Origin of the sequence: Pannonibacter indicus, assembly GCF_001418225.1 — a bacterium.
Taxonomy (GTDB): domain Bacteria; phylum Pseudomonadota; class Alphaproteobacteria; order Rhizobiales; family Stappiaceae; genus Pannonibacter; species Pannonibacter indicus.
On the sequence record NZ_LIPT01000001.1, the window covers coordinates 286,332 to 342,380 of the forward strand.

51 protein-coding genes, 1 tRNA gene and 2 pseudogenes (1 of these 54 cut by a window edge) are annotated in these 56,049 nt (G+C 63.2%); 24 read left to right on the top strand and 30 right to left on the bottom strand.

The window, feature by feature from the left end; all coding sequences use genetic code 11:
• Positions 1–4: 4 nt before the first annotated feature.
• On the top strand, positions 5–2,254 hold the full coding sequence (locus tag ASC48_RS01245; protein WP_208975488.1) for a mechanosensitive ion channel family protein: 2,250 nt from the start codon (positions 5–7) through the stop codon (positions 2,252–2,254).
• 34 nt (positions 2,255–2,288) lie between these two features.
• Here the strand turns inward: ASC48_RS01245 and ASC48_RS20070 are convergent, their stop codons facing one another.
• From ASC48_RS20070 to ASC48_RS01255, 3 genes and pseudogenes are all read right to left on the bottom strand, one after another.
• Positions 2,289–2,417: a hypothetical protein gene (locus tag ASC48_RS20070; RefSeq protein WP_279626030.1), complete on the bottom strand. Its 129-nt coding sequence runs from the start codon at positions 2,415–2,417 to the stop codon at positions 2,289–2,291.
• Positions 2,395–3,068 (bottom strand): annotated as a pseudogene (locus ASC48_RS01250) (HipA domain-containing protein); the annotation flags it as partial. The pseudogene ASC48_RS01250 and the gene ASC48_RS20070, both read right to left, overlap by 23 nt.
• Positions 3,058–3,342 (bottom strand): helix-turn-helix transcriptional regulator, encoded by a 285-nt coding sequence (locus ASC48_RS01255; RefSeq protein WP_055454010.1) that lies wholly within the window; start codon positions 3,340–3,342, stop codon positions 3,058–3,060. The gene ASC48_RS01255 and the pseudogene ASC48_RS01250, both read right to left, overlap by 11 nt.
• 262 nt (positions 3,343–3,604) lie before the next feature.
• Here ASC48_RS01255 and tnpA point away from each other — a divergent pair, with 262 nt between their 5' ends.
• Genes tnpA through tnpC form a run of 3 tightly spaced genes read left to right on the top strand, consistent with a single transcriptional unit; the run spans position 3,605 to position 5,955 of the window.
• Complete coding sequence (tnpA, locus tag ASC48_RS01260) at positions 3,605–3,994, top strand: IS66-like element accessory protein TnpA (protein WP_055454011.1); 390 nt, start codon at positions 3,605–3,607, stop codon at positions 3,992–3,994.
• Complete coding sequence (tnpB, locus tag ASC48_RS01265) at positions 3,994–4,344, top strand: IS66 family insertion sequence element accessory protein TnpB (protein WP_244269973.1); 351 nt, start codon at positions 3,994–3,996, stop codon at positions 4,342–4,344. The genes tnpA and tnpB overlap by 1 nt, the downstream gene beginning before the upstream one ends.
• 54 nt (positions 4,345–4,398) lie before the next feature.
• The gene (gene tnpC, locus ASC48_RS01270; protein WP_055454013.1) at positions 4,399–5,955 is read left to right on the top strand and encodes an IS66 family transposase; all 1,557 of its coding nucleotides are present in this window, start codon (positions 4,399–4,401) and stop codon (positions 5,953–5,955) included.
• A gap of 145 nt (positions 5,956–6,100) precedes the next feature.
• Here the strand turns inward: tnpC and ettA are convergent, their stop codons facing one another.
• From ettA to ASC48_RS01285, 3 genes are all read right to left on the bottom strand, one after another.
• Positions 6,101–7,750, bottom strand: a complete 1,650-nt coding sequence (gene ettA, locus ASC48_RS01275; protein WP_055454014.1) for an energy-dependent translational throttle protein EttA — start codon at positions 7,748–7,750, stop codon at positions 6,101–6,103.
• Positions 7,751–7,891: 141 nt separating this feature from the next.
• Positions 7,892–9,223, bottom strand: coding sequence for an NAD(P)/FAD-dependent oxidoreductase (locus ASC48_RS01280; RefSeq protein WP_055454015.1), 1,332 nt, complete (start codon positions 9,221–9,223; stop codon positions 7,892–7,894).
• 3 nt (positions 9,224–9,226) lie between these two features.
• The gene (locus ASC48_RS01285) at positions 9,227–10,546 is read right to left on the bottom strand and encodes an NAD(P)/FAD-dependent oxidoreductase (RefSeq protein WP_055454016.1); all 1,320 of its coding nucleotides are present in this window, start codon (positions 10,544–10,546) and stop codon (positions 9,227–9,229) included.
• A 528-nt stretch (positions 10,547–11,074) separates the two neighbouring features.
• On the opposite strand from ASC48_RS01285, the gene ASC48_RS01290 reads away from it, so the two are divergent.
• Positions 11,075–12,748 (top strand): BCCT family transporter, encoded by a 1,674-nt coding sequence (locus ASC48_RS01290; RefSeq protein ID WP_055454017.1) that lies wholly within the window; start codon positions 11,075–11,077, stop codon positions 12,746–12,748.
• Between the two features lie 177 nt (positions 12,749–12,925).
• Here the strand turns inward: ASC48_RS01290 and ASC48_RS01295 are convergent.
• Positions 12,926–13,001, bottom strand: a tRNA-Ile gene (locus ASC48_RS01295).
• A gap of 537 nt (positions 13,002–13,538) precedes the next feature.
• On the opposite strand from ASC48_RS01295, the gene ASC48_RS01300 reads away from it, so the two are divergent.
• Complete coding sequence (locus tag ASC48_RS01300) at positions 13,539–14,330, top strand: SIMPL domain-containing protein (RefSeq protein ID WP_055454018.1); 792 nt, start codon at positions 13,539–13,541, stop codon at positions 14,328–14,330.
• A 204-nt stretch (positions 14,331–14,534) separates the two neighbouring features.
• Here ASC48_RS01300 and ASC48_RS01305 read toward each other — a convergent pair whose 3' ends face one another.
• The 5 genes and pseudogenes from ASC48_RS01305 to ASC48_RS01325 form a co-directional block, all read right to left on the bottom strand.
• The gene (locus ASC48_RS01305) at positions 14,535–15,122 is read right to left on the bottom strand and encodes a GNAT family N-acetyltransferase (RefSeq protein ID WP_055454019.1); all 588 of its coding nucleotides are present in this window, start codon (positions 15,120–15,122) and stop codon (positions 14,535–14,537) included.
• Positions 15,123–15,299: 177 nt separating this feature from the next.
• Positions 15,300–16,399, bottom strand: a pseudogene (locus tag ASC48_RS20230) (NAD(P)/FAD-dependent oxidoreductase).
• A gap of 63 nt (positions 16,400–16,462) precedes the next feature.
• Complete coding sequence (locus tag ASC48_RS01315) at positions 16,463–16,879, bottom strand: ketosteroid isomerase-related protein (protein WP_055454020.1); 417 nt, start codon at positions 16,877–16,879, stop codon at positions 16,463–16,465.
• Between the two features lie 132 nt (positions 16,880–17,011).
• Complete coding sequence (locus ASC48_RS01320) at positions 17,012–17,401, bottom strand: DoxX family protein (protein WP_055454021.1); 390 nt, start codon at positions 17,399–17,401, stop codon at positions 17,012–17,014.
• Between the two features lie 105 nt (positions 17,402–17,506).
• Positions 17,507–18,427: a LysR family transcriptional regulator ArgP gene (locus tag ASC48_RS01325; protein WP_055454022.1), complete on the bottom strand. Its 921-nt coding sequence runs from the start codon at positions 18,425–18,427 to the stop codon at positions 17,507–17,509.
• Positions 18,428–18,510: 83 nt separating this feature from the next.
• Here ASC48_RS01325 and ASC48_RS01330 point away from each other — a divergent pair, with 83 nt between their 5' ends.
• Positions 18,511–19,125, top strand: coding sequence for a LysE/ArgO family amino acid transporter (locus ASC48_RS01330; protein ID WP_409841961.1), 615 nt, complete (start codon positions 18,511–18,513; stop codon positions 19,123–19,125).
• Between the two features lie 28 nt (positions 19,126–19,153).
• Here ASC48_RS01330 and ASC48_RS01335 read toward each other — a convergent pair whose 3' ends face one another.
• Complete coding sequence (locus ASC48_RS01335) at positions 19,154–20,461, bottom strand: DUF930 domain-containing protein (RefSeq protein WP_055454024.1); 1,308 nt, start codon at positions 20,459–20,461, stop codon at positions 19,154–19,156.
• A 580-nt stretch (positions 20,462–21,041) separates the two neighbouring features.
• Here ASC48_RS01335 and ASC48_RS01340 point away from each other — a divergent pair.
• A complete protein-coding gene (locus tag ASC48_RS01340; protein WP_055454025.1) occupies positions 21,042–21,332 on the top strand; it encodes a DUF2798 domain-containing protein in 291 nt (96 codons plus the stop codon).
• A 62-nt stretch (positions 21,333–21,394) separates the two neighbouring features.
• Here ASC48_RS01340 and rpoD read toward each other — a convergent pair whose 3' ends face one another.
• From rpoD to ASC48_RS01355, 3 genes are all read right to left on the bottom strand, one after another.
• Positions 21,395–23,404: an RNA polymerase sigma factor RpoD gene (gene rpoD / locus ASC48_RS01345; protein ID WP_055454299.1), complete on the bottom strand. Its 2,010-nt coding sequence runs from the start codon at positions 23,402–23,404 to the stop codon at positions 21,395–21,397.
• 468 nt (positions 23,405–23,872) lie between these two features.
• Positions 23,873–25,912: a DNA primase gene (gene dnaG, locus ASC48_RS01350; protein ID WP_055454026.1), complete on the bottom strand. Its 2,040-nt coding sequence runs from the start codon at positions 25,910–25,912 to the stop codon at positions 23,873–23,875.
• Positions 25,913–26,109: 197 nt separating this feature from the next.
• Complete coding sequence (locus ASC48_RS01355; protein ID WP_055454027.1) at positions 26,110–26,577, bottom strand: GatB/YqeY domain-containing protein; 468 nt, start codon at positions 26,575–26,577, stop codon at positions 26,110–26,112.
• A gap of 254 nt (positions 26,578–26,831) precedes the next feature.
• Between ASC48_RS01355 and carA the strand changes: the two genes are divergently transcribed.
• Complete coding sequence (gene carA, locus ASC48_RS01360) at positions 26,832–28,025, top strand: glutamine-hydrolyzing carbamoyl-phosphate synthase small subunit (RefSeq protein WP_055454028.1); 1,194 nt, start codon at positions 26,832–26,834, stop codon at positions 28,023–28,025.
• 167 nt (positions 28,026–28,192) lie between these two features.
• On the opposite strand, the gene ASC48_RS01365 is transcribed toward carA, so the two are convergent.
• Entirely contained in the window at positions 28,193–28,636 is a 444-nt protein-coding gene (locus ASC48_RS01365; protein WP_055454029.1) for a MerR family transcriptional regulator, read from the bottom strand.
• Between the two features lie 826 nt (positions 28,637–29,462).
• Positions 29,463–30,509 (bottom strand): AraC family transcriptional regulator, encoded by a 1,047-nt coding sequence (locus ASC48_RS01370; protein ID WP_082439936.1) that lies wholly within the window; start codon positions 30,507–30,509, stop codon positions 29,463–29,465.
• A gap of 415 nt (positions 30,510–30,924) precedes the next feature.
• Between ASC48_RS01370 and ASC48_RS01375 the strand changes: the two genes are divergently transcribed.
• From ASC48_RS01375 to greA, 3 genes are all read left to right on the top strand, one after another.
• Positions 30,925–31,215, top strand: coding sequence for a helix-turn-helix domain-containing protein (locus tag ASC48_RS01375; protein ID WP_019964024.1), 291 nt, complete (start codon positions 30,925–30,927; stop codon positions 31,213–31,215).
• Between the two features lie 128 nt (positions 31,216–31,343).
• Positions 31,344–34,706 (top strand): carbamoyl-phosphate synthase large subunit, encoded by a 3,363-nt coding sequence (gene carB / locus ASC48_RS01380; RefSeq protein WP_055454031.1) that lies wholly within the window; start codon positions 31,344–31,346, stop codon positions 34,704–34,706.
• A gap of 222 nt (positions 34,707–34,928) precedes the next feature.
• On the top strand, positions 34,929–35,402 hold the full coding sequence (gene greA, locus ASC48_RS01385) for a transcription elongation factor GreA (protein WP_055454032.1): 474 nt from the start codon (positions 34,929–34,931) through the stop codon (positions 35,400–35,402).
• A gap of 217 nt (positions 35,403–35,619) precedes the next feature.
• Here the strand turns inward: greA and ASC48_RS01390 are convergent, their stop codons facing one another.
• A complete protein-coding gene (locus tag ASC48_RS01390; RefSeq protein ID WP_055454033.1) occupies positions 35,620–35,919 on the bottom strand; it encodes a type II toxin-antitoxin system RelE/ParE family toxin in 300 nt (99 codons plus the stop codon).
• Positions 35,909–36,169 carry a type II toxin-antitoxin system ParD family antitoxin gene (locus tag ASC48_RS01395; protein WP_055454034.1) on the bottom strand — a complete coding sequence of 87 codons (261 nt, stop codon included), beginning with the start codon at positions 36,167–36,169 and terminating at the stop codon, positions 35,909–35,911. The genes ASC48_RS01390 and ASC48_RS01395 overlap by 11 nt, the downstream gene beginning before the upstream one ends.
• 600 nt (positions 36,170–36,769) lie before the next feature.
• Between ASC48_RS01395 and ASC48_RS01400 the strand changes: the two genes are divergently transcribed.
• Positions 36,770–37,564, top strand: a complete 795-nt coding sequence (locus tag ASC48_RS01400; protein ID WP_055454035.1) for an SDR family oxidoreductase — start codon at positions 36,770–36,772, stop codon at positions 37,562–37,564.
• Between the two features lie 35 nt (positions 37,565–37,599).
• Here the strand turns inward: ASC48_RS01400 and ASC48_RS01405 are convergent, their stop codons facing one another.
• Positions 37,600–38,070, bottom strand: a complete 471-nt coding sequence (locus ASC48_RS01405) for an Lrp/AsnC family transcriptional regulator (RefSeq protein ID WP_055454036.1) — start codon at positions 38,068–38,070, stop codon at positions 37,600–37,602.
• A gap of 191 nt (positions 38,071–38,261) precedes the next feature.
• Here ASC48_RS01405 and ASC48_RS01410 point away from each other — a divergent pair, with 191 nt between their 5' ends.
• The 3 genes from ASC48_RS01410 to ASC48_RS01420 all read left to right on the top strand — a co-directional run bounded on the left by ASC48_RS01410 (position 38,262) and on the right by ASC48_RS01420 (position 41,193).
• Complete coding sequence (locus ASC48_RS01410; protein WP_055454037.1) at positions 38,262–39,254, top strand: mitochondrial fission ELM1 family protein; 993 nt, start codon at positions 38,262–38,264, stop codon at positions 39,252–39,254.
• Positions 39,255–39,271: 17 nt separating this feature from the next.
• Positions 39,272–40,234, top strand: coding sequence for a thioredoxin-disulfide reductase (gene trxB, locus ASC48_RS01415; RefSeq protein WP_055454038.1), 963 nt, complete (start codon positions 39,272–39,274; stop codon positions 40,232–40,234).
• Between the two features lie 62 nt (positions 40,235–40,296).
• A complete protein-coding gene (locus tag ASC48_RS01420; RefSeq protein WP_055454300.1) occupies positions 40,297–41,193 on the top strand; it encodes a LysR family transcriptional regulator in 897 nt (298 codons plus the stop codon).
• A 705-nt stretch (positions 41,194–41,898) separates the two neighbouring features.
• On the opposite strand, the gene msrP is transcribed toward ASC48_RS01420, so the two are convergent.
• Both msrP and ASC48_RS01435 read right to left on the bottom strand, forming a co-directional pair.
• On the bottom strand, positions 41,899–42,870 hold the full coding sequence (msrP, locus tag ASC48_RS01425) for a protein-methionine-sulfoxide reductase catalytic subunit MsrP (RefSeq protein WP_055454039.1): 972 nt from the start codon (positions 42,868–42,870) through the stop codon (positions 41,899–41,901).
• A gap of 261 nt (positions 42,871–43,131) precedes the next feature.
• A complete protein-coding gene (locus ASC48_RS01435) occupies positions 43,132–45,192 on the bottom strand; it encodes an elongation factor G (RefSeq protein WP_055454301.1) in 2,061 nt (686 codons plus the stop codon).
• A gap of 333 nt (positions 45,193–45,525) precedes the next feature.
• Between ASC48_RS01435 and ASC48_RS01440 the strand changes: the two genes are divergently transcribed.
• On the top strand, positions 45,526–45,867 hold the full coding sequence (locus ASC48_RS01440; RefSeq protein WP_055454041.1) for a hypothetical protein: 342 nt from the start codon (positions 45,526–45,528) through the stop codon (positions 45,865–45,867).
• Between the two features lie 176 nt (positions 45,868–46,043).
• On the opposite strand, the gene ASC48_RS01445 is transcribed toward ASC48_RS01440, so the two are convergent.
• Both ASC48_RS01445 and ASC48_RS01450 read right to left on the bottom strand, forming a co-directional pair.
• A complete protein-coding gene (locus tag ASC48_RS01445) occupies positions 46,044–47,243 on the bottom strand; it encodes a pyridoxal phosphate-dependent aminotransferase (RefSeq protein ID WP_055454042.1) in 1,200 nt (399 codons plus the stop codon).
• A 183-nt stretch (positions 47,244–47,426) separates the two neighbouring features.
• Positions 47,427–48,563 carry a PAS domain-containing protein gene (locus ASC48_RS01450; RefSeq protein WP_208975490.1) on the bottom strand — a complete coding sequence of 379 codons (1,137 nt, stop codon included), beginning with the start codon at positions 48,561–48,563 and terminating at the stop codon, positions 47,427–47,429.
• Positions 48,564–48,790: 227 nt separating this feature from the next.
• Here ASC48_RS01450 and ASC48_RS01455 point away from each other — a divergent pair, with 227 nt between their 5' ends.
• The 4 genes from ASC48_RS01455 (at position 48,791) to ASC48_RS01470 (ending at position 51,333) form a co-directional block, all read left to right on the top strand.
• A complete protein-coding gene (locus tag ASC48_RS01455) occupies positions 48,791–49,072 on the top strand; it encodes a hypothetical protein (RefSeq protein ID WP_055454043.1) in 282 nt (93 codons plus the stop codon).
• Complete coding sequence (locus ASC48_RS01460) at positions 49,059–49,382, top strand: hypothetical protein (protein ID WP_141658843.1); 324 nt, start codon at positions 49,059–49,061, stop codon at positions 49,380–49,382. The genes ASC48_RS01455 and ASC48_RS01460 overlap by 14 nt, the downstream gene beginning before the upstream one ends.
• A gap of 185 nt (positions 49,383–49,567) precedes the next feature.
• On the top strand, positions 49,568–49,978 hold the full coding sequence (locus ASC48_RS01465) for a DUF3775 domain-containing protein (RefSeq protein WP_055454045.1): 411 nt from the start codon (positions 49,568–49,570) through the stop codon (positions 49,976–49,978).
• A 356-nt stretch (positions 49,979–50,334) separates the two neighbouring features.
• Entirely contained in the window at positions 50,335–51,333 is a 999-nt protein-coding gene (locus ASC48_RS01470) for an acetyltransferase domain-containing protein (RefSeq protein ID WP_055454046.1), read from the top strand.
• 9 nt (positions 51,334–51,342) lie between these two features.
• Here ASC48_RS01470 and ASC48_RS01475 read toward each other — a convergent pair whose 3' ends face one another.
• The gene (locus ASC48_RS01475) at positions 51,343–52,263 is read right to left on the bottom strand and encodes a choline/ethanolamine kinase family protein (RefSeq protein ID WP_167345104.1); all 921 of its coding nucleotides are present in this window, start codon (positions 52,261–52,263) and stop codon (positions 51,343–51,345) included.
• A 139-nt stretch (positions 52,264–52,402) separates the two neighbouring features.
• On the opposite strand from ASC48_RS01475, the gene ASC48_RS01480 reads away from it, so the two are divergent.
• Positions 52,403–52,696 (top strand): Rdx family protein, encoded by a 294-nt coding sequence (locus tag ASC48_RS01480; RefSeq protein ID WP_055454048.1) that lies wholly within the window; start codon positions 52,403–52,405, stop codon positions 52,694–52,696.
• Here the strand turns inward: ASC48_RS01480 and ASC48_RS01485 are convergent.
• Positions 52,693–53,139 carry a MarR family winged helix-turn-helix transcriptional regulator gene (locus tag ASC48_RS01485; RefSeq protein WP_055454049.1) on the bottom strand — a complete coding sequence of 149 codons (447 nt, stop codon included), beginning with the start codon at positions 53,137–53,139 and terminating at the stop codon, positions 52,693–52,695. The genes ASC48_RS01480 and ASC48_RS01485 overlap by 4 nt on opposite strands.
• 128 nt (positions 53,140–53,267) lie before the next feature.
• On the opposite strand from ASC48_RS01485, the gene ASC48_RS01490 reads away from it, so the two are divergent.
• Both ASC48_RS01490 and ASC48_RS01495 read left to right on the top strand, forming a co-directional pair.
• Entirely contained in the window at positions 53,268–53,753 is a 486-nt protein-coding gene (locus ASC48_RS01490; RefSeq protein WP_055454050.1) for a DUF1579 domain-containing protein, read from the top strand.
• Positions 53,754–53,790: 37 nt separating this feature from the next.
• Positions 53,791–54,567 carry a VOC family protein gene (locus tag ASC48_RS01495; protein WP_055454051.1) on the top strand — a complete coding sequence of 259 codons (777 nt, stop codon included), beginning with the start codon at positions 53,791–53,793 and terminating at the stop codon, positions 54,565–54,567.
• Here the strand turns inward: ASC48_RS01495 and ASC48_RS01500 are convergent, their stop codons facing one another.
• The 3 genes from ASC48_RS01500 to ASC48_RS01510 all read right to left on the bottom strand — a co-directional run.
• Positions 54,568–54,984: a very short patch repair endonuclease gene (locus ASC48_RS01500; protein ID WP_055454052.1), complete on the bottom strand. Its 417-nt coding sequence runs from the start codon at positions 54,982–54,984 to the stop codon at positions 54,568–54,570.
• A 75-nt stretch (positions 54,985–55,059) separates the two neighbouring features.
• Entirely contained in the window at positions 55,060–55,947 is an 888-nt protein-coding gene (locus tag ASC48_RS01505; RefSeq protein ID WP_055454053.1) for a NaeI family type II restriction endonuclease, read from the bottom strand.
• A protein-coding gene (locus tag ASC48_RS01510) for a DNA cytosine methyltransferase (RefSeq protein WP_055454054.1) crosses the window boundary here: on the bottom strand, positions 55,944–56,049 show its 3' portion. The gene runs 863 nt beyond the window's last position; 106 of the gene's 969 nt are visible here — the last part of the coding sequence; its start codon lies off the right edge, out of view; the stop codon is at positions 55,944–55,946. Before ASC48_RS01510 ends, ASC48_RS01505 begins: the two co-directional genes overlap by 4 nt.

Consider the following 56,049-nt stretch of genomic DNA (forward strand, 5'->3'; position numbering starts at 1 on the left):
CGGGTTGGCAGCGGCAGTGCACCACTTCTCCAGCATGATCCTGTGTGTGAGCCTGGCTGCCGCTCTCACCGGCGCCGCAGCTTCAGGCCCCGCTTCGGCCCAGGACACGGCAACAGGCAGCAGCGCAGCGGCCATCGCCATGAATGACGCGATGCAGGAGAGTTTCCAGCTGCGCGGCGCGCTGCAGCAGCTGGCCGCAGAACTGCCCACCCTGCCGGGAAAAATGGCGGCAACGCTCCGCGCCATGTCGCCCGATGGCTCGCTGGACTGGCTGTGGTCCGCTCTTGCCGTGCTGGCTGCAGCATTGATCGCGGGTACTGCCCTGCAGGCCCTGTTCCGCCGCTGGGCGGAGGCGGTCTATTTGCACCGCTTTCCCCCGGCGCCCGAAACCCGTGCGGGCAAGGTCGCTTTCCTGCTCGGGCGCGGCACGGTGATGCTGCTGGAACTGGCCATTTTCCTGATCACCGCCTGGCTGGTGGCCGTGCTGCTGCATGAGGATCTGCATGCCTCCCGGGTGACCGTGCAGACCGGCATTCTGGGCTTCACCGCCTGGAGCCTGATCCGGCTGATCCTGTTCAACATCATTGCGCCGGACACACCCGCCTGCCGCATGCTGGCCTTTGACGATCAGTCCGCCGCAAGGCTCAACACGGCGCTGGTCACCGGGCTCGGCCTCTCGGCCTTCGTCATCTCGCTCTCCATCTGGATGCGCGCCCTCGGGCTGGAGGCCAGTGCGCACAAGGTGGCGCTTGTCTTTTCCGCCGCCCTGTCGACCTGCATTCTCTCCACCATTGCCATTGTCTGGCGCAAGAGCGTCGGCAAAGCCATCATGGGCGGAGCGCCGGACGAAAGCGCAGTGCATCCCGCCCTCCACTTCATCGCCAGCATCTGGCACGTGATGGCGATCCTGTATTTCCTCTTCGCCTTCGGCACGGCCAGCTTCCGCATCCTCCTCGACCGGCCTTTTGCCACCGGCCTTGTCAGCGCGCCGGTACTGGTGCTGGTCGCCGCGCTGCTGCTGCAGGCCGTGTTGATGCTGCTGATCGACCGGCTGCTGCCGCGCCTCGACACGCGCAGGGCCAAGGCCGTGCTGATGGATGGCCTTGCCCGTGCCGAGACAGCGGCCGGAGAAGCCCCGGACACCACCGCCAATGCCTCACAGGCCGAAGCCGAAGCGCTGGAGGCAGAGGCAGCCCGAGCCCCCTACCGCGCGCTTTTCGACCATGGCGCGGCCATCCTCACCCTCGTCTTTTCCGCCTGGCTGCTGCTCAAGGTCTGGGGCATCTCGATCCACGATCAAAGCTCCATCCTCGGCAATCTTGTGGAAGTCGCCATCGTCGGCTTCCTTGGCTACATGGCCTATCAGGCGGTGGAAATCGCCGTTGCGCAGGCGGCGCGGCGGGACCTCCTGCGCCCGGATGCGTCCACCCACGCGCCCGGAGAAATGGAGATAGGCGGCACCGGCGACAGCCGCCTTTCCACCCTGCTGCCGATCTTCCGCAACTTCCTGCTGATCACCATCGTGGTGATCTCCGGCATGCTGATCCTGTCGCAGCTCGGCATCGACATTGCCCCGCTCTTTGCCGGTGCCGGCGTCGTCGGTCTTGCCATCGGCTTTGGCGCGCAGACGCTCATCCGGGATATCTTCTCCGGCGCCTTCTATCTGATCGATGACGCCTTCCGCAAAGGCGAATACATCGACATCGGCAGCGCCAAGGGCACCGTGGAGAAAATCTCCATCCGCTCCATGCAGCTGCGCCACCACCGCGGCGCGCTGACGACCGTGCCCTTCGGCGAAATCAAGCACGTGCAGAACTACTCGCGCGACTGGGCCATCATGAAGCTCGCCTTCCGCGTCACCTATGACACGGACACCGAGAAGATGCGCAAGATCATCAAGAAATTTGGCCAGGAACTTCTGGATGATCCTTATTACGGGCCGATGTTTCTCGATCCGCTGAAGTCGCAGGGCATCCTCTCCATGGAGGACAGCGCCATGATTGCGCGGGTGAAGTTCATGTCAAAACCCGGCAAGCAGTTTGAGCTGCGCAAGGTGGTCTATGCCGGGTTGCAGGACCTGTTCGAGAAAAACGGTATCCGCTTCGCCCACCGGGAAGTCACCGTCCGCATCGCCGATGCAGGCGGCAACCTCGTGCCGGCCCCTACTCCGGCCCAGATCGCCAGCGCTGCCGCCGGCGCCCATGCAGGGCGTGCAGCGGCGCAAGCCGGCGGCCAGGGACAGGATCCACAGTAGCAGGCACTTCCAGCTCCCTTCCGGCGAAGCGAGCTCAGAAAGCCTTGCCTGCGAGCAGCATCTCCCGCGCGGCAAGGAATGCCTCCCGCAGCGCCTTGTGGCCCTCCAGGCCCTCCAATGCGTAGCTGTTGAGAAACAGGCGTCCCGCAAACAGGCGCTGCATTCAAGCCGCATGCTCCTGCCAGGGTCATCGCAATGAACTCGCCTTTCACAACGCTGCAGGTATCGTTGCTGGCAGCGAACTTGGCGATGAGCTTCTTCGCCCCGTCATCAATCATTGCCTTGGGCCGCGCCCCGCCGATCGGCGTGCCATGCCGGAGCGCCTGATCGAGCGCAGGAGGCAGTGGCCTGCCTTTTTCAATGAGGCCTGCCGCCTCCATCAGTTCATCACGCGAGGCCCCTGCTGAAAGCCTTGGAACAAACTCGGTGGCCGATGCCTGAAAATCCAGAGCGCCAATACGGTCTGATCCTGACTGGAGGAGAAAGGTCAGCTCGCTGAGTTCAGGCACCCGTCCGCATCTGGCTTCAAGCCTGTCAGCCTGTTGATGATGACCCGTCGTCCCCAGGCATCGGGTGAGCCATCACGAATACAGCTGGCCATCTGCAGACCCGGCGCAGGGGCAATCACACCTTCCTGCAGCGGCAGTTCCGGCTCATAGATGGCAACGGCATTCCTGCGGGCGCGGTAGCTGGCGCCATAGGTGAAGAACAGGCGCCCGCCGTCCTGATCGAAGCGGCCAGCCACCACCGGCTCCGTTGCACCCGGCAGCCAGATCCAGACAAAGGCTTGGCTGGCTGCCGCCCTAGAAGTCATCATCAGGCTCCTTCACCCTGGGCCGCACACTCTTGGGCAGCAGGGTCAGTTTCTCGTCAAGACGGGCATTTTCCCTCTGCAGACTTTGCCCATCAGGGTCAAACAGGCGAACCCCGGCGAGCGCAGCGGCCTCGAAGACGATGCCGATTTCAGGCCCTGCTGCGCCCTTCTCGATGCTGGAGAGCGTTGTACGGCTGATACCGGCCCGTTCCGCCAGTTCCTGTGCGGTCATGCCGCGCTCGATGCGCCCGGCACGGATCAGCTTGCCACGCATCGCAAGCGCCTGGCGGGTCCCCCTCGAATAGCTTCTCTGACGCGGCATGGAGATCACCCGTTTGTTCATTTGTATGAACACACAAGGCTTTGCGTTCATAATTATGGACATCCTGCCTGACCCTTCGAGCTACATCAAACCAAGTCCAAAATTCTGGACGCAAGGGCTGATAACGTCCGTAAGCGGCGCCTGGCGCCCACCTTCCAGCCTTTGTCCTGATTGGCTCATTGGAGCACAGTGAAGATAAGGACGGAGTTTCTCCATGGAGGCTACATTGGAGGTTCTCCCGGTTGGTGGCCGAGGCCGCCGGAACCGGAAGTGGCCGGATGAGGTGAAGGCGCGGGTGGTCGCGGAGACGCTGCTGCCGGGCGCGACGGTCAACGAAGTGGCGCGTCGGCACGGCTTGCCGGCAAACCATGTGTCGTCGTGGCGAACGCTGGCGCGGAAAGGGCGGCTGGTGCTGCCTGCGCCGGAGGATCCGGTTGAGTTTGCGGCACTGATGGTCGGCCCGGTTGGTGAAGCCCCGAATGGAGACACTGACACCGCAGTCCGGCCCGAGATTGTCGCGGGCGCGGTAGTGATCCGTCTGGAAGCGGGTGCCACGGCGGAGCGGATTGCCTCGGTCGTGCGTGCCTTGGTGGCCAGCCGATGATGTTCCCGTCCAACCTGGTGCGGGTTCTGGTCGCGGCCAAGCCCATCGACTTCCGCAAGGGTCATGACGGGTTGGCAGCGCTGGTGTCGTCTGTGTTGCACCAGGATCCATTCACCGGGACGGTCTTTGTCTTTCGCTCGCGCCGGGCGGACAGGCTGAAGCTGCTCTACTGGGACGGCACCGGTCTGGTCATGGCCTACAAGCGGCTTGAGGATGCGACCTTCACCTGGCCCGCGATCAAGGATGGGGTCATGATGCTGAATCATGCCCAGTTCGAGGCGCTATTTGCCGGTCTCGACTGGCGCAAGGTCAAGGCGCTGGAGGCACGCCCGCCAGCTGCGGCAGAGTGAATCAACTGCTTGGTTTGGCGTGCTTTTGCGGGGGTTTTATGGTAGCTCCAGCCCATGCAAACCGCACCCGCCATCGACCTTTCCGCCATCCCTGCCGCGCAACGTGCGGCGGTTCTGGCGTTGATGGAAGCCGTGGCGGCGCTGACGGACATCACCCGGCGCCAAGAGCATCTGATTGCCGAATTGAACCATGCCCTGCATGGCAAGCGATCGGAAAAGCTGACCGAAGATGAACGGCAGCTGGCCTTCGAGGACCTGTCCATCGCGCTGGCTGAGGTCGAGGCGGAAAAGGAAATCCGTGCCGCCAAACCGGGTGACAAAGCGAGCAAGCCCGCACCGAAGCGCACCATCGGCAATCTGCCTGCCGGACTGCCGCGCATCGAAGAGGTCATCGAACCCGCCAGCCTGATCTGCCCCTGCGGCTGCGGCGTCATGCACAAGATCGGCGAGGACCGCAGCGAACGGCTGGACATCGTCCCCGCGCAGTTGCGCGTGATCGTCACCGTGCGCCCGAAATATGCCTGCCGGACCTGCACCGACGGGGTGACGCAAGCGCCTGCGCCCAACCACCTCATCATGGGTGGTCTGCCGACCGAGGCGACGCTCGCCCATGTATTGGTCAGCAAGTATGCGGATCACCTTCCCTTATATCGCCAGAGCCAGATCCTGGCACGGGCGGGGCTGGAACTGCACCGCGCGGTCTTGGCCGACTGGGTCGGCAAGGCCGCGTTCCATCTGAAGCCCATCGTCGACCGGCTGGCCGACCACCTGAAGCGCTCATCCAAGCTGTTCATGGACGAAACCACTGCCCCGGTGCTGGATCCGGGGCGCGGCGTGACCAAAACCGGGTATCTCTGGGCACTGGCCCGCGATGACCGGCCCTGGGGCGGTGAGGACCCGCCCGGAGTGGTCTACTTCTATGCCCCCGGCCGCGCGGGCGAGAATGCCGAAACCTTCCTCACCGGCTTCGATGGTACCCTGCAGATCGACGGCTATACCGGCTACAACCGCCTGACCAAGCCCTCGCGCAAGGGCGGTGCGCCCATTCGGGTGGCGCACTGTTGGGCGCATGCGAGGCGAAAACTGAAGGAAGTCTTCGACCGCGACGGCTCAGAGATCGCCGCCGAGGGCCTGCGCCGCATCGCCGAGCTCTACGCCGTCGAGGCTGACATCTGCGGCGTCTCGCCCGGCCAGCGCCTCTCCGCCCGCCAAACCCGCACCGCGCCACTGGTGGCCGCCTTCGGCGACTGGCTTCAGGCGCAACGTCGCAAGATATCCGCGAAATCCCGGCTCGGCGAAAAGCTGACCTACATCCACAACCATTGGGACGGGTTGCAAACCTTCCTGACCGACGGCCGCGTCGAGATTGACTCCAACAGGGTCGAAAACCTGATCCGCCCCATCGCCCTCAATCGCAAAAATGCGCTCTTCGCCGCTCACGACGAAGGCGGCATCGCCTGGGGCCGCATCGCTTCGCTGATCGAAACCTGCAAGATCAACGGCATCGAGCCCTTCGCCTATCTCAAGGCTACCCTGACAGCCATCGCCAACGGCCATCCGCAAAGCCGCCTCGACGAGCTGCTCCCATGGAACTTCAAGCCGTCAAGCTAAGCTGATCGTGCTGTCCAGCCACCGCTTACTAACGTCCAGAATTTTGGACACGTTTCACACTGAACGCCCCCCAAACAAAAATCCCCGGACCATCGGCCCGGGGATTTTCCTTTTGCAAAAACAGCCGCTTGAGGCTGCTGAAGCCTTAGCGCGTCAGCGGCTTGTACTTGATGCGTCTCGGGTCGGCGGCGTGGGCGCCGAGGCGGCGGACCTTGTCCTTCTCGTAGTCCTCGAAATTGCCCTCGAACCATTCCACATGGCTGTTGCCTTCAAAGGCGAGCATGTGGGTGGCGAGGCGGTCGAGGAACATGCGGTCGTGCGAGATGACCACGGCGCAACCGGCGTAGTTTTCCAGCGCGTCTTCGAGGGCGGCCAGGGTCTCGGTGTCGAGGTCGTTGGTCGGTTCGTCAAGCAGCAGGACGTTGGCGCCCTGCTTCAGCACCTTGGCGAGGTGCACGCGGTTGCGCTGACCACCGGAGAGGTCGCCCACCTTGGCCTGCTGAGCCGGGCCCTTGAAGTTGAAGGACGAGCAATAGGCGCGGGAGTTGATTTCCTTGCCATCGAGATAAATGATCTCGTTGCCGTCGGAGATTTCTTCCCACACCGTCTTGTTCGGGTCCAGCTTGTCGCGCGACTGGTCCACGTAGCCCAGATGCACGGTCTCACCGATGATGATTTCACCGCTGTCCGGCTTTTCCTGGCCCGTGAGCATCTTGAACAGGGTAGTCTTACCCGCACCGTTCGGCCCGATGACGCCGACGATGCCGCCGCGCGGCAGCTTGAAGGACAGGTCCTCGATGAGCAGGCGGTCGCCGAAGCCCTTGGACACGTTCTTCAGTTCGATGACGTTGGCGCCAAGGCGCTCGCCCACCGGAATGAGGATCTGCTCGATGGTAGGCATGCGGGTTTCCTGTGCCGCCACCAGATCCTCATAAGCTCGGATACGGGCCTTGGACTTGGTCTGGCGGCCCTTCGGCGACATGCCCATCCACTCGCGCTCACGGGCAATGGCCTTGGAGCGGGCCATATTCTCGCGGCCTTCCTGCTCCATACGCTTGGTCTTCTTCTCCAGATAGACGGAGTAGTTGCCCTCGTAGGGAATGCCCTGGCCGCGGTCCAGCTCCAGAATCCAGCCGGTAACGTTGTCGAGGAAGTAGCGGTCGTGGGTGATGATCAGCACCGAGCCCTTGAACTCGCGCAGGTGGCGCTCCAGCCAGTGAACGGTTTCAGCGTCCAGATGGTTGGTCGGTTCGTCGAGCAGCAGCAGATCCGGCTCGCTCAAGAGCAGCTTGCACAGCGCCACGCGGCGCCGCTCACCGCCCGAAAGGTTGTCCACCGGGCTGTCGGAGGGCGGGCAGCGCAGGGCTTCCATCGCCATCTCGACCTTGCTCTCAAGGTTCCAAAGGTCTTCCGCGTCGATGATGTCCTGCAGCTTCGCGCCTTCCTCGGCGGTCTCGTCCGAGTAGTTCATCATCAGCTCGTTGTAACGGTCGACGATCGCCTGCTTGTGGGCGACGCCTTCCATCACGTTTTCCAGAACGGTCTTGCCCTCGTCGAGCTTCGGCTCCTGCGGCAGATAGCCGACCTTGGCGCCTTCCGCCGCCCAGGCCTCACCTGTGTACTCCTTGTCGAGACCGGCCATGATCTTGAGCAGGGTCGATTTACCCGCACCGTTGGGGCCGAGAATACCGATCTTGGCATCCGGGTAGAACGACAGGTGAATGTTGTCGAGAACCTTCTTGCCGTTATAGGCCTTGCTGAGGCCATGCATGTGATAGATGAACTGGCGCGCCATGGGGCCTCGCATCTCCGTTTTGGAATTTTGCCGGGAATCTGATCGACAATTGATCGAAACTGGCCGCCCTTTTACGCCATGCAGCGGGCCGGGGCAATGGCGGTTGGTGAACAGGCCTTCCCTATAGGCCTGTTCTCTCTTTCACCCCCAGCGGTCCTTCAGCCCGTACCACCAATAGGCCATCTGCAGGTAGTGGCGGCGCAGGGCGGGCAGCGGGAAGCGGCGAAAGGGCGTGCGGACCGGCTGCGGCAGCTGCCAGGGGGAGCGGACCTCCAGCGCCAGTTCCGCCGCCAGCGCCCCGGCATAGGAGCCCATGGCCACGCCGTTGCCGTGATAGGCAAGCGCTGCAAAGACGCCGGGCATGGCCGGTATGGGGCCGATATAGGGATTGAGATCCAGCGCCAGGCACACCCGCCCGGACCAGTGATGCGTCGCCTCCACATGGGCGAGCGCGGGGAACAGCCGGTCGAAGCCCTCACGGATGGCAAGGCGCAGCCGCGCCTCTTCCCCAGCCGTGCCGAAAATGCCGCCGCGCATGCCGAACAGCATCCTCCCGTCCGGCAGCAGGCGGAAATAATGCAGCAGCGTGCGGGCATCGGAGGCCATCACGGGGCTGGTCCAGCCCTGTGTCACCATCTCCACAGCCGTCAGCGGCCGGGTGACCATGACATTGGACAGCACCGGCAGCAGCCGCCCTTCCAGCCAGGGCAGCAGGCTCTCGTCCGTATAACCGTTGCTGGCAAGGATCACACGGCGGGCATGGACGGTGCCCTTCGGCGTATCCAGCCGCCAGCGGCCCAGTTCCGGCCGGATATCCGTCACCGGCGAGCGGGCGAAGATGGGCTGGCCCGCAGCACGCAATGCTCTTGCAAGGCCGCGCACATATTTCAGCGGATGAAGGCCGAAGCCATGGGGATAGAACAGCCCGCCATATGTGCCCGCCGCCCTCAGGCCCCTCGCCTCCAGTGCGGTTTCATCCAGCAGCTGCGTGCCGAGGCCGAAGCGGGCATTGACGAAGGCGCCCTCCTCTTCCAGCGCCTTCAGGGCAGAGCGCTTGTGCGCCAGCACCACCTCGCCGCTGCCCGAACGGTCCGCATGGATGGAATGGGTGCCGAGCAGCGCCGCGACATGATCAATCGCTTCACGCTGCATGTGGGAAAAGCGCTCCGCCTCCCGCCCGCCGTAGCTTTCCACCATGTCTTCCGGCGAACGCTTGGAGCCGCCAAGACAACAGAAGCCACCGTTGCGGCCCGAGGCGCCGAAGCCCACGTGATGGCGGTCCAGCACAACGGTGGAAGCGCCCAGCGCCTGCGCCCGCAAGGCCGCGTTCAGCCCGGTGAAGCCCGCGCCGATGACGGCCACATCCACCGCCAGCGCCTCTTCCAGCTCCGGATCCGCATGATCATACGGGGCGGCACCGGCAGCGCTGTCTTCCCAGTAACTGCCGGTGGATCCGCTGCCATCTGCCTGCATGGTTCAGAAGCCCAGCCGGTCGCGCAGGGAAAACCAGGTCATCGCCAGCACCAGCAGCGGGAAGCGGAAGCGCGAACCGCCGGGGAAGGAGGGCACCTTGATCCGCTCGAACACCTCGAAGCGCCCCGCCTGCCCGCTGACAGCCTCGCCGATCAGCCGTCCTGCAAGGCAGGCCATCGCCACCCCGTGGCCGGAATAGCCCGAGGCGGTGATCACATTGGGCGAAAGCCTTGCGAAGAAGGGCATGCGCTTGGGCGTGATCGCCAGCGTGCCGCCCCAGCCGAAATCAATGCCGATGTCCGCCAGTTGCGGAAACACCTTGCTCATGGGCTTGCGCACGAAGGCGGCAATGTCGGAGGGGAAGTGGTAGCCATAATTCTCGCCGCCGCCGAACAGCAGCCGGTGATCGGCGCTCATGCGGAAATAATTGATGACGAACTTGCTGTCCGCCACCGCAACGCCGTCCCGGATCAGCGATTGCGCCCGCTCCGCCCCCAGCGGTTCCGTGGCGATGATGTAGTTGTTGATCGGCATCACACGGGCTGACACTCTGGGCTCCAGCCGGCCGAGATAGCCGTTGCAGGCGAGCACCATGTGGCTGGCGGTCACCTCGCCCGCTTCCGTCTTCACCACAACGCGGGATGGCTCTGCCGTATAGCTGGTCACCCTTGTGCGCTCGAAGATCTGCGCCCCGGCAGCCACCGCCGCCGCGCCGATGCCCAGCGCGAAATTCAGCGGATGCAGGTGCCCTGCCCCACGATCAAGGATGCCGCCGTGATAGAGCGGGCTCGCCAGCCGCTGGCGCACGGCATCGCGCCCCAGCACCTCATTGCCCTCATAGCCGTAGACCTGTTCCAGATGCCGGACATAGTCCGCGTGGTCACGGGCAATGTCAGGGCGGTGATCCACATAGAGGATGCCGGGCCGGTAATCGCAGTCAATCGCATGATCGCGGATCAGGTCCTGCACCACGGCCTTGGATTCCTCGGCCAGATCCCACAGCAGCCGGGCATCGGACTTGCCGAGCATGTCCTCCAGCGTGATCTGATCGAGCCGCTGGCCCGAGCCCACCTGCCCGCCATTGCGCCCCGAAGCGCCCCAGCCGATGCGGTTGGCCTCCAGCACCACCACCGAATGGCCGGACTGCGCCAGCGACAGCGCCGCCGAAAGCCCGGTAAAGCCTGCTCCGATCACCACCACATCGGCCTGAACGGAGCCTTGCAGCACCGGATGACCGCTGCGCCGGCTCGCGGTTGCGGCATACCAGGACGAGGGGTGATGCCCCGGGCGGTCATTGGCGGTCAGAAGATCAAGCTGCGGCAAACTGAAGACCCCGGTTGGCACATCCGCACCCCTCCTGCCCTCGAAGGTGCCATGCAACCGTAAGACAGGCCGAAGCCCTTGTGAAGCTTACTGAGAGGGCGAAGGCCAGAAAACAGTGTCCCCATACCTGCCTGCAAGAACCGCCCCGCTGTCCTGCCGGCTGGCGTTGCCTTCCAGCCAGAGCCGCAGGACTGGTCTGCTCAATGGCAGCCGAAGCCGGATAAATCTTGACTGCCGGGAGACCTGCCCGAAACCCGTGCATTCTGACCAGTTGCAGCCCAGTGCACACGGTCCCCGAACTCTGTTTGTGTCACCGCCTGCAGTTCCTGTTCATCCGTCAGCGCAGGAGCGGTCTGCAAAGAGTGAGAACACACAGCTGGCCGCTGCAGAGCCAGATCCCGGCGTATTCGTCACAGAACCGGCTATGAAAAGTCGGGCCATATGATGTAAAGTCAAACACTGAATCATCTCCTGAACCTTGGAGGAATATCGGGCACATGTCATAACGCCCAAACCTGAAGGAAGACGATGACGGAAAAAACAGAAAAGCCATTCAGCGAAATCGAGATCGACACCCAAACCGGGAGCGATCCTATCCCCGAGCCAGAGGGAAGGACCGAGATCATTGAAACAGACTATGAAATCGGTCAGGATAATTTCGCAATTTCTTGGAAACTGGAATTCGACATTCATCAGGTGGTTTTCACCGTGTCCGCCCTTGGCATTGTGGCATTCACCTTCCTCACGCTGGCTTATCAGAGCGAGCTGGAACCCGTATTCGTCGGCGTTCGCAACTGGCTGACCGGCTCTCTCGACTGGTTCTTTCTTCTCTCGGGTAACGTCTTTGTTCTGCTTTGCCTGTTCCTGATCGTGTCGCCGCTTGGCAAGGTGCGTCTCGGCGGCCCCGACGCCACCCCGTCCTACAGCTATACCGGCTGGTTCTCGATGCTGTTTGCTGCGGGCATGGGCATCGGCCTGATGTTCTACGGCGTATCCGAGCCTATCAGCCATTTCGAAGCTGCCCTGGGCGGCGTCACGGTTGACGGGAACGGACTGCGGACAGACTGGGCACCGCTACAAGGCGCTCAAGGCAATGAGGCTGAAGCTGTGCGCCTTGGCATGGCGGCTACGATCTTCCACTGGGGTTTGCACCCCTGGGCCATCTATGCCGTTGTGGCACTGTCGCTGTCGCTGTTTGCCTACAACAAGGGCCTGCCGCTGACCTTGCGCTCCTGCTTCTACCCCATCTTCGGTGAAAGGGTATGGGGCTGGCCGGGACACGTCATAGACATTCTCGCCATCTTCGCCACGATCTTCGGCCTTGCCACCTCACTGGGCATCGGCGCGCAGCAATCCGCCGCCGGTCTGAACTTCCTTTTTGGCATCCCCACTGACGACCCCACGCTTGTGACCCTGATCATTATCATCACAGCCGTTGCGCTGTTCTCTGTGGTGGCGGGCCTCGATGCAGGTGTCAAAAGGCTTTCCGAAATCAATATGGTACTTGCTGCCATCCTGCTCGTCTTTGTGGTCGCATTTGGCCCGGCAACGCAGATCATCTCCGATTTCTTCCAGAACGTGGCCGCCTATGGCGAGTATCTGCCGGCCCTGGCGATGCCGTTCGGCCGTGAGGACCAAAATTTCGCCTCCGGCTGGACTGCCTTCTACTGGGCATGGTGGATCAGCTGGTCTCCCTTCGTGGGCATGTTCATCGCCCGGGTCAGCCGGGGCCGCACGGTGCGTGAATTCCTGATCGCGGTGCTCATCGTGCCGACAATTCTGTCGATCCTTTGGATGACAGCGATGGGCGGCACGGCGATCAGCCAGATCGTTCACGGCGGCTTCACCGGGGCGAAAGATGCTGCCCTGGAACTGAAGCTGTTCGAGATGCTGACCCAACTGCCCTTTACCGGACTGACCTCGCTTGTGGGGATCATTCTGGTGGTGGTCTTCTTCATCACCTCCTCGGATTCCGGCAGTCTGGTGATCGACACCATCGCCGCAGGCGGCAAGGTGAATGCCCCCACGCCGCAACGGGTGTTCTGGGCCAGTTTCGAGGGCTTTCTCGCCATCGCCCTCCTGCTTGGAGGCGGATTGGCCGCATTGCAGGCGATGGCAGTTTCGACAGGCCTGCCGTTCACTATCGTGCTTCTGGGCGCCTGCTATTCGATCGTACGCGGTCTGATGAACGAGCCGCGGTAACGCCTGACAAACAGCCGGGGCGGGAACTCCTGACCGCTCCGGTGTCCAGGCATCCAGGCATCACGCGCAGGCTGCGGTTGAACGAAGGAAGCCCGAAGCACCAAAGGCATTGGCAAACGACGGTCTTGCCAGCCGCTTGCCTGCACAAAATCAAACCTTCGGCATCTTCGAGAAAAATGGTGGGCCCGGAGGGACTCGAACCCCCAACCAATCCGTTATGAGCGGACGGCTCTAACCATTGAGCTACAGGCCCTTGCCCGTGGTGCGGGCTGGAGTGTGGTATACCAACTCAGGCGGGGGCTGCAATTTTTTTGTGGTCCAATATGGACTACAAACGCAGCACCTGTGAAATACCAGCGCGGGCGGGCGCTGCAAGTGTCTTTAGGGGGCTTCGTCCGCAGTTTCCGGGTGAGAAAATGCGAGCTGAAGGCCAGACTGAGGCTGGCGCCTTCAGTGGGCAGGTCCGGCCGGCCCGGTCAGCAGCTTGATGCCTCGCGCGCTTAAGCCCCCGGAATGCTGGCGCCTCAAGCCCTGCCCTGCGCAACCCCTGCCCTTGCGCAAACCTTGCATGCGATCAGGTCAGGGGCGGGCTTCACCGCAGCCCTGCGGCTAGATGCGCCGGGATTTCAGCAGGGCCTTGTATCGTGCTGTCCGGGTGGCTTTACGGCATGGCGCCAGCGGACCGGTCCTGAAACCGGATTTGTTTCTGAAGGCTTGTCACGCCTTGTGCCTGCCTTATTTCCGGGCAAATGTCGGCTTGCTTTTTGGTTCTCAAGGGATTTTTTCATACATGACCTTGCATTCGCGCCCCCTCCGCTCCGCGCTGTCCCGCTCCCTCGCCGTCTCCCGTGCTGCCGCGCTGGCGCTTGTCCTGCCGCTGGGCCTTGCAGCCGTCAGCACTGCGCTCACTCCGGCCTTTGCCCAGGAAGCTGCGGTGAAGAACGAGCGTTTCATCACCGTGCAGGGCAGCGGTTCCGTCAGCGCCGTGCCGGACAAGGCCACCCTTTCGGGCGGTGTGACCTCCGACGCCGAAACGGCGGCCGATGCGCTGGCCAGCAACTCCAAAGCACTCAACGCGGTGCTGACAGCGCTGAAGGATGCGGGCATTGAGGCCAAAGACATCCAGACCAGCAATTTCTCGGTCCAGCCCCGCTATGGCGACTACACCAAGTCCAGCCCCTCCGGCCTGCCGAAGATCGAGGGCTATCAGGTGTCCAACACGGTCAGCGTGCGGGTGAATGATCTGGAACGTCTCGGGCCGCTGCTCGACACCATGGTCACCGCCGGCGCCAACACCATCAATGGCATCAATTTCGAGGTGACCGGCGCCAACGAGAAGCGTGATGCCGCCCGTGAAGCGGCCGTGACGGATGCCCGCCGCAAGGCAGAGCTCTTTGCCAAGGCCTCAGGCGTCAAGCTGGGCCGGGTGATGTCCATGTCCGAAGGCGGCGACGGCGGTGTGCGCCCGATGTACCGCATGGCCACCATGGCGATGGAAGCGGCCCCGGCTCCGGCGCCTGTCATGGCGGGCGAGGAAACGCTCTATGCGAGTGTCACCATCGTTTACGAGCTGGTGGACTGAAAGACACTGAGGCTCCGGTCACGGCCGGAGCCTCAAATTGTTGGAACAGTAGTCCTCCCGGCTGAGCGGTCCGCCGTCTTCAGGCGGAGCAAACTGTTCTCATCCCAAGGCGCTGAGATGCTGACGCATCACGCCTTAAAATTGCTCAGGCGCCGCGCGGGCTTGACCGCGCTCTCGATAAGTCAAGCTCATCGAGAGCAGGCATCACAGGTACCGCAGCCATACCTGCATCGGCTTTTCGGTCTCTTCCGTGTCTCCCATGTCCTTCCAGGGGAAATAGACGGTGGCGCCTTCCAGAGGCTTGTAGCCGCGCTTGGTCCAGAAGCCGTCGAGCGGGCGGTAGTCCGCCGGGCGGGCCGGATGATCTGCCGGACGCACCACGGTGCAGAAACTCGCCTTGGCAAAGCCGAGCTTGCGGGCATGGGCCTCGCGCTCGTCGAAAAAGCGGTGGCCGATACCCTGGCCCCGGTACTGCGGCAAGAGGACGGATTCCGCCAGATAGAAGATTTCCTTGAGGTTGAGGCCCCGGTCCTCGAATGGCTGGCGGAACTGGATCACCTCCTGCGCCAGCGGTTCGCCCGTCGCCGCGCCGATGATGCGGTCCCTGTCGAAGGCGGCGACAATCAGGGCGCCGGGCGTGCCGGCATAGCGGCTGATGTAACTGCGCTCATAGTCCATGGACCCGTCGTAGAGGTAGGGCCAGTCGCGGAACACTTCGATACGAAGCCGCGCCAGATCGTCCAATGCGTCCTGAAGTTCTCCTCCAGTCAGGCTCTTCACGGTGACCGGCATATTCTCTCCCATATGATTTATGTCTGTTCTTGTGGCCACACGATGCGGGCTCGGACGGCAAAATCAAGCCCCCGCCCGCATGAAATCTGCCGTGCAGAGCTGCCATGCGGCCGGTGCAGGGCTTTCCTCACCATGAACCCCGCCCGGCCCAGATGAGCCGGGCCCGGACTGGCAGCTTCAGTCGCGCGCCTCCAGCCAGATGCGCGCCGTATCCACATCCCCTCCAATCAGCCCTTCGGCGATCTTCTGACCCACGACGGCGCCGAATTTGTAGCCATGGCCGGAGCAGGCGGAAACGATGACGGCCCTCCCATCCTCCCGGGCATAGAAGTGGTTGTCCGCCGTGAATGTATAGGCGCAGGTCACCACATCCGTGACCCTGTAGTCCCCGATACGGCCGAAGGGCGGGGAGAAGTAATTGCGCAGCCGCTCTCCCTCGCCCGGCACGATGCCCCGGTTCTGGTCTGCGTCCGGGTTCTTCACCTTGTGGATGCCGGCCCCGAATTTCAGCCCCGTGCCCGGCACCGGCGGCAACACATAGCCATCCACCTTGCCGCCAACGTCGAGAATGACGGGCGCAGCCTCCCATGATGCCTTCAGGTCCGCAGGCGGCTCCAGATAGACCACCGCCGTGCGGTAGGGCGTGAGATCGGAGCCCAGTTCCGGCGCCAGCTTCAGCATCAGGCTCCGGCACTGATGACCACCCGGTCACCCGTCAGGTCTTCGCCGCTTTCCAGCGTGACGCGGCCCGCGGCCCGGTCAACGGCCACCACCTTCGTATGTTCCAGCAGCCTTGCGCCCTTTGCCAGAAGGAAGGCGCGCATGTCTGCGGCAATCTTCTGGCACAGCAGCACACCGCCTTCCGGATGCACGGCCACGAAGCGCAGGCCCTCGGGCGACAGGAACGGATAGCGGGCGCAAGCCTCGGCAGGGTCCATCTTATCAAGGCTGTAACCGGCCTCCACCATGCCGCGCCAATAGTCTTCGCCCTCATCGCCCTCTTCCTGCGAGATGACCATGAAGCCGGTATCCACGAGATGGCGGGCGCCGAAATCGTCCCACATCTCGTCCCAGGCGGCATAGGCATCGCTGATGCGGCGCTGATAGCCGCCCTGCCCGCCATAGGCGCGGCGGATGATGCGGTGCTGGTCACCGGAGGCGGAGAGCGGATTTGGGATGGGCCCCTGCTCGATCAGCGTCACCTCCACACCGCGCTTGACCAGCGCCCAGGCGGTGGAAAGACCGGTGACACCGGCGCCAACGATGATGACATGCATGGTCCCGCTCTCCTGCGGGCCCCTGCCCGCACGTCTGTGTGTGGGATGAGGCTCTGGCACGGATCAGGCGCCGACCTGAGCGATCCAGTCTTCCAGATTGTAATAGGTGGTGATGCGGGCGATCTTGCCGCCCTTGACGTCGAAGAAGGTGCCGGCCGGCAGGCGGTAGGTCTGTCCGGCAGCTTCCGGCAGGCCTTCATCGGTGCTGAGATAGGTGCCGTTGACGATGAACTCGGCCGCGGCCCGCGTGCCGTCCTCACTGGCGAAGATGACGATGTCCGTCAACTCTTCCCGGTAGCAGCGGGTCATGTGGGCGTTGAACTCGGCGAAGAGCTTCTTGCCCGTGCGGCGGGAGCCCTGATTGACGTCATGGGCCACATCCTCGCTCACCATCGCCAGCATCGCATCCGTATCACCCCGGTTGAAGGCGGCGTAATAGGCGCTGATCAGAGTTTCGGTCTCGGTGCGGGCGGCGGTCATGGCAAAACTCACGAGGAGAGGATTCGACTTTCGCATCTGAACGCATCGTCAGACTTTGCGCAAGATGGGGAAAAACGCAAACGCCGCAGCAAGATGGCTGCGGCGTTGCAGGATCCGGCCTCGTCGATTGGCTTAGCGCGCGCCACGCATGGCGTCGATGCTCCAGCGCCCGCCGCCGGCCGCAGCCAGATAGAGGAAGACGAAGCAGTAAAGCGCGGCGAGTTCACCGCCATTGACGATCGGATAGAAACCCTTGGGATGATGCACGAGGAAATAGGCCACCGCCATGGTGCCGGAGGCAAGGAAGGCAACCGGGCGGGTGAAGAGACCGAGCACCAGCAAGGCGCCGCCCACCAGCTCGATCACGCCGGCCATACCCGGCAGGGTGGTAACGGAGACGCCGCTCATCTGCGTGGCAGGAATGCTGAGAAACTTGGTGGTGCCATGCTGCAGAAACAGCAGGCCGGACATGAGGCGCAAGGCGCTCAGAAGATCAGGCGAAAAGCTGGTGAGAAAACGCATGAGTGCCTCGCATGTATCTGGCGAATGGCTACCGGCCATTCTTCTGGAATCACGCATAACCGTTTCATATTCGGCATGCAATTTCATTCCTGAATGGCACTCTGTTCATGTTTTGGAGGGTCTTGATTTGACAGGGGCAAGAAGCTGATCTGCCGCAGCGGCACGCACGGCTTGCGTCAGGCGCTGCAGACCCGGCGCGGCGGAGCGGCTGATGTGCCAGTAGAGCGGCACGGTGAGCGGCGTGCCGGGCACCAGTTCCTCAAGGCGACCGTCCATCAGATGCGCCCTGACCAGAGGCTCCGGGTTCATGCCCCAGCCGATACCGGCCGCCGCCGCATCGACAAAGGCATGGGTGGAGGCGATGTAGTGGGCGGGCAGCACCACATCCTGACCGAAGCTCTGGCGCACCCATGCGGCCTGCAGCCCGTCCTTCAGATTGTAGATCATGGCAGGGGCGCGGGCGAGGCTCTCAACGTCCACACCTCCGGCAAACCAGCGCCGCATGAAGGCCGGGCTTGCGGTTGCCCGGTAAGCCAGCGCGCCCAGCGGCACCACATCGCAGCCCTGCACCGGCGCCGGATCGGCGCTGACTGCGGCCCGCACCTCGCCGCGGCGCAGCCAGCCGGCGCTGTGGTCCTGATCATCGATCTGCAGATCGAACAGCAGATCCCCGGCGCCCTGCATGGCCGCTACGAACCATGTGGCAAGGCTATCGGCGTTGATGGCCACCCGCACGCCCGGCATGGAGCCGCCGCCTGCATCCGGCAGGCTGCTGCCGATGTCCTGCCACAGATCCTGCTCCAGCAGCGCCACGTCCTCCGCATGGCGGGCAAGGCGCTGACCGGCAGGCGTCGGCAGGCAGGGCTGGCCGCGCACCACCAGCACCGTGCCCAGCCGCTCTTCCAGCGCACGGACACGCTGCGACACGGCAGAGGGCGTCAGATTGAGCTGACGCGCCGCCTTTTCAAAACTGCCGACCCGCAGCACGGCGGCCAGCGCCTGCAGATGGCTTGCCTCAAGGCGCATTAGAAGAGCTTCATCAGGATCAGAAACTTTAAATTTTCTAATCCTGCGCAAACCGCTAGTCAAACAGCAGCACAAGCCCTCGCATCCCGGAGCCTCCCTTGTTCACTGCTGCCCTTGCCGGTTTCTTTCTCTGCCTCGGCCTCATCGTTGCCATTGGCGCGCAGAATGCCTTCATCCTGCGGCAGGGGCTGAGGGGGGAGCATGTGTTCTGGGTGTGCCTCACCTGCGCCATCTGCGATGCCTTTCTGATCACGCTGGGCGTCACCAGCCTCAAGGCCATCTCCGCCGTGCTGCCGGGCATCGAACCGGTGCTGCGCTATGGCGGGGCGGCGTTTCTGCTGGCCTATGGGCTGCGGTCCCTGCGATCGGCCTGGCGCGGCGGCAATGCGCTGGATGCAGGCACCGGGCAAGGCGCCTCACTAGAAGCGACGATTGCCACGCTGCTCGCCATCACCTTCCTCAACCCGCATGTCTATCTGGACACGGTGATCCTGATCGGCTCCATCGCCACCAACTACCCCGGCCATGAAATGGCCTTTGCGGCAGGGGCAAGCCTTGGCTCCATCGTGTTCTTCTTCACGCTGGGCTATGGCGCAAGGCTGCTGCGGCCGCTCTTTGCCAAGCCTGCCTCCTGGCAGGTGCTGGACGGGCTGATCGCCATGGTGATGACCGGGCTGGCGGTGAAACTCGTGGTGTGAACGGACACACCCGCCTCAGTTTCCCCCCTCAGTTGACCGGCAGGCGGCGCTTGGCCCAGTCGGCGCGCGGAACCGGGCCGCCCACTTCAAAGGCGAAGCTGACAACCCGCGTGATGCCGGCGTCGAGCTCGCAGCGCAGGGCGAGATTGTACCACTGCCCCCGCTCGCGGAAGGCGGTCTGCGGGGTCTGCAGCACAGTGCCGGCGGCCAGCCGGAACGAGGGCAGCAGCTCTGGCACGCGCGGCGGATTGGAAAACAGCAGCTGGGCGCGCAATTCGGTCATGCACAGCACATCCGCCCGCTCCTCCCGCGGCATGCCGCGCATGGCCGTCTGGGCCCGGACGCCGCCATTGCCGCGCGTCGAAAAAAGCTGGCGCGCCATGTTGAGCGGCACACCGCCTGCCACCACCTGCCCCGCGCCCCTGCCAGTCCCAACGGGCGGCTTGGGCTGGGGCGCGGCAAGCGCCACGATCGGGCCAACGGTGCCGAAATCCTCCGGCACAGCTTCTGCCGCACCCGGTGCAGGGGAAGCCAGTTCCCCATCGGCAGCCACCGGCGCCTCCACGGCAGGGCCTGGCTCCAGCCCCGCTTCATCGGCAGCGGCTTCCGCCAAAGCGGCCAGCTCTGCCAGCGCATCAGCCTCTGCCACCTGAGTCTCTGCTTCCGGCGCCGCCTCTGCCTCTTCCGTGGCCTCTTCGGTCCTCTGGTTTTCAGCCTCCGGCCCAGAGTCCGGCGCAGACTCTGGCACGTCCTGCGGCTCAGCTTCACCCTGCCGCTCCGGCCCGGTTTCGGGCGCTTCCGCCGCAGAGCCATCCAGCGACACTTCGGGGCCGGTATCCTCCTCGCCAAACTCCGTCACCGGCTGCAAGACCGGATAGGGCTGCTGCGGCACCACGGGCAAAGGCGCCTCGGCCACCTGCGGCTGTGCGGGCTTCAGTTCGGGTTCGGGCTGCGCCCGCTCCGCTTCGGGGGCCTCTTCCGGCGCAGGCTCCGGTACGGCTTCAGGCAGCGGTTCGGGCTCTGGCTCAGCCGCTTCCGGTTCAGGGGCCGGCTCAGGTTCTGGCGTTGCTTCCGGCTCGGGCTGCACCTCCTCCTGCGGCGGCGGCACCAGCGCCACCTCCACCACCTCGGGCTCAGGCGTCATGTCCGGAAACGGCTCGCTGACATTGGTGAAAAGCACCAGCGCCAGCAGCCCGTGCAAGGCAAGCGACAGCATCAGCGCCAGCGCCGGACCCTCCCGGTCCTCACGCCCGCCCGCACCCGCCCTGCGCTCCGTGCCTCTGCCGGCCCTGATCTTCTCTGCCGTCAGCTTGTCTGCCCTGACCTCGTGCTCCATCCCCCCTTCCTACCCGCTCCCGCAGGCAAAAGGGAGGCATGGCGTGCGGGGATGGATCATCTTTTTGGGAAGAAGAAGTGGCTGTCCGCATCAGGATAAAGATATGAACAAAGCCAACCCCTCGCGCCGTCCCGGCCCCCATATCCGGCCCTGTCCGGGACCTGCCTTGGGCCCAGGGCGTTTAGCCTCTTCTGCCAACCGAACTTCCAGAGCGCCGCAAAACGGCAAAACGCACAGGCAGAAAATCCCTTACAGGTCCCGGCACGGAGGCCGGGACGCCGCGGCGGGGATGTTTGCGTGCCGCAACTGCCACGGCAAATGCAGCAGCTCCTCCACCTCACCATCGTCATCCCGGTTCGCGCTGCACTTGGCCGGATGATGATGGTGAGGTGTGGTGCGCGAGGGGAGAGGTGCGGGAGGGGAGCAGAGAGCAGATGGAGCGGCACCGGGCGGCAGGGGCTTGCGCAGTGCGGCTTGGCGTCCCATCGAGAGGTGCCGTCATTGCGGCCGTAAGCGTTTACGTGAGGCAACGCATCCAGAGCTGAAGCCGTCCGCAAGGGCGCTCCCTCAAAGGTTCGTGATGCAATTGTGTATCTGCCCTCACGGCGGCTTTCTCCACAAGGAAGCACCAATTCAGCTTACGCGCTTTCCGGCCCGCTATGCGGGCGTCCTCATGCCGTTTGTCCTGTCGATCCTCATGACCATGGCCGTATCGGCCGTGGCAACGGCGAAGAACCTCGGTTTCGGGCCTGAGTTCCTGGCGAACTGGCCTTCCGCATGGGCCCTGTCATGGGTCATCGCCTTCCCGGTTCTGCTCATTGCCCTGCCGCTTACACGCCGCCTCGTCTGCCTTCTGGTCGAACCGGCATAAACAGCAAAAGGCCGGAGCGTTGCTGCTCCGGCCTTTTGTGATTGCGTTGAACCGCCGCGTCCTCAGCTGTCGAGGAAGGAGCGGAGCTTGCGGCTGCGGCTCGGGTGCTTGAGCTTACGCAGGGCCTTGGCTTCGATCTGGCGGATACGTTCGCGCGTCACCGAGAACTGCTGACCGACTTCTTCCAGAGTGTGGTCGGTGTTCATGCCGATGCCGAAGCGCATGCGCAGCACGCGCTCTTCACGCGGGGTGAGCGAGGCGAGCACGCGGGTGGTGGTTTCGCGCAGGTTCGACTGGATGGCCGCATCGATGGGCAGAACCGCGTTCTTGTCCTCGATAAAGTCGCCGAGGTGGGAATCCTCCTCGTCGCCGATCGGGGTTTCCAGCGAGATCGGCTCCTTGGCGATCTTCAGGACCTTGCGGACCTTTTCCAGCGGCATCTGCAGCTTTTCGGCCAGCTCTTCCGGGGTCGGCTCGCGGCCGATCTCGTGCAGCATCTGGCGCGAGGTGCGCACGATCTTGTTGATCGTCTCGATCATGTGCACCGGAATGCGGATGGTGCGGGCCTGGTCGGCGATCGAACGGGTGATCGCCTGCCGGATCCACCATGTCGCATAGGTGGAGAACTTGTAGCCGCGCCGGTACTCGAACTTGTCCACCGCCTTCATCAGGCCGATATTGCCTTCCTGGATGAGGTCGAGGAACTGCAGGCCGCGGTTGGTGTATTTCTTGGCGATGGAGATCACGAGGCGCAGGTTGGCCTCCACCATCTCCTTCTTGGCGATGCGTGCTTCACGCTCGCCCTTCTGCACCATGGACACGATCTTGCGGAACTCGGTGATTTCGAGGCCCGTTTCCGTTGCCAGCGTCTGGATCTCCTGACGCAGCTCGCGGATCATGTCCTTTTCCTTGGCGACAAAGTTCTTCCAGCCGCGCGTGGCAAGGTTGGCCACCTTGCGCAGCCAGTTCGGATCCAGCTCCGCGCCCTGATACTGCTTGAGGAAGTCCGCGCGGTCGACGCCATGGCTGTCGGCAAGGCGCAGCAGGCGGCCTTCATAGCCCATCAGGCGCTTGTTGATGTCATAGAGCTGCTCGACCAGCGCATCGATGCGGTTCTGGTTGAGCGACAGGCTCTTCACATCGGCGACCAGCTCTTCCTGTATCTTCTTGTAGCGGCGCTCCTGGCTCGGAGACAGGGTCTTGTTGGAGAGCTTGTTCTCCACCAGCTGATCCTGCAGGCGGCGCAGCTTCTTGTAGCTGTCGGCGATGCTGTCGAAGGTTTCCAGAACCTTCGGCTTCAGCTCGGCTTCCATGGCGGACAGGGAGACGTTGGACTCGAATTCGTCCTCTTCCTCCTCGCCATCCTCGGGCAGGCCCCCGGGCGCACCGTCCTCACGCGGAGCACCGCCAGCCGCCAGGCTGCGCGGCTCGCCGTCGCCGTCCACATCCTCTTCGCCCTCACCGGCCACCGGGCCGCCACGGGCATCCGGGCCGGCATAGGTCGCTTCAAGGTCGATGATGTCGCGCAGCAGAACCTTGCCTTCGTTCAGTTCGTCGCGCCAGATGATGATGGCCTGGAAGGTCAGCGGGCTTTCGCAAAGCCCGGCGATCATGGCCTCGCGGCCAGCCTCGATGCGCTTGGCGATGGCGATTTCGCCCTCGCGGGAGAGAAGCTCGACCGAGCCCATCTCGCGCAGATACATGCGCACAGGGTCGTCGGTGCGGTCGGTCGGCTCGCGGCCGGAGCCGGCCTTGGCAAGCGCCGTCGGGCTGGCAACGGCGATTTCGCCGCCCTCCTCCCCGTCGTCGGTCTGGGCTTCTTCCACCTCGTCGCTGTCGATCACGTTGATGCCCATGTCCGACAGCATGGCCATCGTATCTTCGATCTGCTCGGAAGACACGTGCTCGGAGGGCATCACCTCATTCAGCTCGTCATAGGTCACATAGCCGCGCTTCTTGGCGGCCTTGATCATTCGCTTGACGGCAGCATCAGAAAGATCGAGCAGCGGGCCATCCTGACCTTCTGCTGCCGCTTCCTGGGTTTCTTCCGTCTGCGTCGCTTTCGCTACCATATTCTGCTCCAGAACCGCCGCATGTCTGCGGCGCCGTGCCCGGCTGTTCGCCCACATCCGAACCATCAGACTGCCTTCCGGCGCGCGGGGAACGCGCAGCTCTCGAAGACCTTGCGATGATTCGGCTTTTAAATCGGTGTCCCTTAAGTCCTACTTAACCGTACCGGAAAGCCCTGCAGCCGCAGGGTGGAAACCGGACAAGTTACGCCACACCGCTCCGGCAAAGCCAGACCGGCAGACAATTCCTCAGGATATGCAGCGCGACTGAATGTTCCGCTCGTGGCTCTTGCCATCATGAACGCTGTGGGCTGCCTGAATTCCCCTATTTAGCTCGACGCCACCGATTCGCAAGTGTGATTCGCGAATCGTCAATGTGATTCGCGCAATAGCCACAGTCAGAACGCAGTCTGGGGCATGAATGCGGTCCTTTGCCGGGTTAACAGCCCATCCCGAGGACTTGCCTCAGGGCTAATGTGGGGACGAGGCCGCCTGATTGCCATGGCCGGGCACCATGGCCGGGCCTGCATGGCGCAGTTTTTTCGCCCGTTCAGCCAGTTCCCCCTCCTCACGGGCGCATTCCTCGCGCCGGCGCGAAAGATCCTGCGTCAGGCCGCGGATGCGGTTCCAGGCCAGTTCATCAAAGGCGTGTTCGGCAGCCGCCAGTTCCTGCTTCAGCTCCTGCTCCAGCGCCATCAGCTCGATCTGATCGAGGAAATGCAGGAAAGCCGCCTCGATGAAATCTTCCGGCGGCGTCGCCTTCAGCAAGGGGAAGCGCTGGTAAAGGCCGGAGAAGTCACCGTGCTTCTGCGCGCCCGCTTCGTCCGCCGTCATCACCTCATGCAGGATCTTGTAAAAGCTGTCATCGACGCCTTCGGCCAGTTGCGCCGCCGTCAGGCTGTTGAAGTCCCGCGCCACGCGGCAGAGCGCATTGCGAAAGCGCGCATGCAGCGGATCGGCAAAGGGAAGGCTGGCGACACGCTCAATGTGTTTGTCCAGCAGATCGGGGAATTTCACGCACATGCCGCAGACCAGCCGTTCGGTGCCGAACAGCGGCCCCTGCGGCGCGGTGATGGCCTCACCGCCCGGCCCGCGCGTCAGAAGCTGCAAGGCAACAGCCGCATCACCCGGCCGCCCGCGCCCGCGTTCTCCACCCTGCCCCCAGCCCTGTCTCTGGCCTTGTCTCTGGCCCTGCCCCAGCGCAGCGCTGCGCTGCCGGCGCGAATGCTCGTAGAAAAGGTTGGACAGGCGCAGGCGGAAATCCAGCTGATAGCGCTTGCGCACCCGCTCGTCGGCGATGGTGCCGGTCAGATCCTCAAAGCGCTTTTCCAGCGCGGCCTTGCGTTCGGGCGTGTCCAGATTGGCGGCGCTGATCTCCCGGTCCCATACGGCCTCGAACAAGGGCTGCGCCTTGGCGGCCTCCTCATGGAACCCGGCGATCCCGCGCGCCTTGATCAGGTCGTCCGGGTCCTGCCCGTCCGGCAGGAAGCAGAACTGGAAGGAATGGCCGCTGCGCAGCACCGGCAGGATGCGGTCAATCGCCCGGTGCGCCGCAGAAATGCCCGCAGCATCGCCGTCGAAACACACGACAGGCTCCGCCGCCAGCTTCCACAACCGCAGCACCTGATCTTCGGTGAAAGCCGTGCCAAGCGTCGCCACCACTTGACGCAGGCCCGCCTGCCACAGGGCGATGGCATCAAGATAGCCTTCCACGACAAAGGCCTGCCCGCTCTTGAACGCAGGCTCGCGTGCCCGGTGGGCGTTGAACAGCATGACGCCCTTGTGGAAGAGCGGCGTTTCCGGCGAGTTGAGGTATTTCGGCTGGCCTTCGGGATCGAGCGTGCGCCCGCCGAAGGCGACGACCCGGCCGCGCTCGTCGTGAATGGGGATCATCAGCCGCCCGCGGAACCGGTCATAAGAGGGGCGGCCATCGTCCGGCTTGATCACCAGACCGGCCTCCACCATCACCGGCTCCTCGACGCCCTTCTCCGCCAGGAAGCGTTTCAGGCTGTCGCGTGTGTCGGGCGCAAAGCCGAAGCGGAACTCGTTCAGCGTCTCAGCACTCAGTTGGCGGCGCTGCACATAGGCGCGGGCCGTCTGGCCGCGCGGGCCGCTGAACTCCATCTGGAAGAATTGCGCCGCCATCTCGCAGACCTCGGCAAGGCCGGCCTTCTTGCGCTCCTGCCGGGCAATCTTCGGGTCCGCCACGGGAAGGGCAACGCCGGCCTGCTCCGCCAGCCGCTCCACCGCTTCGGGAAAGCTCAGCCCCTCGGTGTCCGTCAGGAAGCGGAAATGATCGCCGGATGCACCGCAGCCGAAGCATTTGTAGCGCCCGCGCCGGTCATCCACGTGAAAGCTCGGGGATTTTTCCTGATGGAAGGGGCAGCAGGCCCAGAAGTCTCCCCGTCCCGGCTGCGTCTTGCGCCGGTCCCAGCTCACGCGCCGGCCGACGATGTCGGAAAGGCTCAGCCGTGCCTTGATCTCGTCCAGTAGCCGGTTGTCGAAACGCATGAAACCTGTCCGGAAGCCGGGAATAGCCCGCATGGCCGGAGGCATCCGGCAATTGCGGCAAGTGGATTACATTAGCCTTGAGTGCCCCTTTGAGGGAAGCAGTGACTTAAGGCGCAGGGGCAGCGCCTGCAAGAGCCTCCCCGCAGACCGGGCCGGGCGGGCCGTCTTTACCAGACCAGAATCCGGCCCTGCGCCCCTCAGCTGTCCCCGGACCGGGTGCGCAGCAGATCCTTCACCAGGCAGGAGGCCTGCACGAAGTCCATCTGGCCCGGATAGCGTTCCTTGAGGGAGTTCATGCAGCGGCCGATGTCACGCAGGCCCTGCGCCTCGATATCGGCGATGGTCTCGGCACAGATGCGGCGCATTTCATCCTCGCCCATCTGCCGGGGCAGAAACTCGCGGATGATCTGGCTTTCTTCCTCTTCCTGAACCGCCAGTTCCACCTGTCCGGCCTCTTCATAGGCCTGACGGGATTCCTCGCGCTGCGCCAGCATGCGCTTCAGGAACTGGTGCACCTCTTCGTCGGTGATTCCATCGCGGCCGCAGTCACGCGCCGCCGCTTCCCGGTCCTTGATGGCAGTCAGGATGAGGCGCAGGGTGGCAGCGCGGCGTTTGTCGCCGGCCTCAAGCGCATCCTTCAAGGACGCACTGATGTCATCGCGCATGTCTTGCCCCTAATAACCACGAATATGACCGCTAAAAGACGCCCTCTTACCCGGCCATTTGCCCACATGCAATGGACCAAGCGAACAAGCCCTTGATTCAAAGCCTTTTTTATTCCCGAACACCAATATTGACCTGCCGGGACGCTTCCCCTACATTCCCGCGCTTGAAGCACGGGGCTAGCGCCTGGCTCGGGTTCGGCATATCCGGGCGTTCGGTGCCCATGATGTCATCAACAACACCGAGATTGCAAGACATGACGACCGCGACTGCAGACGCGTGGGCCATACCGCCTGCCACCGCACTTCTGGTGCTGTCCGATGGCACCGTGATCGAGGGCCAGGGTCTTGGGGCCGAAGGTGAGGCCGTTGCAGAAGTCTGCTTCAACACCGCCATCACGGGCTACCAGGAAATCCTGACCGACCCCTCCTACGCCGGCCAGATCGTGACCTTCACTTTCCCGCATGTGGGCAACGTGGGCGCGAACGAGGATGACATCGAGACACTGAACATGGCGTCTGCCTCCGGCGTGCGCGGCACAGTGCTGAAGGCCGAAGTCACCTCCCCCTCCAACTACCGCGCCGCCCGCCGCTTTGACGAGTGGCTGAAGGCACGCGGCATCATCGGCATCAGCGGCATCGACACCCGCGCCCTGACCGCCCGCATCCGCGACCTTGGCGTGCCCAATGCGGTCATCGCCCATCATCCGGATGGCAAGTTCGACATCGGCGCGCTGAAAGCCAAGGCCGCCGCATGGCCCGGCCTCGAAGGCATGGACCTTGCCAGGGACGTGACCAGCGGCCAGAGCCAGAGCTGGACGCAGACCCCCTGGGTCTGGGATGAAGGCTACGGCGAGCAGCAGAACAAGGAATTCAACGTCGTCGCCATCGACTACGGCGTGAAGCGCAACATCCTGCGCCTGCTGGCCGATGCGGGCTGCAAGGTGACCGTCGTCCCGGCCGAAACTCCGGCAGACGAAATCCTTGCCATGAGCCCGGACGGGGTGTTCCTGTCCAACGGCCCCGGCGATCCGGCGGCCACCGGCACCTACTCCGTCGCCACCATTCAGGCGCTGGTCAACAAGGGGCTTCCGGTCTTCGGCATCTGCCTTGGCCACCAGATGCTGGCGCTGGCGCTCGGCGGCAAGACCATGAAGATGCATCAGGGCCATCATGGCGCGAACCATCCGGTCTTCGACCACACCACGGGCAAGGTGGAAATCACCTCCATGAACCATGGCTTTGCCGTGGACAAGGAAAGCCTGCCTGAGAACGTTGAAGAGACCCACGTCTCCCTGTTCGACGGCACCAACTGCGGCATCCGCCTCAAGGGCAAGCCCGTGTTTTCGGTGCAGTATCACCCGGAAGCCTCACCCGGCCCGCGTGACAGCCACTACCTGTTCAAGCGCTTCACCGAGGTGATGCGCGAGGCAAAGCAGGCAAGCGCCTGATCCATCCGCACAGCAGATGAAGCAAGAAACACCCCGGCAAGCTGTGCTTCCGGGGTGTTTTTTGGGATCCTGAGCCCTGCCAGCGGCTGCTGTCCTTTCCCCAAAAGAAACAGAGCCCGGCCTGCCGCCCGGGCTCTGTTATCTTTCAATTCCGGAAGGCCTGCAGCTCAGGACACGGCGATCAGCCGGTCGAGGGACTGCATCACATGATCTACTTCCGCCACCTGCTCCTGCAGCAGCGCGTGCTGCTCGCGCAGCATCTCCTGCTGGCTGGCGCAGATGCCGCGCAGTTCCTCCAGCTGGCTGCGGCGGGGTGTGCTGCTTTCAACAAGCTTCAGCACGCGGCGAATCTCGGTCAGGGTCAGGCCGATCTTCTTGGCCTGCAGAATGACCCGCATCCGGCCGACGTCACGGGCGGAATAGAAGCGGCGCGCGCCTTTACGCACCGGATTGATGAGGCCCTTTTCCTCGTAGAAACGCAGGGTCCGGAGCGTCACGCCGAAATTCTCCGACATCTCGGAGATCGCGAGGAGTTTCGGCTCGCTGCCATCATCCACGACCGGACCTGCGATGTCCGGAATGACGACCATATTGGGTGCTAAGCTGTTCATCGTTTTCTAGCCTGGTGGTTGAACAGGGCGTGACAAATGAATGCGCCAGCGCAGATCCCGGCCTCCTCCCACCTTGGAAACCCGGATCTTTGGGGCACCTTCCGCATTTCGCGTCATGAAGAGAACTCCTTTGCAAGAGAGGCTCCAAACACAACGCTCACTTACGTCACGGGCACTAATATGCCACCCATTTCACGTATACTCCTTCTCATAAGGCGCCAAATTTCAATCACCCAGCACTTAAGTTACCCTAAATGCACAGAAACTCCTTCATAAAACAAAAAAGACTTTAGAGAAACAACTGAACATCAATCAAAAAACAAAAGAAAAACGATAAATAAATTCATTTGAAAAATGAAATTTACATATTATCGATATATAAGAATACAAATAAACCACAAAATCAGCACAAGCAACGACGCCCAGCAAAGCCCACAGCCCGGCCGAACGCCCCCTGCAATAAATATCTAATTCTTAAGAATGTAAAATCGATATCAATTGCAGGAAGAAATCTGCACTTAACAACATTGTGCAGCGCAAACACGCAAAGCTTGCGAGGTTGAAAAATCCGGAAAGTTGATTCTCCACGTCACGCAGAAATTGGAGAGTTCCACCACATGGTCAGCCGGGGCCTTACTTTCCTGAGCTTGAATATTCAACAAGGGAACAAACTGCGCGTGTAGCTGCCTCTGAGGCACACACGTCTGCACCGGCTCTCCTCCCTTGCGTGGCTTGGCGAGCGGCAACGCATTTTTTCAATCCTGACGGGCAGCGCTGCAACTCACCCGGCACCTGCTGGCATGGCAGGCTGGTGGCATTGGGCCTGTCAGCGGCGGGCCTCAGTCCTGCGCCATTCGCTCGGTGTCATCCCGAACCAGCGCTTGGCTGCGCGGGTAAAGTTCCCAACCGCCGAGAACCCGAGACGGAACGAAACCTCGGAGATGGGCAGTCCCGTTGTACGCAGCAGATCGGCCGCGATGCCGCGGCGGACATCATCATGCAACTCATGGAAGGTTACTCCCTGCTCGCTCAACCGGCGCTGCAACACCCGGCCACTGACACCGACGGCACGGGCAACACTCTCCAGAGACAGATCCTTTTCCCCCACACGCCGGGCGATTTCCTCACTGACCAGCGCGGTGATCCCCGACAGCCGCCCGCGATCCGCGAGCCGCCGCATTGCCAGTTCCACCAGGGCTTCGAAAAGCACCGGATACGCTCCCGGCAGTGGCTTGTCTGCCAGCTCAGCCGGCAGGCTGATCGCTGAATGGTTCTGATCAAACAGCACATTTGGCCCAAAACACTGCCGGTGCAGCCGCGTATCCTCAGGCTTGCCCCGTTCCAGCCGCACCGCGACATTCTTGAAGCAATCTGGCCCCGCAGCCAGAGACAGGTACATGCAGGCCAGGACGGCAATACAGTCATTGAGCTGATCCCGCAGCACCACCCGCGGAACATGGCGCCAGATCAGCTCAAGCCGTCCGGACACCTGCCGGACCTCACAGGCCTCCAGATCAACAATTGAGGCATGCGCTTCACCAAGCACCTCGAAGAGGCGGCGCAATGTCGGGGCATAGGGCAAGGCGAGCACGAGCGCATGGGTGGGAACCACCGGTTCCATGACGGACGAGCGCAGCCCGATCAACGGATCATCCAGCAACTTCCCCGCCTGTTGCAGCAGACAGGCAACGTCACTCATCGGAAGGTAACGGTCGTAACGCCCATTTGCGGGCGGCAGCATCACACCGGCCTTGCGCGCCACCTCTTCAATCGCAAGGCCATTGCGTTCCAGGTACCGCGCAAGCGGCTCAATGATCTGCCCGGCAACTTCTGCCACTCCGGATGAAGAGCCCAACTTTCCCTCGCGCAGCATGTCTATACATTCCAGAAGTGTAACAAGGGACAGAATCCTTAAATCCCAACAAGAATCTGCTCCTGAAGGGCCTCTGTATAATCACCAATGCCCTCCGGCGAGAACCTCGAAAACAAGATATCACGCCGGGCCCCATATTAACGTTATCAATTCGAAAGAAAATTAATAACGATTTTCCTAAATTGTATTTTACCTGCTGGTTACCATTCCGATACAGGCAGGGTGCAATCAAAACGTATGCAGACCGCAGAAAGATCGCAGAAATTGTACAGCCACCAGAAAAGTAGCCTCCGCCAGCCGATCCTGCGGCTGGAGCCGCAGAAATTTGCCGGACAGACGCAGCTGAGCACTTCCAGAGGCGCAACAAGTGCGCTATCCGCCTGTTAGATAATCAGCATCAATCAGGATAGCGGCGATGAGCGGCAAGAAGACGGCAGGCATGACACCGGAGCAGTTCCGCGACTGGCGGCGCGCACTCGGCCTCAAACAGAAGGACGCCGCCGAGCGGCTGGGCCTGAAGAAGCGGATGATCCAGTATTATGAAAAGGGGAACCGCGACGGACGGCCTGTCGAAATCCCCAAATACGTCCGCCTCGCCTGCTATGCCCTGCAGGCGGGAATCGGCGATTTTGATGGCCAGAACAGCCGCGCCGCGCCGCCGCTTCCCGTACCGGAAGAAGACGGAAACGCAAAAGCGCTCGATTGACGGCGATCCGGGGTTTCATCCTTCGCCTTTATTGCCTATAAGGCGCGCTCAGCCACCAGTGTCATTCCTCAAGGACGAGCCCAGGCGCACGCGCGACAGAGCGCGGCGGCGGGCCGATGCGAGCCACGATGCCCAAACGCACAGACATTTCCTCCATCCTGATCATTGGCGCAGGCCCGATTGTTATCGGTCAGGCCTGTGAATTCGATTATTCGGGCACGCAAGCCTGCAAGGCCTTGCGCGAGGAAGGGTATCGAATCATCCTCGTGAACTCCAATCCGGCGACGATCATGACCGACCCGGATCTGGCCGACGCGACCTACATAGAGCCTATCACCCCGGAAGTCGTTGCGCGCATCATCGAGAAGGAGCGCCCCGACGCGCTGCTCCCGACCATGGGCGGCCAGACGGCGCTCAATTGCGCGCTGGACCTTGAGCGCGACGGCGTGCTGGAGAAATTCGGCGTGGAGATGATCGGCGCCCGTGCCGATGTGATCGAGAAGGCCGAAGACCGCGAGAAGTTCCGCGCTGCGATGGCTGCGATCGGGCTCGAAAACCCGCGCGCCTCGATTGCCTCCTCGCCTGCCATCCGCGATGCCAACGGCAAGATTACCGGCTACGACCGCAACGCCGGCTTCATGGAAGCCATGAAGGCGCTGGACGAGATCGGCCTGCCCGCCATCATCCGCCCGGCCTTCACCCTTGGCGGCACCGGCGGCGGCGTGGCCTATAACCGTGAGGAATTCGAGACGATCGCCCGCTCGGGCATCGACGCCTCCCCGGTCGGCCAGATCCTCATCGACGAAAGCCTGTTGGGCTGGAAGGAGTATGAGATGGAAGTGGTCCGTGACAAGGCGGACAACTGCATCATCATCTGCTCCATCGAGAACATCGACCCGATGGGGGTACACACGGGTGACTCGATCACCGTCGCGCCGGCGCTGACGCTGACCGACAAGGAATACCAGATCATGCGCGACGCCTCGATTGCGGTGCTGCGCGAGATCGGCGTGGAAACCGGCGGCTCCAACGTGCAGTTCGCCGTGAACCCGCAGAACGGCCGTCTCGTCGTCATCGAGATGAACCCGCGCGTGTCGCGCTCTTCGGCTCTGGCCTCCAAGGCCACCGGCTTCCCGATCGCCAAGATCGCGGCCAAGCTCGCCGTGGGCTACACGCTGGACGAGCTGGAGAACGACATCACCGGCGGCGCCACCCCGGCCTCGTTCGAGCCATCCATCGACTACATCGTCACCAAGATCCCGCGCTTTGCCTTCGAAAAGTTCCCGGGCTCCGATCCGGTGCTGACGACGGCCATGAAGTCCGTGGGCGAAGTCATGGCCATCGGCCGCACCTTCCAGGAAAGCCTGCAGAAGGCCCTGCGCGGCCTCGAGACCGGCCTGACCGGCCTCGACGAGGTGGAGATCCCCGGCCTTGGCCAGGGCGACGACAAGAACGCCATCCGCGCCGCCATCTCGACGCCGACGCCGACGCGCCTGCTCAACGTCGCGCAGGCCATCCGCCTCGGCACGCCGCTGGACCAGATCTACAGCATCTGCGGCATCGACCCCTGGTTCCTGGAGCAGCTCTCCGGCATCATCGCCATGGAAGAGAAGGTCCGCGCCAACGGCCTGCCGGACAATGCGGTGATGCTGCGCAAGCTGAAGGGCATGGGCTTCTCCGACGCCCGCCTCGCCTCGCTGACCGGCAAGGACGAAGCAGATATTGCCAAGCTGCGTGCGGATCTTGACGTCCATCCGGTGTTCAAGCGCATCGACACCTGCGCGGCGGAATTCGCTTCGCCCACCGCCTACATGTATTCCACCTACGAGACGCCCTTTGCCGGCAAGCTGGCCAGCGAAGCCCGCCCCTCGGACAAGAAGAAGGTGGTCATCCTCGGCGGCGGCCCGAACCGGATCGGCCAGGGCATCGAGTTCGACTACTGCTGCTGCCATGCGGCCTTTGCGCTGCAGGAAGCCGGCTATGAGACCATCATGGTCAACTGCAACCCGGAGACCGTGTCCACCGACTATGACACCTCCGACCGGCTCTATTTCGAGCCGCTGACGGCAGAAGACGTGCTGGAGATCATCCGCACCGAGCAGGAAAACGGCACGCTGCACGGCGTCATCGTCCAGTTCGGTGGCCAGACCCCGCTGAAGCTGGCACAGGCGCTCGTCAAGGCCAATGTGCCGATCCTCGGCACCTCGCCGGACATGATAGACCTTGCCGAAGACCGCGACCGCTTCCAGCGCCTCCTGACCAAGATCGGCCTGAAGCAGCCGCAGAACGGCATCGCCTATTCCGTCGAGCAGGGCCGCCTCATCGCCAGCCAGCTTGGCCTGCCGCTGGTGGTGCGCCCGTCCTACGTGCTGGGCGGCCGTGCGATGCAGATCATCCGCGACGAAGAGTCGCTGAACTCCTACCTGCTCGGCACCCTGCCGGAGCTGGTGCCCGGTGAAATCCGCGCCAAGTATCCGAACGACAAGACCGGCCAGATCAACACCCTGCTCGGCACCAACCCGTTGCTGTTCGACCGCTATCTCGATGGCGCCATCGAGGTTGACGTGGATGCCCTGTCGGATGGCAAGGACGTGTTCGTCTGCGGCATCATGGAGCATATCGAGGAAGCCGGCATTCACTCCGGCGACAGCGCCTGCTCCCTGCCGCCCTACACGCTCTCTGCCGAAACGATCGAGGAACTGAAGCGCCAGACCATTGCGCTGGCCAAGTCGCTCGAAGTCGGCGGCCTGATGAACGTGCAATATGCCATCCGCGACGGCCAGATCTATGTGCTCGAAGTCAACCCGCGCGCCTCGCGCACGGTGCCCTTCGTTGCCAAGACCATCGGCGTGCCGGTGGCCAAGATCGCCAGCCGCATCATGGCCGGTGAAAGCCTTGCCTCGTTCAACCTCAGCGAAAAGCCGCTGAAGCACGTGGCCGTCAAGGAAGCCGTGTTCCCCTTCGCCCGCTTCCCGGGTGTGGATACCATCCTTGGCCCGGAAATGCGCTCCACCGGCGAAGTCATGGGCCTTGATGCCAACTTCGGCACCGCCTTCGCCAAGTCGCAGATCGGCGGCGGCACGGGCGTGCCGGTGGGCGGCACGGTGTTCGTCTCCGTGCGCGATCAGGACAAGGAAGGCGTGCTGGACGCGGTCAAGCGCCTGGCTGCCAACGGCTTCCGCATCATCGCCACCAGCGGCACCCAGCGCTACCTTGAGGAGCATGGCGTCACCTGCACCAAGATCAACAAGGTTTCCGAAGGCCGCCCGCATATCGTGGACGTGATCAAGAACGGCGAGGTCCAGCTGGTGATCAACACCACGGACGGCATGCAGGCCATGTCGGACAGCCGCTCCATGCGCCGCGCTGCCCTCTTGCAGAAGGTGCCCTATTACACGACGCTGGCCGGCGCCGTGGCCGCTTCCAAGGGCATCGAAGCCTACAAGACCGGGGGGCTTGAAGTCAGGCCCTTGCAGTCCTACTTCGCCTAGAGCATAGTCTCGTGCGGGCCGTCGTGGCCCGCACGATCAGAATGCGATCTAAGCATTAAATCTGGAGCGTTTTTCTCTTGGCCGGGAAACAGACCCCGCCGGAGGACGCATCAGGACTGAATCATCCGCACTCCGGCCAGACGGTGAAACGTCCGGCTGGATTGTGTTTTTTTGACGTTTCGTCCGCGCAAGCGGACCACTTAACCAGAAGGTCTACGGCCAATGGAAAAGATCCCGATGACCGCCGCCGGCTACGCAATGCTGCAGGTGGAATTGAAGGAGCGGACGTCGGTCGAGCGGCCCCGGATCGTCGAGGCCATTTCCGAAGCGCGCGCCCACGGCGACCTGTCGGAAAACGCCGAGTACCACGCCGCCAAGGAAGCGCAGAGCCACAACGAGGGCCGCATCGCCGAGCTTGAGGACAAGCTCAGCCGCGCTGAAATCATCGACGTCTCCAAGCTCTCCGGCACCACCGTCAAGTTCGGTGCCACGGTCACCCTCATCGACGAGGACACCGAGGAAGAGAAGAAGTACATGATCGTCGGCGACGTGGAGGCAGACGTGAAGCAGGGGAAGATCTCCATCTCCTCCCCCATCGCCCGCGCCCTCATCGGCAAGACGATCGGCGACAGCGTCGAAGTCGCCGCCCCCGGCGGCGCCCGCTCCTACGAGATCGAGAACGTCCAGTTCCTCTGATCCGTCTCTGACCGGCCCTCCTGTTCAGAGGGGCCGGTCAGAGACCCGATCAAGAGGATTGACCAAGAGACCGGACCTCCGGGCCCTCCCGCCCGGCAAGACCCGAATGCCCGCGCACAACGCGGGCATTTTTGTTTGGGGGCAAAGCAGGCCGCCTTCATGGCCGGTAGAATAAAGTAGGTTTTATCCTCCATTGGGAACTGGAAGCCGTTGCCCTCTATTCCCCGGACGGGTTCTGCTTCCAGTCTTCGTGTCCGTGGCGCACACGGATGATCAAAACATCACGATTATCATCAGCGGCGTAGATGACCAGATGCGACTGGACCGGATGGACCCGGACAGGCGGACTGAGCTCAGTCCGCTCACGCGCGAGGTAAGGATTGGCAGCAATCAACTCGAAGGCGCTTTGCAGCAGAGCGTGATAGCGGGTGGCCTGCACATCGCCGAACCGCACTGCCCCTTCGATATAGATCGCCGTGATATCATCCGCAGCCTTGCGGGTAAGCCTATATGCCATCCGAAGACGGATCAGTCTGGACGCGCTGGCGTGCGGCTTTCAGGATATCCTCCATGGACTGGCCGCTGATGCCGCTTTCCAGACCCTCCGTTACCAGCATCTGCATATGGGCAATCTTGCCGCAACGCTCCTGATCACGCCGGATCAGGTCCCGCACATAATCGCTCGCATTGCTGTAGCGCCCTGACGCCGCCTGCGCTTCAACCCAATCCTTCATCGGATCCGGAAGCGATACATTCATTGTCGCCATCGTCCAAATCCTCCGTTCAGTAAGGGGGAATTTGGCAGATATTGGCAAAGATTGTCAAACACTAAAGCGACGTAGTTTCACTCCATGGCATCCCCAACGGGCCGAAACATAGGCGGACGCTCCTAGTAAAACCCTCATTGAAAAGGGGAACAAAAAAGAGAAACGTCACTGGAGAAAGCGAAAAAGAGACAATGGCAGCCGGGCCAAAACGGACTTCAATACAGTCAGAACACCGGCCTGCCTGCATCCGCTTCAACACGCGGCTCTGTCAGGTAACCAGGCTCAGGACAATCACCACCACACCAACGCCACAAACAACGCCTACTGAAAGCCACCAGCCCTCCCGCCCTTGACGCCCGCCCTGCTGCCGGGTACCCCTTTCCCTCAGATTGAGGAGTGACGGACATGGACAACCGCAACCGGTAAACCGGACGTACGCCGAACCGTGGCGACTGGCTTGGCTTTCGGCCAAGACCTTCGATGCTGTCTCATTGCGCCTTGAAGTCGCTCAAGCAAAGCAAGGGCTTGGGCAACTCTCGATGGCAGCTGTTCGAATGACCAGCGACCACCCACCCTCACTTTGGAATCCAAGGAACTATCATGCCCAGACTTTCTGGAAAGCGCGCTCTCGTGACGGGGGCGGCGCGCGGTATTGGCGCGGCCATTGCCAAGGCTTTTGCCGGTGAAGGCCCGAGCGTCCTTGTGCCCGACATCAACGACGAAGGCGGTGAAGCCACAGCCGGGGCCATCGGCGGAACATACTGTCATCTGGATGTGGCCTCTGAAGCGGACTGGAGCCGGGCGGAGCGCCTGTTCCCCGAACTCGACATTCTCGTCAACAATGCAGGCGTCACCGGCTTTGAGGACATGGCCAATGGCGCGCCGCCAGCGCATGACCCCGAGAATGCACAGCTTGCCGATTGGAGGGCCGTGCATGCGGTCAACCTCGACGGCACGTTTCTGGGGTGCCGCTATGCCATCCGCGCCATGCGGGCCAAGGGCGCCGGGTCGATCATCAACATCTCGTCCCGCTCCGGTCTGGTCGGCATTCCGATGGCCGCCGCCTATGCCTCCTCAAAGGCGGCCATACGCAATCACACAAAGAGCGTGGCGCTCTATTGTGCAGGCCAGGGCCTGAAGATCCGCTGCAACTCGATCCACCCCGCCGCCGTCATGACCCCCATGTGGGAGCCAATGCTGGGCAACGGGCCGGACAGAGCCCAACGGGAAGCGGCCATGGTGGCAGACACGCCGCTGCGCCGCTTCGGCAGGCCGGAAGAGGTTGCGGCTCTGGCCGTGTTCCTTGCCTCTGACGAGGCCCCCTACATGACGGGCGCAGAGCTGACGATCGACGGCGGCATCCTGGCAGGATCAGCCGCAACGCCCGGAAGCTAGAGCCGCAGCCCTATTCAGCAATAGGGCGCCCGCCCTCACCGCTCGATCGGCACCGTTGGTTCATCCTTGGTGCGGCGGATGGTGAGGGCGGTGCGGACGCTGTCGACGTTAGGGGCGGCGGTCAGTTCGCGGATGATGAAGGTCTGGAAGGTCTGAAGGTCCGGGGCGACGCATTTCAGCAGGAAATCCACCTCGCCCGACAGCATGAAGCACTCGCGCACGATGGGCCAGCTGTTGACCCGCTCCTCGAAGCTGTTGAGGTCCGCTTCCGTCTGGCTGTGCAGGCCGACCATGGCAAAGGCCGTCACCTCGTAGCCGAGCTGCTTTTCGTCCAGCAGCGTGCGGTAGCCGCGGATGAGCCCGGCCTCTTCCAGCGCGCGCACCCGGCGCAGGCACGGGGGCGCAGAGATGCCGACACGGCGGGCGAGTTCCACATTGGTCATCCGGCCATCCTGTTGCAGCTCGTCCAGAATGTGCCAGTCGATCGCGTCAAGCCGTGCTTTCAAGAAAATCTCCAGTCAGTGCGGGCGGCGCCCGGCGGGCACGGCAAAAAGGCCGCCTGCCCCAAAGTTCCGTTTCACAGGCACGCACCCGGCCTTGTTCCAGCCGTCTGTCCGTGCTTGTGTGGCCGCAAGACCCAATGCCCTGCGGCTTATGATTTTTTGCTCATGTCCGCAAGACTATAACAAAAGCTCCCATGCTCAAGAAAGATCCAGAAACCGCAAAAGCTGAGGATGACCGGAGCATCTGGATTCTGTCCGATGGCAAGGCGGGCGACGAAATCCAGTGCATGGGCGTCGCCGAAGCCCTTGGCCTGCCCTATCAGATCCGCCGCGTTGCCCCGCGCAGGCCCTTCGTCTGGGCCATGCCCTGGGGGCCGATTGACCCGCGAGAGGCCGAGACGCGGCCCGGCAGCCCGCTGGCACCGCCCTACCCGGACATCGCCATCGCCTCCGGCCGGCGCACCGTGCCCTATCTGCGCCGCCTGAAGAAGCTGAGCGGCGGGCGCACCTTCACCGTCTTCCTCAAGGATCCGCGCACAGGCACGAGTGCCGCCGACCTCATCTGGGTGGGGGAGCATGACCGGCTGCGCGGCGCCAATGTTCTGGTGACGCCAACCGCACCGCACCGCCATTCTGCGGAAAAGCTGGCAGCAGCAAGGGCGCAGCCGGACCCGCGCCTTGGGGATCTGCCCTCCCCGCGCATAGCCGTGCTTGTGGGCGGCAACAGCCGCCATCACAGCTTCACGGCCGAAGACATCAACCGCTTTGCAGACGGGCTGGCGGATGCGGCGAGGGCCGGCGGCAGCCTGATGATCACCGCCTCACGCCGCACCCCCCCTGCGCTCAGTCACCGGCTGGAGCAGCTGGCAGAAACAGGAAACCATTTCCTTTGGGACGGCAGCGGCGAAAACCCGTTGCTGGCAATGCTGGCGCTGGCAGATAGCATTGTCGTGACGGGCGACAGCACCAACATGGTGGGCGAGGCTCTGGCGGCGGGGCGGCCGGTGCATGTGTTCATGCCCTCGGGCGGGCACCACCGGCTTGATCTCTTTTTGACTGGATTGCGCCAGATTGGCGCCATTCACCCCTTTCCGGGGCCTCTCAAAACCACTACCTGTGAGCCGCTGGACAGCACCCCGCAGATCGCTGCGGCAATCAGGGACCGGCTGGCCTCGCGCAAGGCATGAGATTTAAGGAACTGGACATGGCGACGGAACACGTGAAGCTGCTCATCATTGGCTCGGGCCCGGCTGGCTACACCGCCGGCATCTATGCCGCACGCGCCATGCTGGAGCCGGTTCTCGTTGCGGGTATCCAGCCGGGCGGTCAGCTGACCATCACCACCGATGTGGAGAACTATCCCGGCTTTGCCGAGCCGATCCAGGGCCCCTGGCTGATGGAGCAGATGCAGCTTCAGGCCGAACATGTCGGGACGCGCATCGTGCATGACATCATCACCAGGGTGGACCTGTCGAAGCGCCCGTTCCGCGCCGTTGCCGATAGCGGCACCGAATTTCTGGCCGATGCCATCATCATCGCAACCGGCGCGCAGGCGCGCTGGCTGGGCCTGCCGTCGGAAGTGGATTTCATGGGTGCGGGCGTTTCGGCCTGCGCCACCTGCGACGGCTTCTTCTACCGCGGCAAGGAAGTGATCGTGGTCGGCGGCGGCAATACGGCCGTCGAGGAAGCGCTTTATCTGGCCAATCTGGCCTCCAAGGTGACGGTCGTGCACCGCCGCGACAGCTTCCGCTCCGAGCGCATCCTGCAGGAGCGGCTGTTCGCCAATCCGAAGATCAACGTGGTCTGGGACTGCGTTGTGGACGAAATCCTTGGCGGCGGCATGCCCAAGGCCGTCACGGGCGCACGCCTGAAGAACGTCAAAACCGGTGAAACGCATGAACTCAAGGCAGACGGCGTCTTCATCGCCATCGGCCATGCGCCGTCGGTCGATCTGTTCCGCGGCCAGCTGACGCTGAAGCCGAATGACTACATTTTCACGGAGGCCGACAGCACCCGCACCTCCGTGCCGGGCGTCTTTGCTGCTGGTGATGTGACCGACGACATTTACCGCCAGGCTGTCACCGCCGCCGGCATGGGCTGCATGGCCGCCCTTGAAGCGGAGAAGTTTCTGGCCGAACATGCGCTTGAGGCGGCAAAGGCTGGCTGAAGCAGCCAGAATCGGGCTGCCCCGCCAAAGAGGGGCGGCGGAAGAGGAGAAGCAGGCGCATGATGGACTGGGACAAGCTGCGCATTTTCCATGCCGCCGCACAGGCAGGCAGCTTCACACATGCGGGCGACAGCCTGAACATGAGCCAGTCCGCCGTCAGCCGTCAGGTCAGCGCGCTGGAACAGGACCTCGGCATCCCGCTGTTCCACCGCCACGCGCGCGGCCTTCTGCTCACCGAGCAGGGCGAACTCCTCTACCGCACAGCCCGCGAGGTGCTGATGAAGCTGGAGGCCGTGCAGACGCGCCTCACCGACAGCCGCGAAAAGCCCTCCGGCGTGCTGCGCATCACCACCACGGTGGGCCTTGGCTCCACCTGGCTGACGGCGCGCATCAACGAGTTCATCGATCTTTATCCGGACATGGAACTTCGGCTGATCTTCGATGACGAGGAGCTGGACCTTGGCATGCGCGAAGCGGATGTGGCCATCCGCCTGCGCCAGCCGACCCAGCCGGACCTGATCCAGCGCAAGCTCTTCACCGTGCACTTCCACATCTACGCTTCACCGCAATACCTGAAGCGCTATGGCACCCCGAAGACGATCGAGGATCTGGACAATCACCGCATCGTCACCTTCGGCGAGCATGCGCCCGCCTATCTGCGCGACATGAACTGGCTGGAAACGGCGCACCGACCGCTGGGCGAGCCGCGCCGCATCGTGCTGCGCGTCAACAATGTGGTGGCGATCAAGCGCGCGGTGGATCAGGGCATCGGCGTGGCCATCCTGCCGGACTATATCGTCGAGAATGACACCAGCGTGACGCAGATCCTGACGCATCTGGAAGACCAGATCCCCAGCTTCGACACCTATTTCGTCTATCCGTCCGAGCTGAAGAACACGGCACGCATCACTGCTTTCCGTGATTTTCTGCTGGCCAAGGCCGAACGCTGGTCCTACTGACCGGCGTTCCGCCGCTGGACAGAATGCCGCAGCGCAGAAAACGCCTCCAAGATCATATCCCTTTGATTTCATATCACTTTCAGGAAGAATAGCGTCCAGCTGCAGCCTGTGCGCTCCTGCGAACTCATCCATCAAAATACCAGCCAGAACGAATTCGCACAAAAAACAGGCAATTCTTGAAACTGCACGGAATCTGACCATAAGATCAAAATCTGCACAAAGCGCACACCAAGATACTGAATCAAAAAAGGAAATATGATTCCCCCGAGAGAAATGTGACAGGATTGTGCAGGGCTGACATATTAGTCATTCCTTAAACGCATGGCTGACCTGCGCAGGTGCCACTTGTTTAATCAGCTTGTGCACTGCATATAAGCATCACTGTTGGTTCTGCGGCGTCGCACTCTCCTCCCAGCGACGCCAATTCAGCCAGCTGTTCCCCTCTGGAAGGTGATTTTCCACGCTGTGGAAAATCAAAAATAACTGCCGGGTCTTTTGACCCGGCTTTTTTTTTGCCTTGTGGGTCGCGGTGCAGATGGACAGGCAACCGCGCCATGCTCTCAGCGTCGCCCCGGCCAGAACGCAAAAGGCCCCCGATCGCGCGGGGCGCATCCGGATGACGATGGAAAGGCCTCAATCAAAAGAAAGAAAGGCCTCGCAGACACCCCGGAGCCTTCCGCATCACATCCCTGAAGCCACACAGCTTCACATGAACAGCTTCTCGCCTTCCATACCCTTGTAGAGGCCGGCGACCTGTTCGGCGTAGCCGTTGTAGAGCAGGGTCGGAACGGTCTGGCCGGTGCCTAGCACGTCTTCCTGCGCCTGGCTCCAGCGCGGATGGGCGACGTCAGGGTTCACATTTGCCCAGAAGCCGTATTCGGTCGGCCCCAGAGCTTCCCACATGGTCTTCGGCCGCTCGTCGGTGAAGGTGATGCGGACGATGCTCTTGATCGACTTGAAGCCGTATTTCCACGGCAGGGCGAGGCGCAGCGGCGCGCCGTTCTGCTTGGGCAGCGGCTTGCCATAGACGCCGGTCACCATGAAGGCCAGTTCGTTGGTGGCCTCGGCCATGGTCACGCCCTCCACATAGGGCCACGGATACCAGACCATGTTCTGGCCCGGCGCAATGCTCGCGTCCTGGAAGGTCTCAAAGCGCAGGTATTTGGCGCCTGCCTGGGGGCTCGCCAGCTTCACCAGTTCCGACAGGGCGAAACCGGACCAGGGCACGGCCATGGACCAAGCCTCGACGCAGCGGAAGCGGTAGAGCCGCTCTTCCAGCGGCATGGCCTTCAGAAGATCATCGATGCCGATCTGCTGCGGCTTGTCCACCATGCCGTCGATGGTCACCGTCCACGGGCGGATGGGCAGGGACTGCGCCGCACGGGCGATGCTCTTGCTGGTGCCGAATTCGTAGAAGTTGTTGAAGCTGGTGACATGCTTTTCCTGGCTGAGCGCACGGTCCAGCGTATAGGCCTCGTTGCGCTTCACCGGATAGAGGCTGGCGCTCGGGTCTGCGGCACCATCCTGCGCCCTTGCGCCGGAAGGCAGCCCCGCCCCCAGTGCCAGCGCGCCCGCACCCGCCATGCCCGCCAGAATCGCGCGGCGGTTCCAGAACAGGTGCTCCGGTGTTGCCATATGCTCGGGCAGGGCCCAGCCCGGCTTGCGGATGATATGCATCTTGTCCTCCTGATCAGCGCAAACAGCAAACGCCTGAAATTCTGAAGATGCAAATAACGCTCTGGTGACGTCTGGCGAGCCCCTGCGCACGCAGGATTGAGCATCTGACGGGCGTCAGGCATGTATCAGGCAGGAACCCGGGCAAGAACTGGGGCAAGAACTGGGGCAAGAACTCGTGCAGGAAGATGAGGCCGGCGCCCGTCCGCACCGGCCTCGCCCCTCCTGTTGGCAGCAGCCCGAAGGGCTGCATGGAGACCTCCTTTATGCAGCCTTCTGCCGCTCGCGGGCAAGTATCTGATCTGCGAGCTTGCCGGTCACCTCTGCCAGATGGTCAAAGCGGCGGTGGAAGCTGCCCGCCCCTGCCGTTGCTGATCGTAATTCCACGATCAGACCGTCCAGCTCCGCCTGCGGCATCAGGCAGCGCACCTCGTCCCATCCGGCCCAGCCGGGCCTTGCATCAAAGCCGAGGATCTGGCCGCGCCTAGCAGGGATGATGGCGTTGATGCGTGCCGTCGCCTCGGACGGGCACACGACAATCACCTCGTCCATCGGCTCCAGCAGCACCGGGCTGCACTCCGGCAGCCCCTCGCGCATCGCCGTGATCGCCGCCATGCGGAAGGCCTGATCGGAACTGTCGACCGAGTGATAGGACCCGTCCGTCAGCACGACCGAGATATCCACCAGCGGGAAGCCCAGCGCGCCATGGCCCAGCGCCTCTCGCACGCCCTCTTCCACGGACGGGATATACTGGCGCGGCACCACCCCGCCGGTGATCTTCTCGGCAAAGACAAAGCCCTCTCCGCGTCCCAGCGGCCGGATTTCCAGCACCACATCGCCGAACTGGCCATGCCCGCCCGACTGTTTCTTGTGCCGCCCGCGCACGCTGGTGCCCTTGCGGATGGTCTCGCGGTAGGCGATCTGCGGCGCGCGCGCCTCCACCGTCAGGCCATATTTGCCCTTGAGCCGGGCCAGTGCGACACGCAGATGCATTTCGCCCTGCCCTTCCAGAAGGGTCTCGCCGGTCGCCTCGCTCAGCCGCGCATGCAGGGCGGGGTCTTCCTCTGTCAGTTTTTGCAGGGCAGCGGAAAGCTTCACATCCTCTTTGTGATCGGCCGTGGAGATGGCAAGGCCCATCACCGGCTCCGGCCGGCGGAAGGGCATCCACTGGCGGATCGGCTCCTTCAGCCCCAGCAGCATTCCGGTCTGCGCTCCGTCGAGCTTCGCCAGCGCCACGGTTTCCCCCTCTCCTGCGGCGCCCCGGCGGCTCGTCTGCTGGCCAAACAGCGAAAGCAGGCCGGATGGCTTCTCCACTCCGCCCTCCGGCAGATGCAGCCCCTGCCCCTCGGCCACCGTGCCGCCCAGAACCCGCGTCACCGACAGCTTGCCGCCATGCAGCGTGTGCAGCGTCTTCACCACCACGCCCGCCTCGGTGGAGGGGCTCAGGCCCAGCCGCGCCCGCGTCGCCGCCACATCCGGCCCCTCGTGCCGCAGGGCCTTCATCAGCCGCTGGATGCCGTTGCCGTGTTCTGCCGAGCCGATGAATACCGGGCAGATCTGCCCCTGCCGCATTTCCTCGGCGAGATCGGTGAAAACCCGCTCCCGGCCCGGCGCCATGTCCTCCAGCAGGGTTTCCATCAGCACATCGTCGTGGTCGGCCAGCCGTTCCAGCATGGAGAAGCGCGCTTCCACCTCGCGGGCGAGTTCATCACCCGGCATGTCGATCACGAGACTTTCCGCATGCTCGCGGTAGACAAAGGCCCGCTCCAGGGCAAGATCGATGAAACCCACGGCGATGCCGTTCTTCCAGATCGGGATCTGCCGCAAGACCAGAGGCACGCTGGAGGCCGGCTGCAGCATCTGCAGCACGTCGCGCACCCGCTGGGTGGCCTTGTCGATCTTGTTGAGGAACAGAAGCCGGGGCACACCGCGCTCTTCCAGCATCTTGAGGATCAGTTGCAGCGCGGGAACCTTCTTCTCGTCGGCTTCCGCCACCACGATCGCCAGATCCGCGCCGCACAGGGCGCCTTCCATGTCGGTGAGAAACTCGACGGAACCGGGGCAATCAAGGAAGGTATAATGGTCCCCCAGATACTCCGTTCCGGCGATGTTCATCTCGATGCTCATGCCGTGAGCCCGCGCCTCCGGCGAGGCATCGCCCGTCATGTTGCCGCCTCCCTGGCTGCCTTGTCTGGAAATTGCCCCCGTGCGCGCCAATATGGCTTCCATCAGGGTTGTCTTGCCGCTTCCGAACGGCCCGGCAATCGCGACGCAGCGGGGGCCGGATCGTCTGCCGCTGCTGGTGCTTTCCTGAATGCCGCTCATGCTGCCGTCTCCCGTTGGCTTGTGTTGCCAGCGCGAGGATCGCGGCAGGAGATGACGCCGCGTCTGCGCGCCGTCCACCCGCTGCAGGGACATGAGCCGTCTTGTCCGGACGCTCCGGAGCCGGGCCAGGCCCTGCGGCGTTTGAGTATTGCAGCTCCGCGCGCGTCTGACGCCATCACGTCGCTGTTGAAGGTATCGTCGCGCTGCGCGGGCGCCATTTGCAAGCAAAAGATGTGCGGCACTGCAGCATCAAACGGCCTTGCCCCTGCCGCATCTGCGGGCCACAACAAGGCCAGAGACAACCGGACGAGGCAGCGAAAGGCCGAAGTCAGCATGCAGATCCAGACGCTTAAAGGCGTTGTGGCCACCGCCCTGCTTCTGGCGGCAGCCCTGCTGCCGTTTGACACAGGCTCCGAAGCTCAGGCCCAGACCTCCGCCCTGCGCCGCTCCAGCGACAACGGCACTGCCGCCGCCCCATCCATGCGCGGCCAGGCCGGTCGCATGCTTCTGGACAAAAGCCAGCAGCAGCAGACGCAAGGCCTCGACAAGCGCCAGCAGATCGAAGCCGAACACCGCCGCGAACGGGCTGGGGAACTCGCCCTGCCCTGCACCCAGCCCGGCTGCCCCACCGCTCCGGAGTACCGGGATGTTTACGGGAAGACTAAGAAGCGCTGAAGCAATAGAGCTCTGGCAGTTCATGCAAGCAGAGTTTTGTGGGCGCCTCCGCAGCCCCTCCACCGTCATCCCGGCTCGCGCTGCGCTTGGCCGGATGACCACGGTGAGGACTTTAACAGCAAAAACCCGCCGGCTCACACCGGCGGGCTCTTCAATCAATTACCGTCAGCGACGGCTCAGCGCAGGTTAGCGCAAAAGCGCTGGATGCGCTGGCAGGCGTCTTCCAGGGCTTCGGTTGCGGTGGCATAGGAAATGCGGAAGTTCGGGCCAAGGCCGAAGGCCGAGCCCTGCACCACGGCCACGCCTTCAGCTTCCAGCAGCTCGGTCACGAAGTCCTCGTCGGTCTCGATGACCTTGCCCGACGGCGCGGTCTTGCCGATGCAGCCTTCGCAGGACGGGAACACGTAGAACGCGCCTTCCGGCACCGGACAAACGAGACCCTTGGCCTGGTTCAGCATGGACACCACCAGATCGCGGCGGGCCTTGAAGATCTCGTTGTTCTTCGGGATGAAGTCCTGCGGCCCGTTCAGCGCTTCCACGGCCGCATACTGGGCGATGGAGCTGGGGTTGGACGTGGACTGGGACTGCACCGTCGCCATCGCCTTGATCAGCTGCACGGGACCGGCTGCATAGCCGATGCGCCAGCCGGTCATGGCATAAGCCTTCGAGACACCGTTCACCGTCAGCGTGCGGTCATAGAGCGACGGCTCAACCTGCGCCGGGGTGGTGAACTCGAAGTTGTCGTAGACGAGGTGCTCGTACATGTCATCGCTCATCACCCACACATGCGGATGACGGACGAGCACATCGGTGAGCGCCTTCAGCTCGGCCCGCGTGTAGGCGGCGCCCGAGGGGTTCGACGGCGAGTTGAAGATGAACCACTTGGTCTTCGGCGTGATCGCAGCTTCCAGCGCTTCGGCCGTGATCTTGAAGGTCTTCTTGTCGGCCTCCACGATCACCGGCGTGCCGCCGGCCAGCTCCACCATGTCCGGGTAGCTCACCCAGTACGGCGTCGGGATCAGCACTTCGTCGCCGGGGTTCACGGTGGCGATGAGAGCATTGTAAAGCACCTGCTTGCCGCCGGTGCCGACCGTCACCTGTGCCGGGGTATAGGTCAGGCCGTTCTCGCGCTTGAACTTGGCGCAGATCGCCTCCTTCAGCTCGGGAATGCCGTCCACGGCGGTGTATTTGGTCTTGCCCTCATTGATGGCCTTGATCGCCGCAGCCTTGATGTTTTCCGGGGTATCAAAGTCCGGTTCGCCAGCGCCAAGACCGATAACGTCCCGGCCGGCGGCTTTCAGCTCACGCGCCTTGTTGGTGACCGCAATCGTTGCGGACGGTTTCACACGCGAAAGAGCATCGGCAATAAAGCCCATGAGGGTCCTCCATAGGAGACATGGTGATTTCGAGCGCGCGGACCCTAAGCCGACAACAGAACAGCCGCAAGGCCCAAGCACGGCAGATCTGCGGCTTGCGTCAACTTTTGTGCCAAAAAATAAATCCACCAGGACGGAAGGCAGACCAATGTTCGAAAAACGGGAGGCGCCCGGCCTCTCCCCTCAGGCCCGGGTTTCCAGCACCAGATGCGGCGGATCCTCGCCGTTGTCGATGAAGAGCGCACGGATGCGCTTGTTTCTGGACGAGCCGTCAAGGCTGTTCACCACCACGGCGATGGGAATGTTGTTGGCCTTCTTTGCAGCTTCGAGCAGCAGTCCGTAGCTCTTGGGATGCAGAAGGGTCTCGGTGATGGGATGCTCGTCCATCGACTGCTGGGTCAGCTGAAAGGCCTTGCGCGCTGCCTTGTTGGCCGCCAGCATCTTGCGTGTCTTGGTGTCGACGACGATCACCGGCGACGTCATCACATCGAAGATCCGGGTAAAATCCGCCTCGCTGTGGCCATCCGGCTCTGCCGTGAAGACAACCCCCCCCGCTGTCTCTGAAAGGCGGAAGAACAGGGCCGAATAGTGCATCACCATGGTGTCGCCATTCGGCATCTTGAAGCGCCCCTTGCCGGAGGCGCTGGACGAGCGGGCAAGAACCGTCTGGATCAGAGCTGCGAGCGTCTTGCCGACACGCTTCGGGATGTGGGCAATGTTGCGGCCGATGCAAAGCGCCGGGTCGTCAATGCCGAAGGCGTGAAAGAAGCCGGGACTGGCATAGCGGACATAGCCGAAATTATCCGCCGTCATGACGATCTTGCCGGAATTCTCCACGAAGTGCTTCAGGATCGGCGCAAGACCGCGCACCACATGCCCGCCTTCTCCACCAGCTGCCACCGTGGACGGGTGGCAGATGACAAACTGGCGCCCATCACCGGCGTCGTAACGCCAGCCGGTCAGGCTGATGCCGGCAATGCCACTCTCCGCATCCGTGCCCACATCAATGGGGCCGCACTTGCCCTTCCGGATGACGGTGTTGAACAGGTTGAGAAGGTTTTTCTGCGTCTGCGGTGCGAGCGCAGAAAGCGCCTCGGACAGGGCGGCCTGTTTCAGTCCGGCACCCTTGCCCTCGATCTGGACTGTCGCCGTCTCAAGCCACATCAGGCGCTTGGCGGATGGATCAGCGATCAGAAACCAAAGACCGGAGAGACTGAGATGCGGTCCGGCGTGAGCATCCGGCACCGCGGAAGCCGCAGTCTGCAAAAGCTTCTGGTCCGGCGCCTGCATCACTGCTGCCGCCTCGCTTGATCCGCTCATGCCTCTTGCCCGTCCCTGGCGGGCCCATCCCCGCGCCGAAACATCCAGTACGTTCCGGTATCGCCTGCAAGGGCAAAAATCCAGTGAAGATGATCGCTACAAACTAAAACTTTTCCCGCCACGAAATGGCCATGAAAAATGCTGCAACCCGCCCGCTTCCGGGCCGCAGGCCGTCGCATTTTCAGGCCAGTTTCTGCCCGTCTGGGCGCTGATGAAAGGGCCTTGGAATGGTAGATCAGACGATGCTCGACCCACAGAACTCCTTCAAGGAGATTTTCCGGCTCACCCCCTTCACTGCCGCCGGCGGTGCTGGCGTTGCAGCCGTTGCGATTTATGCGGTGACCGCGTCCCCCTCAGAAGATGGCCTGATGCTGACGCTGGCAGCGGCCTTCGCCGGCATGCTTTCCCTGACCCTCAGCCTCGGCATGAAACTGCTGCAGGATCTGGAGGCGCGCCCGCTGCGGCAGGCATTCCCCGTGACGGAGAGGATCTGCGATGACCGGAGCTGACCGCACAGCCACAGGCTCGTCTGCGCAGGAACCGGAACGGCAGGCACAAGCAGGGAACACCCGGATGGATGCCCCGCCGATGGCCACCATCCGCACTGCACGCAAGACGGGTCCCGAAGACGAGGCGAGCCTGCGCCCCCTCGGCATGGCGATTGTGTTCGGTGTCATGCTCGCCGCTGCCGTTGCCTTCCTCGGCTCTTCGCCATCGGCGCATGAGCCCGGGCAGAACAATGCTCTTCAACAGGACATGCAGCCCCCCGCTCAGGCCGGCAAGGACCTGCGCCACCTGCAGGCTCTGCGATCCGGGTGAAGCTCCGGCCAGATCCTTTGTGCATTCATGCGAAAGCCCCGGGAGCGCGCTCTGCGGGGCTTTCGCATGTCCGGCACACACCTGGCCGCGTGCCGCATTGCACCAGCCGCCTCCGGGCCTGCCCCGTTGCGTCTCTGTTCATCCAATGACTTAATGAGGGAGTGAAAGACACATGGAGTTCTGCCATGGCCGTTGAACTGACCCTGTCGCCTGAAACAATCCGCATGCTGGTGCAGAAGGCCCGCTCCGCAGCTGCCGCCCTCAACGACGCGTTCGAGGAAGACCGCGGCAATGGCATCGACTTTGATGAGGACCATCTCTCCGACCTCCACATGCATAACGCCCTTGCGGAAGAGGAATCCATCGACCTCAGCGAGGAGGAACTGCGGGAACTGATCTCTGACCTGAACGTGGATGAGTCGGCCGAACTGGTCGCCATTGCCTGGGTCGGCCGCGGCGACTTTGATGCCAGCGACTTCGATCAGGCCGTCGAGGAGGCCCGGGCCAGAGGTATGAAAGGCGCCGCCAGCTATCTGATCGGCCTGCCCCTGCTCGCCGATTATCTGGAAAACGGCTTGGAAACACTCGGCTTTTAGGATCTTTTCCACAGCAGCGGAAAAAACATGCAGGACAACGGAACCGGAGGGACAATTAGGGCTTTAACCGGACGTTAACCATATGCAACGTTCCTAGGGACGTCACATATGGACCAAACCCAACCGGGAGGAGCCCTGAGATGAGCATTCAGGATCGTTATGATACCGATAGCCTCGTCAGCAGTCCGCGTTCACCCTGGCCCTATGTAGCGGGCTTTATCGCAGTTTCAGCCATTGCCAGTGTTCTGGCGTCCGCCTTTCTTGGCTAGGCATACCGTCAGGCACCTGCCCGGCTCGCTCCGGCAGCCTGCCAGAAGCCCCGTGCACGGCAGGCGGAGTTCAAACGGATCTCCGCAATGACCGCCAGCCCGGCACCCAGTTCTCCAAGTACCGGTTCTTCCACGCTGCGCCTTCACGGGCTGGACCTTGCCCGTGGCCTCGCGCTGCTGGCCATGGTTTCCTATCATCTGTCCTGGGATCTGTCCTGGTTCGGGATCGTGGACTGGCCCGTCAACGAGGATGGCGGCTGGCAGACCTATGCCCGGCTGATTGCAGGCACCTTCCTGTTTCTGGCCGGTGTCAGCCTCACCCTGGCCCATGGCAACGGCATCCGCTGGCGCGCCTTCTGGCGGCGGGAAGCCGTGATCCTGGTGGCTGCAGCCGCTGTCAGCGCCGGCACATGGTCTGCACTCGACGCCAGCATGGTGCGCTTCGGCATTCTCCACTGCATTGCCACTGCCTGCCTGCTGGCCCTGCCCTTTGTCCGCCTGCCCGCCCTTGCGTCCGTTGCCGCCGCGCTGCTGGTCTTCTCCCTGCCCTTCTGGGCAGCTGGCCCTGCCTTCGACGGGCCGCTGTGGCTCTGGACAGGACTTGGCGATCCGGGCTTTTCCAGCGTGGACTGGGTGCCGCTGGTGCCCTGGGCAGGCGCAACCCTGCTGGGCGTTGCTGCCGGGCACATGCTGCGTCAGCCTGACGTAAAATTCTGGGCCTCCCGCTGGCAGCCGCGCTCCGCATTCAGCCATCTGCTGTGCCGGGGTGGACGCCACTCGCTGGCGGTCTATCTGATCCATCAACCTGTGCTGTTCGGCAGCCTCTGGCTCGTGGCAACCACCGGAGTCATCGAGGACAGAACCTCCCATGACTTTCAGGAAAACTGCACCCTGACCTGCACGGCGGGCGGTGTCGAACAATCTGCCTGCGCGCGTATCTGTTCCTGCACACTGACCGCCATGAAATCGGACGGCCTGTGGGACAAGCTTCTGGGCAATCCGGAAGATACCGGCCTGCTGAGCCAGATGAACACCAGCCATGCCATGTGCGTGCAACAGGAATTCGAGGCCAATCCGCCGCAGTGACCGCAACGCTCAGACGTTGGCGCTGTGTCTCGCGCGCGCCAGGCGCTGTGCTGCAAATGCCCTGAAATCCGCCGCATCATTGCCGCGCGCCGCCTGCCCCAGCGCCCAGAGCGCGGAAATGCCATCGCAAACCGGCTTCATCGCGGCCACCCGCTGCCGCATCACGTCAGGGTCTTCGCCATGGGCAAGGCCTGCGGCATGGGCGGCCAGAAGCGCCGTCTCGGCAGCCGCGTCCAGCCCGCATTCCAGAACTGCATAGGCCAGATCCCAGGCCGGATCGGACCAGCCCGCATATTCCCAGTCAATCAGCCACAAGCGCCTGCCATCACTGAGGATGTTCCCCGGCACCAGATCGCAATGACATGGGGCGGGCGACACCTGCGGCACTGCTGCAAGGTCACTGGCAGCATCACGCAGAAAGGCAAGATCTTCCGGTGCAGCGCCGTCTGCCTCCGCCGCAAGGATCATCTCCCGAAGCCGCTGCGAGGGCACGAAGACCGGCGGCCGGGCCAGCCCGCCGAAAGCGGCAGCCGCCCCATGCAGCCGCGCCAGCAACGCCCCCAAAAGTTCAGCCCCGGCAACATCCGCCGCCGCAAGCGGATGAGCATCCGGCACCGCCTCGATCAGCATCACGCCCTGCTCCGGCACCGCCAGAATGACACGTGGCCCCAGTCCCAGCCGTTCGGACACGCGCGAAAACTCAGCCTCGGTCTGGCGGTCGACGAGCCCCCGGTTCTCCGCCCGCTCCACCCGCAGGACAAAGCTGCCCGCCTCCCCCGTCAGCCGGTAAACGTGATTGCTGAGGCCGGAGACAGCCGCCACCTGCAGCCGGTCTCCCGCCTCCCGGCGCAACGCCCCGGCCAGCGGCGGACAGGCCGCAAGAGCCGCCGCAAGGGGCGCAGGCAAAGGCTGGGGCGGCAGATCAGGCATGAACGGGAACCACGGAAGCGGAGCGGGCAGCAACGTGCCTCCCTTCTGCTCCATCCTGTCCCCGGCGGCAAGCGGCCAGCCGCAAACGCAGTTTCCACACCCTCTTCCCGGAGCGGCGGACTCACCGCATACTCAGGCCATGACCGGAAAGCCCGCCATCACCATCACCTACTGCCGCCAGTGCAACTGGATGCTCCGCTCCGCCTGGCTGGCCCAGGAACTGCTCTCTACCTTCTCCGAGGAAATCGGCTCCGTCACCCTCGTGCCCGGCACCGGCGGTGTATTCGTCATCACCTGCGACGGCACGCAGATCTGGGAGCGCAAGGAAGACGGCGGCTTCCCCGAGGCCAAGGTGCTGAAACAGCGCCTGCGCAACCTCGTCTGGCCGGAGCGGGATCTCGGCCATTCGGACGGGCATAAAAGCGGCGCCTAGCCACTGATTTCCGCCAGCCCATCGCGCAGGACCTGCGGATCGGCCGTCATCCTTGCTTCAAGGGCCTCATGCACCTCATCCCAGATGGGCACCGCAGCGGCAAGCGTCTGCGCCCCGGCCTGTGTCAGATGCAGCCGCTTGCCGCGCCTGTCCTTCGGATCCGGCAGAACCTCCACCCAGCCCTTGCGTGCCAGCGGCTTCAGCGCCGCCGTCAGCGTGGTCCGGTCCATGCCCAGAAGCCCGGCCACCTGCCCCAGCGCCGGAGCCTCCGGCCGGTTCAACGCCATCATCAGGGAGAATTGCTGGTTCGTCAGTCCGGTGGGCTTCAGCGCCAGATCAAAGCGGCGCGCCAGTGCACGGGCAGCACGCTGGGTGAAAAGGCACAGGCAGGTGTCCTTCACCTGCAGGGTCTTGGCATAGGGAACGGGCGGGGTGTTTGACATGGCCTATTTATGTTGATATCAACCTATATCGTCAATCGGCAGTTTTCGGGGATAGAGCGCCCTGATCCGGCGCGCAAGCGCGCTCGTGCCGGACGGCGCCAATCAGCAACCGGGAGAGGAGGCCCGTCATGCAACCTTCAACCGCAACAGAGCATCACAAGATCCTGCGCAGGCTCGCGGGCGAATGGCGGATGATTTCGTCCACCGGTCACCCGGATTATGATCCCGAGGATCCGGCGAAGCGCTGGACCGAAACCGGACGCATGCTCGGAGATCTCTGGGCCATCATCGAAACGCGCGGCCTCATGCCCGATGGTGAACCGGCGGAAATGCTGATGACCATCGGCTACGACCCTGCCCTTGGCCGCTACACCGGCACCTGGACCGGCTCCATGATGGATTATCTCTGGATTTACCGCGGCTGGCTGGAAGATGAGGGACAGACGCTGGTTCTGGAAGCCGATGGCCCGGATTTCGACACGCCCGGCAAAAGCGCCGTTTACCGCGATGTGATCCGCTTCCTGCCGGACGGCACCCGCAGCTTCACCGGCAGCGTGCAGCAGCCGGATGGCACCTTCCGCGAGTTCATGACCCACATTCTGGCTCCAGCCTGACGGCCCGCCCCCTTTAATTCGCAATGAGGAGACTCCCATGATCGGGAAATTCATCTGGCACGAGCTGATCACCACGGATCCGGAAGCAGCCGCTGCGTTCTATTCGGACGTGGTAGGGTGGCAGGTCTCGGATTCGGGCATGCCGGGCTTCGACTACACGCTTCTGACCGTTCCCGGCCAGCCGATGCCCAGCGCAGGCCTGTTGGCCCTGCCGGACGAACTGGCAGGCTCAGGCGTGCCGCCCCATTGGAGCGGCCATGTGGGTGTTGCCGATGTGGATGCCAAGGCCGCCGAATTTGCCGCCAGCGGCGGCAGGATTGTCCGCCCGGCGGAGGACGTTCCGCAGGTGGGCCGCTTTGCCGTCGTGGCCGATCCGCATGGCGCCGTCCTCAGCCTGTTCAAGCCGGACATGCCGGATGAACCTCTGCCGCCGGAACCGGCCATGGGCCTTCCCGGCACCTTCGGCTGGAACGAGCTTTATGCCGGAGATGGCGCGGAAGCCTTCACCTTCTACAGCAAGATGTTCGGCTGGGAGAAGGACATGGCTGTCGACATGGGGCCAATGGGCACCTACCAGTGCTTTGCCCTGAACGGCCAGGGCATCGGCGGGATCATGACCAAAATGCCGGACATGCCGCAGCCTTGCTGGAACTACTATATCAACGTCGAAGCCCTTGACGCCGCCATCGCCCGCGTCACCAAGGCCGGCGGCAAGGTCATCCACGGCCCGCAGGAAGTCCCCGGCGGCGCCTGGATCATCAACGCCCTCGACCCGCAAGGCGCCATGTTCTCGCTGGTGTCGATGAAGCGGTGATTAGGGAGAGAGGAAGGCGCTGATTTTCGCCCGCAGGTCATCCGGCCTGCGGACCTCGCATTCCCAGATGACCAGCACCTGCCAGCCCATGGCCTCCAGCTGCTGCACATGGTCCCGGTCCCGTTCGGTGTTGCGGGTCAGCTTAGGCAGCCAGTAGCCGCGGCGGGACTGGGGAATGCGGGCATCCTTGCAGTCCGGGTCAGGATGCAAATGCCAGAAGCAGCCATGCACGAAAATCACCTTCCGGCGCGGGCCGAACACCAGATCCGGCTTGCCCGGCAGATCCTTGCGGTGCAGGCGGTAGCGGAAGCCCAGCCCGTGCACCATTGACCGGACAATCATCTCCGGCTTCGTGTTCTTCGACCGGATCGCCGCCATGTTGCGCGACCGCCGCTCGGGTGAAAGCTTGTCTGCCATTGATGCCAGGGCTCATGCGCCGCACGGGCTTGACCAGTTCACGATGAGTCAGGCTCATCGTGAGCTGACGTGACTTCAGTCTTTTGCCGCCAGATAGCCGCCTGCAAGCACCATATCCCACTCCGCCTCATTACAGCGGCGCGCAATAAATTCCTCCCTGTCACAGGCGGGAAGCGCAAGTGCCGCGATGAGAGCACTGTGATACAGGCCTGAAAACAGCGCCGTCCGTTCTGCCATCAGGATATCACGCGCGCCGCCATTGCCGCGAACACGTTTCATGTAGTCCTTCTGGTCAAAGAGCAGCGCCTGCAGCACCGTGCGGTGGATCACCTTGCCGGTGTTCTCCCGGAAGAACTGCACCACACGCCTCGTCCCGCCGTTGACGGCCCGCAGTTCGCGGAAGCGCACCATGTCCAGCCCTTCAAAGCGGCTGTCCGGCAGCTGGCCATCGCGGATCATCCAGTGAATATGCCCGAAACTGGACCGCCGGACACTCCGCTTTCCATCCCGGTTCGGCTGGTTCAGATAGTCCTCGCGGGCAATCATGATGCCGATGGAGCAGCGGCGCTCTTCCGTTGCCACCATAACCAGCAGGCAGGGCTCGGCATTGCGGAAGGTCTCGGGCGGGATCATCCAGGTTTCGCGGACGGTATTCTTCACGTCCACGTCCTCACCCAGCAGGCGGAAGTCGCGCAGGCCTTTGGGAACCCCGAGAAAATCGCGCAGGAAATGCTCCACCTTCAGGCCGATGAACGTCTTTTCCACATTGTCGAGGTCGGACACCCGCGTGCGTGCCGTGCGCACCGGATCAATCACGTATTCCACGGCTTCGCGGATCAGCTCGGGAAAGATCCGGATGAACTGCGCCTCGCCGCCAGCAAGCCGGAAAATCTCATCCGCGATCAGTTTCAGCTTCTGCTGATCCTGCTGCCGCAGATCGGCCGGGGAGCCATCGCCGATCATTCCGCCGCTTCACGCCCTGCCAGCGCGGGCATGCCCAGAGCCACGGCTATGCAGCGGGCAACGGCAGCGGCCACAGGCGGCGGGAAGGCATTGCCGACCTGC

Excerpts from the sequence above, each read along its gene's own strand:
- ASC48_RS20070 (WP_279626030.1), bottom strand. The coding sequence starts at position 2,417 with ATGCAGCGCCTGTTTGCGGGACGCCTGTTTCTCAACAGCTACGCATTG.
- ASC48_RS01255 (WP_055454010.1), bottom strand. The coding sequence starts at position 3,342 with ATGCGTGGCAAGCTGATCCGTGCCGGGCGCATCGAGCGCGGCATGACC.
- tnpA (WP_055454011.1), top strand. The coding sequence starts at position 3,605 with ATGGAGGCTACATTGGAGGTTCTCCCGGTTGGTGGCCGAGGCCGCCGG.
- tnpB (WP_244269973.1), top strand. The coding sequence starts at position 3,994 with ATGTTCCCGTCCAACCTGGTGCGGGTTCTGGTCGCGGCCAAGCCCATC.
- tnpC (WP_055454013.1), top strand. The coding sequence starts at position 4,399 with ATGCAAACCGCACCCGCCATCGACCTTTCCGCCATCCCTGCCGCGCAA.
- ettA (WP_055454014.1), bottom strand. The coding sequence starts at position 7,750 with ATGGCGCGCCAGTTCATCTATCACATGCATGGCCTCAGCAAGGCCTAT.
- ASC48_RS01280 (WP_055454015.1), bottom strand. The coding sequence starts at position 9,223 with ATGCAGGCAGATGGCAGCGGATCCACCGGCAGTTACTGGGAAGACAGC.
- ASC48_RS01290 (WP_055454017.1), top strand. The coding sequence starts at position 11,075 with ATGACGGAAAAAACAGAAAAGCCATTCAGCGAAATCGAGATCGACACC.
- ASC48_RS01300 (WP_055454018.1), top strand. The coding sequence starts at position 13,539 with ATGACCTTGCATTCGCGCCCCCTCCGCTCCGCGCTGTCCCGCTCCCTC.
- ASC48_RS01305 (WP_055454019.1), bottom strand. The coding sequence starts at position 15,122 with ATGCCGGTCACCGTGAAGAGCCTGACTGGAGGAGAACTTCAGGACGCA.
- ASC48_RS01315 (WP_055454020.1), bottom strand. The coding sequence starts at position 16,879 with ATGACCGCCGCCCGCACCGAGACCGAAACTCTGATCAGCGCCTATTAC.
- ASC48_RS01320 (WP_055454021.1), bottom strand. The coding sequence starts at position 17,401 with ATGCGTTTTCTCACCAGCTTTTCGCCTGATCTTCTGAGCGCCTTGCGC.
- ASC48_RS01325 (WP_055454022.1), bottom strand. The coding sequence starts at position 18,427 with ATGCGCCTTGAGGCAAGCCATCTGCAGGCGCTGGCCGCCGTGCTGCGG.
- ASC48_RS01335 (WP_055454024.1), bottom strand. The coding sequence starts at position 20,461 with ATGGAGCACGAGGTCAGGGCAGACAAGCTGACGGCAGAGAAGATCAGG.
- ASC48_RS01340 (WP_055454025.1), top strand. The coding sequence starts at position 21,042 with ATGCAATTGTGTATCTGCCCTCACGGCGGCTTTCTCCACAAGGAAGCA.
- rpoD (WP_055454299.1), bottom strand. The coding sequence starts at position 23,404 with ATGGTAGCGAAAGCGACGCAGACGGAAGAAACCCAGGAAGCGGCAGCA.
- dnaG (WP_055454026.1), bottom strand. The coding sequence starts at position 25,912 with ATGCGTTTCGACAACCGGCTACTGGACGAGATCAAGGCACGGCTGAGC.
- ASC48_RS01355 (WP_055454027.1), bottom strand. The coding sequence starts at position 26,577 with ATGCGCGATGACATCAGTGCGTCCTTGAAGGATGCGCTTGAGGCCGGC.
- carA (WP_055454028.1), top strand. The coding sequence starts at position 26,832 with ATGACGACCGCGACTGCAGACGCGTGGGCCATACCGCCTGCCACCGCA.
- ASC48_RS01365 (WP_055454029.1), bottom strand. The coding sequence starts at position 28,636 with ATGAACAGCTTAGCACCCAATATGGTCGTCATTCCGGACATCGCAGGT.
- ASC48_RS01370 (WP_082439936.1), bottom strand. The coding sequence starts at position 30,509 with ATGCTGCGCGAGGGAAAGTTGGGCTCTTCATCCGGAGTGGCAGAAGTT.
- ASC48_RS01375 (WP_019964024.1), top strand. The coding sequence starts at position 30,925 with ATGAGCGGCAAGAAGACGGCAGGCATGACACCGGAGCAGTTCCGCGAC.
- carB (WP_055454031.1), top strand. The coding sequence starts at position 31,344 with ATGCCCAAACGCACAGACATTTCCTCCATCCTGATCATTGGCGCAGGC.
- greA (WP_055454032.1), top strand. The coding sequence starts at position 34,929 with ATGGAAAAGATCCCGATGACCGCCGCCGGCTACGCAATGCTGCAGGTG.
- ASC48_RS01390 (WP_055454033.1), bottom strand. The coding sequence starts at position 35,919 with ATGGCATATAGGCTTACCCGCAAGGCTGCGGATGATATCACGGCGATC.
- ASC48_RS01395 (WP_055454034.1), bottom strand. The coding sequence starts at position 36,169 with ATGGCGACAATGAATGTATCGCTTCCGGATCCGATGAAGGATTGGGTT.
- ASC48_RS01400 (WP_055454035.1), top strand. The coding sequence starts at position 36,770 with ATGCCCAGACTTTCTGGAAAGCGCGCTCTCGTGACGGGGGCGGCGCGC.
- ASC48_RS01410 (WP_055454037.1), top strand. The coding sequence starts at position 38,262 with ATGCTCAAGAAAGATCCAGAAACCGCAAAAGCTGAGGATGACCGGAGC.
- trxB (WP_055454038.1), top strand. The coding sequence starts at position 39,272 with ATGGCGACGGAACACGTGAAGCTGCTCATCATTGGCTCGGGCCCGGCT.
- ASC48_RS01420 (WP_055454300.1), top strand. The coding sequence starts at position 40,297 with ATGGACTGGGACAAGCTGCGCATTTTCCATGCCGCCGCACAGGCAGGC.
- msrP (WP_055454039.1), bottom strand. The coding sequence starts at position 42,870 with ATGCATATCATCCGCAAGCCGGGCTGGGCCCTGCCCGAGCATATGGCA.
- ASC48_RS01435 (WP_055454301.1), bottom strand. The coding sequence starts at position 45,192 with ATGAGCGGCATTCAGGAAAGCACCAGCAGCGGCAGACGATCCGGCCCC.
- ASC48_RS01440 (WP_055454041.1), top strand. The coding sequence starts at position 45,526 with ATGCAGATCCAGACGCTTAAAGGCGTTGTGGCCACCGCCCTGCTTCTG.
- ASC48_RS01445 (WP_055454042.1), bottom strand. The coding sequence starts at position 47,243 with ATGGGCTTTATTGCCGATGCTCTTTCGCGTGTGAAACCGTCCGCAACG.
- ASC48_RS01450 (WP_208975490.1), bottom strand. The coding sequence starts at position 48,563 with ATGAGCGGATCAAGCGAGGCGGCAGCAGTGATGCAGGCGCCGGACCAG.
- ASC48_RS01455 (WP_055454043.1), top strand. The coding sequence starts at position 48,791 with ATGGTAGATCAGACGATGCTCGACCCACAGAACTCCTTCAAGGAGATT.
- ASC48_RS01460 (WP_141658843.1), top strand. The coding sequence starts at position 49,059 with ATGACCGGAGCTGACCGCACAGCCACAGGCTCGTCTGCGCAGGAACCG.
- ASC48_RS01465 (WP_055454045.1), top strand. The coding sequence starts at position 49,568 with ATGGCCGTTGAACTGACCCTGTCGCCTGAAACAATCCGCATGCTGGTG.
- ASC48_RS01470 (WP_055454046.1), top strand. The coding sequence starts at position 50,335 with ATGACCGCCAGCCCGGCACCCAGTTCTCCAAGTACCGGTTCTTCCACG.
- ASC48_RS01475 (WP_167345104.1), bottom strand. The coding sequence starts at position 52,263 with ATGCCTGATCTGCCGCCCCAGCCTTTGCCTGCGCCCCTTGCGGCGGCT.
- ASC48_RS01480 (WP_055454048.1), top strand. The coding sequence starts at position 52,403 with ATGACCGGAAAGCCCGCCATCACCATCACCTACTGCCGCCAGTGCAAC.
- ASC48_RS01485 (WP_055454049.1), bottom strand. The coding sequence starts at position 53,139 with ATGTCAAACACCCCGCCCGTTCCCTATGCCAAGACCCTGCAGGTGAAG.
- ASC48_RS01490 (WP_055454050.1), top strand. The coding sequence starts at position 53,268 with ATGCAACCTTCAACCGCAACAGAGCATCACAAGATCCTGCGCAGGCTC.
- ASC48_RS01495 (WP_055454051.1), top strand. The coding sequence starts at position 53,791 with ATGATCGGGAAATTCATCTGGCACGAGCTGATCACCACGGATCCGGAA.
- ASC48_RS01500 (WP_055454052.1), bottom strand. The coding sequence starts at position 54,984 with ATGGCAGACAAGCTTTCACCCGAGCGGCGGTCGCGCAACATGGCGGCG.
- ASC48_RS01505 (WP_055454053.1), bottom strand. The coding sequence starts at position 55,947 with ATGATCGGCGATGGCTCCCCGGCCGATCTGCGGCAGCAGGATCAGCAG.